Below are 57671 nucleotides of genomic sequence, written 5' to 3'. Positions count from 1 at the left end.
GGGGTAGCGGTCGTCTGCTCACCAGCAAGCTGTTCAGTGTGCTGCTCACCGACGACGGCCGGGTCCTCGCCGGCGCGGTCACTCCCGAGCGGCTCTACCAGGCTGCTCGCGGCTGATCCTCCGGTGTCCGCGCCGGGTCGACCCTCGTGGTTGGCCCGGCGCCACCGTGTCCGACCCTGCCGCGCGCCGGGGGCAGCCACCGGTGTCGGCGGGCGCCGAGTCAGCAGGCGCCGAGGGCGCTGAGGTAGGCGTCGGCGAGGACCGCGTGGCCGGGCAGGTACGGGTGCACGCGGTCGTCGGCCCAGCGCGTCGACGGGCTGACCGCGAGCACCCGGTCGAACGCCGCCTGGTTGGGCACGTGCACCGCGTCGAACTCGGCGGCCAGCCCCGCCACCACCGCCGCGTACCGGTCGGTGTCGGCACGTTGCGGGACACCGCGGTCGGCCTCGATGAGGAACGGGTCACCGAGGATCAGCCGGCAGCCGGTGGCGGCGACAGCCCGACGGAGCAGGTCGCGCAGCGTGCGCTCGTACTCCTCGATCCCCACGGCCTCCTCCGGCCGGTCGCCGTAGTGCCGCCAAACGTCGTTGATGCCAATCAGCACCGCGAGCCAGTCGGGCCGCTCGGCGATGGCGTCGTCGTCCCAGCGGGCGGCCAGGTCCCGCACCGTGTCGCCGCCCACACCCCGGTTGACCCAGGTCAGCTCCAGCTCCGGGTGCCGGGCGTCGACAAACGCGCGGACGAGACTCAGATAACCGGAGCCGTAGGGCGCGGCGACGTCGCGCCGACCACAATCGGTGATGCTGTCGCCGATGAAGACGACGCGCTGCCCGGCCCGCAGAATCATCCGACGCCACCTCGCGATCACCGGCGCCGACCCGCCGGGCTTGGTGAGAACCGGCGAAACGCGCTATCTTCAACAGTTCGAGGACACAAAAAAGAACGGCTAAAAGCCGTTCCTGCAAAGGATTCTAATCTTTAGGGAGACGGCTTGTCAAGGCACTCCGGCGGTTCCGGCGAATTGCCGCTCGACGACGAGATCGGTCGCGAGCAGGAGTACGTCTCGATGCTCTACGACCGGCTGGACGGGCTGCGTGCGCAGGCCGCCCACCGGCTCACCGCCGAACTGCGCAACACCGGCGGCACCCTCCAGGACCGCTCGCAGCGCGACAGCTCGGTAGCGATGTACGCCGATCAGGTCGAGCAGTTCTCCGCCGTGGAGAACGGGCTCTGCTTTGGCCGTCTCGACGGTGACGACGACTCCCGCCACTACATCGGCCGGATCGGCATCTTCGACACCACAGGTGACTACGATCCGCTGCTGATGGACTGGCGGGCCCCCGCCGCCCGCGCCTTCTACCTCGCCACCGCCGCCAACCCCCAGGGCGTACGCCGTCGCCGGCACCTGCGTACCCGGCAGCGCAAGGTGACCGGGCTCAACGACGAGGTGCTCGACATCGACAGCGCCTCCCCCGGCGGCCACGAGGAGCTGACCGGCGAGGCGTCCCTGCTCGCGGCTCTCAACGCGGGCCGGACCGGCCGGATGCGCGACATCGTCGAGACCATCCAGGCCGAACAGGACGACATCATCCGGGCGGAGCTGCCGGGCGTCATGGTGGTTCAGGGCGGCCCCGGCACCGGCAAGACCGCCGTCGCGCTGCACCGGGCGGCGTACCTGCTCTACACCCACCGCCGCGAACTCTCCAGCCGGGGCGTTCTGTTGGTCGGGCCGAACGCGACATTCCTGCGCTACATCTCCCAGGTGCTGCCGACGCTGGCCGAGACGGGCGTGCTACTGCGTACCCAGGGTGATCTCTTCCCCGGGGTGAGCGCTCAACGGACCGAGCCCGCCGAGACTGCGGCGCTCAAGGGCCGGGCCGTGTTGGCGGAGGTCCTGGCGCTGGCCGTACGGGACCGGCAGTGGGTGCCGGACGGGCCGCTGGAAATCGAGGTCGAGCGGGAGGCGCTGAGCCTCGACCCGGAAACGGTGCGCACCGCCCGGGACCGGGTCCGGCGCGTCGACCGTCCGCACAACCTGGCCCGAACGCTGTTCGCGACGGAGATCGTGCACGCGCTCGCCGACCAGGTGGCCGAACGGATCGGCGCCGACCCACTGGGCGGGGACAACCTGCTCGACGAGGCCGACCGGGCCGAGATCCGTCGCGAGCTGCGCGAGGAGTCGGAGGTCCAGGCCGCCCTCGACCGGCTGTGGCCGGTGCTCACCCCGCAACGCCTGCTCGCCGACCTGTACGCCGATCCGGACCGGATCGCCGCCGCCGCGCCGATGCTCACCGACGACGAGCGGGCGCTGCTGCACCGCGAGCCGGGTGGCTGGACGCCGGCCGACGTACCGCTGCTGGACGAGGCCGCCGAGCTGCTCGGCGAGGACGAGCGCGCCGCCGCCGCCCGCCGGGACCGGATCCGGATGATGGAACGGGAGTACGCCGAGGGCGTGCTGGAGATCGCCCGGGGTTCCCGCTCGATCGACGTCGAGGACGAGGCCGAGGGCGGTGAGATCCTCGGCGTGACCGACCTGATCGACGCGGACCGGCTGTTGGAGCGGCAGGAGGAGGCCGACCGGCTGACCACCGCGCAGCGGGCCGCCGCCGACCGGACCTGGGCGTTCGGTCACGTGATCGTGGACGAGGCGCAGGAGCTGTCCCCGATGGCCTGGCGGCTGCTGATGCGCCGCTGCCCGAGCCGGTCGATGACGATCGTCGGGGACGTGGCACAGACCGGCGCGCTGAGCGGCACGCCGTCCTGGGCGGACGCCCTCGCCCCGTACGTGGCGCAGCGGTGGCGGCTGACCGAGTTGACGGTCAGCTACCGCACGCCGGCCGAGATCATGGCGGTCGCCGCCGATGTCCTGGCGCAGATCGACCCGACGCTGCGTCCGCCACGCTCGGTGCGGGAGGGCGGTGTACCCCCGTGGGACCGGACGGTGCCCGCCGGGCGGTTGGCGGCGGAGCTCGTCGCGGAGGCCACCCGGGAGGCGACCGCGCTGACCGAGGGTCGGCTCGGGGTGCTCGTGCCGGCCGGCCGGGTGGGCGAGCTGGGCTCCGCGGTGACCGCCGCGCTGCCGGAGGCCGCCGTCGGCGAGCATCCGGAGTTGGAGAGCCGGGTGGTGGTGCTGACCGTCGCGCAGGCCAAGGGGTTGGAGTTCGACTCGGTGCTGGTCGTCGACCCGGACCGGATGGTGGCCGAGTCACCGCGCGGGCGCAGCGACCTGTACGTCGCGCTCACCCGAGCCACCCAACGCCTGGGAGTCCTGCGCCCCACCCCCACCCCCACCCGCTGAGTCGATCATGAGGTTGACGTGGACGGTGATCTCTCACCGCCGCGTCAACCTCATGATCACACGCGCAGCGGTCAGTCGGTGGTGGAGTGGTCTTGGACCGACTTGGCTGGTTCTGGGGCGGACGTGGACTGGTCGCTGGTGTTGCCGCTCAGCGGCGTGCTGAGGCCGCCGGTGGTGGCGTCGCCGGTCGTCGTCGGGGCGACCTTGCCCCGGTGCCGCTCCGGCTGGCGGGCCACCCGACGCACACTCGCCGGACCGGCGGTGCCACCGGTGGTGGTCACCGCGCCCTGCCCGCCGACCGGTCCGCCGTCGCGCAGCACCTGCGGGTCGATCCGTTCTTTCGCCGGATCGAACGGGTCGTCGCGCTGGATCTGACTCTGCACATCGGTACGGGGAAGCGTCACCTCGTCGACCGCACCCTTGCCGTACACGCCTCCGGCGATCCGATCCTCGGCCTGGCGGGCGGCGTCCTGCCGCATGTCGTCCTCACGCACGATCATCACCTCGCAGAAGCTGTGGAACTGACTGCGTGCCCGACCACCGGCCGACCAAACCCGGGGTGACCGGGAGGTCGTCCACGGTGGTTCACCGCCGCGCCGCCCGCTGGCCGCCTGCCCGCCGCCCGAGATGTCCATGCTGTCCGGCGACCGGCGGGAGATGCCCACCGGCAGAGGGGATGACAGCGTGCGCACAGTACGCCGTACCGCCGTCGCGGCCCTGGTGGCCGCGACGGTGACGACCGGGCTCGCGGTGCCCGCCCAGGCGAAGCCGCGACCGGACCGGACATTCGACGTGCAGGCCCACCGCGGCGGCCTCGGGTTGCGGGTGGAGAACACCCTCGCGTCCTTCGGCAACGCCCTCCAACTCGGGGTGACCACCCTCGAACTGGACGTGCAGATCACCGAGGACGGCCAGGCCGTCGTCACCCACGACCGGAAGGTCAGTGCCGCCAAGTGCGTCGACACCGCCCCGGTGACGCCCGGTGACCCGGAGTTCCCGTACGTCGGGAAGTACGTCAACACGCTCAGCCTGGCCCAGGTGCGCTCGCTCGACTGCGGCTCGAAGACGCTGCCGGACAAGCCCGGTCAGCTGGCCGTCCCGGGCGCCCGGATGCCGCTGCTGCGTGAGGTCTTCGCCCTGGTGAACCGCTACCGGGCGAAGGACGTGACACTCAACGTCGAGACCAAGGTGGAGGCCGGGGCACCGACCGAGACCGCGCCCCGCGACCAGTTCGTCCGGGTCACCGCTGCGGAGATCCGTGCCGCCGGGCTGCTCAAGCAGGTCACCATCCAGAGTTTCGACTGGGGCGCGCTGATGCGCATGCGCCAGGTCGAACCGAAGCTGCCGCTTGTCGCCCTGACCAACTACGACTTCCTGCAGACCGGTCAGCCGGGTGCCTCGCCGTGGCTGGGCGGGTTGGACATCGACGACTTCGGCGGCGACCCGATCAGGGCGATCCGCAGCTTCGGCGCCAGCGCCTTCTCACCGGTGCACGGCATGCCGCAGAACGGCACGGTCACCGACCCGGGCTATCAGCCGTACGTCACCAAGGAGATGGTCGCCCGGGCACACCGCTACGGGATCAAGGTGATCCCGTGGACCGTCGACGACGTGCCGACCATGGCCAAGCTGATCGACGACGGTGTGGACGGCATGATCACCGACTACCCGGACCGGCTGCGGGGCCTGCTGGCGCAGCGCGGTTACCGGCTGCCGAAGGCGTACGCGGCGCCGTTCGACATCCAGGCGCACCGCGGCGGTCGGGCCACCCGGCCGGAGAACACCCTGCCGGCCTTCTCCAACGCGCTGTCCAACCGGGCCATCTCCACGCTGGAACTGGACACCGGCGTGACCGCCGACGGCAAGCTCGTGGTCCTGCACGACCGCACCGTCAACGGGTCGCACTGCGTCGACACCCGCCCGGTGCACCGCGGCGACCCACAGTTCCCGTACGTCGGCAAATCGGTGCACGAGCTGACGCTGGCGCAGCTCAAGACCGTCGACTGCGGCACGAAGACGCTGCCCGAACTGCCCGCGCAGGTGCCCGCGCCGGGCGCCCGGATCCCGACCCTGGACGAGGTCTTCGCCCTGGTGAAGGCCAGTGGCCGCAGCGACATCGGAATGAACATCGAGACGAAGATCAGCCCGGTGGTGAACGACACCGAGCCCTACCGCGGCTTCACCCGCAAGCTGGTCGACGCCATCCAGCGCGCCGGCTTCACCAACCGGGCCACCATCCAGTCGTTCGACTGGCGCACCATCACCTACGCGCGGCAGCTCGACCGACGCATCGGCACGGTCGCGCTGGTCTGGCAGTACGGCCCGGCCGAGTGCGCGACCCTCGCCGACGAGTGCTCGTTGCAGGCGGCGTACGGGAACCCGTCGGTGAAGAGCCCGTGGACCGGTGGGCTGGACTGGTGGAAGTACCAGGACCTCGGCAAGCTGACCCGGGCCGCCGGTGCCGGCACGGTGTCGGCCAACTGGCAGGTGCACGACCCGAAGCAGGGCACGGTCGCCTCGGACGACTGGTACCTGCGGGAGAACCCGGCATACTTCCACGGACCGGACGTACGCACGCTCCAGGCGCGCGACGGACTGAAGGTGATCCCGTACACCGTCGATGACGCCGCGGTGATGCAGCGGGTCATCGACCTCGGTGTCGACGGCATGATCACCGACGACCCGGACCTTCTGGTGAGCGTGGCCAGGCGCAACGGCCTGCGCTGACCCGGTCGTCCATCCGATCGCCGGCCGGATTTTTCCGGCCGGCGATCGGTGTTACCTGCTCCGGGGCCTCGGGTAGTCGGGGGTTGTCCCCGCCACGAAAGCGAACCGTGCCGTGGCCGAAACGCGGTAGCGGGGCGAGGGAATGCAGGTACGACTCATCGCATCCTGAGGAGGACCAGATGAGCACGCAGGCTGCTTCCACCCGGCCGATGAACCGGCCCATGAACGACCCGCAGAATCCCGCGTCGATGCGGGACATGCCGACCCAGCAGATGCCGTCCATGCGGGACGGGCATCGAGACCCGATGCCGTCGCCGGGCACGGAGACCAAGCAGGCGTTCCTGACGACGGAATTCTGGGTCTACGCCGCCGCGGTCGCGCTCGTGGTGATCGCCGCGTTCTGGAAGGGCACCACCGCCAACGGGCTGAACATCAACAACCCGAACCAGGCGTGGCTGTTCCTGACCATCCTGACCGGTGGATACCTGGTCAGCCGTGGTTTGTCGAAGGCCGGCTCCGCACGTCGTTCCGGCCGGGAACGCAACAAGCACTGACGACTCACGCGTGCAGCAGTGGCCTCCGGGAGCATCTCCCGGAGGCCACTGTCGTCGTGTGGGGACCGCTACTCGTCGCCGCCGAAGTCGCCGCCGAAGTCGCCCTCGAACGCGTCCTCGATCATCTCGCCGGCGACCATGCCGCCCGCGACGCCGAGCGCCGCCCCGGCCACCATGCCGCCCATCCCGGGCCCGCGGCCACGACCGTGACCGTGACTCGAGCCGTACTGCGAACGCAGGCTGCCGTAGCGCGACGTGGTCTCGCGCAACCAGCCGTCGACGACCTGCGCCCAGTCCACCCGGTCGACGTCGGTGTGCGACACCTGGAAGCGGCCGAACGCGTCGTGCCCGGCACTGAGGAAGCCGCCGCGCTTGTCGCACTCCAGGATGACCTCGACGCCGCGCTGGCTGGTCACGAAGGTCAGCTCGACCTCGTTGATCGTGCTCGCGTACTGCGGCGCGGCAAAGAACTCGATCTCCTGGTAGAACGGCAGCGTCTGCTGCACGCCCCGGATGTGACCGCGCTCCAGGTCGGCGTGCTTGAACCGGAAGCCGAGCCGCTGGAACGCCTCCAGGATCCGCTCGTGCACCGGCAGCGGGTGCACCGCCACCTGGTCCAGGTCGCTCTTGTCGACCGCGCGGGCGATCGCCAACTCGGTACGCAGACCCATCGTCATGCCGTGCAGGCGCTGGCCGTACACGTCGGTGATCGGGGTCTCCCACGGCACGGGAAGCTGGAACGGGATCGAGAGCTGCTGCTTCGGGGCGAGCAGGAACGCGCCGCTGACCGCCATCCGGTGAAACTCGAGGGTGCCGGAGTATTCGGCGTCGTGCCCCTCGACCTCCACCCGGGTCACCAGACCGATCACCACCTGCTCGATGGCCGCCTCAGCGTCGCCGCCGACGAGGTTGACCTGCCCGTCGAGGGTCAGGCCGGGCCGGGTGTTGGGGTTGGTCAGCACAGTGTCCACACTGGGACCGCCCACACCGAACGCGCTCAACATCTTCTTGAAGACCATCGGAACTCCTGTGCGACGCCGACCGCTCCTGGTTGGAGTCGGACGTTGACTCGACCGGCACCCTATCCAGCACCCCTGTGAAGTGGCTGTGAAGCGCCCGCGAAGACGCCGCCGGCCTCGGTGCCGCTTGATCGACTCGGTTTCCCGGAAGTCGGGGCATCACCACGACCGGGACACCCCGCCTTCCGGGAAGCCGAGTCGATCAGCCCTCAGGGCGCGAAATCGCCGTCTCTGACCCCGTTGACGAAGGCCATCCAACCGCCGGCCGGGTAGACGAGGGTCGCCGCCGGGCGATCCTTGCTGTCGCGCACCGCCACTCGGCCGGAACCATCCAGGACCGGCCCCGCCTCGACGCAGCTACCACCGTTGCTGTCACTCTTACTGCTGATGTGCCAGGCGACCTCGGACATGATCTCGCTCATGACAACTCCTCCGCGATGCTCGTGATCAACTTCGTTGACTCGCTCTCGCTGAGCGCAGAATCCAGCAGACGACCGAAGACGCGAACGAAGCGCTCAGCCTTCGGCGACTCCAGGTAGAGCCGCCCACCCAACGACTCGACGTAGGCAACCGCAGGATACGGCTCCGGCAGACGGAATATCCAGAACGTGCCGTCGAGCCCCTGGTGCAGAGCTACACCGAATGGCATGACCCTGATTGCCACGTTGCACAGCCGTTGCGCCTGCGCGAGGTGGTGTAGTTGTCGGCGTAAGACCTCCGGCCCGCCGACCATTCGACGCAGCGCCGCCTCATCGATCACCGCGGAAATCGTGAGTGGGCGGCGTCGTCTCAGGACCTCCTGGCGGGTCATCCGAAGTGAGACCCAGCGGTTGATCGTCGCCTCGGTAACCCCCGGTTCTGCCGCATTACGGATCACAGCCTCGGCGTACTCCTTGATCTGAAGCAGCCCCGGCACCAGGGTGAGATGGAAGCAGCAGACCTGCTCAGCGCGACCTTCCAGCCAGGGGTATTCGATGAAGGACGCGTCCACGACGTCGCCATAGTCCTCATCCCACCGGTCCGTGCGCCACACCTCCTCGGCAAGCGCCAGCAGACGGGACCGCTCGGCTGCGTGGTGAAATCCGTAGAGATCCATTAGCGCGATCACATCACCCTTGCGGATCGGCCAGTCCGCGCGTTCGTAGCGACCAAGCGCGGACATGTCGCGTTGCAGATGCTCAGCGACCAACTTCAACGTCATTCCTCGCTCCTCGCTCCTCGCTCCTCGCGCAGAGCCCGCAACTGCTGACCCAGCCATTGCGCGCGAAGTGTCCGGATGAACGGCTTGTGCGGCATGGTTCACCTCTCAATGTGTTGGCGAGGCCCGTGTAGGAACCATTGCTCCAGTTGCAAGCGACTGGAAACGTGGCCTTCGGGTGAGGGTGATCGCCGGCCCCCGGGGAAGCCCGGTGCAAACACGGCAACCGCGGCTGCGCCAACAGCCGAGAAGGTGACGAGAGACGGCCTCGCGAGTGGCAGTCGCATACCGGCTCTCGTCGGGTCTCAACTAGAGCGTCGGGAGGTGCGACTCCCGGCTCCGAACCGACTTGAAGAAATACGTACCACGTCAAGGGGCGCCGTCGCGACCCTGACTCACCCATTCAGCGACGACGAGAGTGTGACCGATGACCAGAGGCACAATGTACGACGGCGGCCGGCTGCATCCGCGGCACGTTCGCGACCGTCAGTTCGCCACCGTCGGCTTCGGCCGGCGAGGGCTCAACCCCGTTGAGGTGCGGCGGTTCCTGCACCGGATCGCGCTCGACCTGACCGCGCTGCACCACGACCTGGCGCAGCTCTGTGCGGAGAACGCCCGGATGAAGCGGGCACTGCGTGCCCGGCAGAGTGCCTGGTCCGAGAGGCGTCGGCCGTGATCCCGCCGTACGAGTCACCCGGCGGGATCTTCGTGCCGCTGCCTCGGGCGGCCGTGCTGGCGTTCACCGAGTCGACGGAACCGTCACCCCGACACGTGATCCACCTGCCGGTGGCGGTCCCCGACCTGGCCCGAACGCTGGATCTGGCCCGTACGCTCGCTTCGTCGCTGGCCTCGACGCCACAGGTCGACGTCGGCGGCACAACCGCCTCGGCCGAGGACGCGCAGGACGTACGACACTGGGTCTTCTGCGATCGGATCATGCCCGATCGCCGCCGCTGCGCACGGCAGGCCGACCACGACGAAGCCTGCTCACCGGTAGACGATCCGTAGATCGACATCTACCGTCCCGGACGATGGGAGCGGGGAGACGGGCACGCACGTTGGCCGAGCAGTTCGAGCTCGTGCCGTTCGCCGCCGGTGAGGCTGAGTTGCTGCACTCGCGCACGCCTGTGCATGGTCGACTCGGGTTTCTGGAAACGGCGGTGTCCAGAGGACCGGGACACCCCGCTTTTCAGAAAGCCGAGTCGACCAAGCTTTGGGCACGCGCGTCGTCGGCTGTCTAACCGACCTCGACGATCACCAGCTCGCCCACCTGCTCGCCGATCGTGGTGCGTGCCTCCGTCGGTAGCCCACTGTCGATGATCAGCACGTCGGCGGCCTCCAGGGGGGCGATCGTGGCGATGCCGATGGTCTCCCACTTGGTGTGGTCGGCGAGCACCACGAGCCGGCGGGCGGCACCGATCAGGCACCTGTTGACGCCCGCCTCCAGCAGGTTGGGTGTGGTGAATCCGGTGCGTGGGCTGAGCCCGTGTACGCCGAGAAAGAGCAGGTCGACGTTGAGCGCGCTGATCGCCGCCTCGGCCACCGGACCGGTCAACGCGTCCGACGGGGTGCGGATGCCGCCGGTCAAGACGACCGTCTGGTCGGCGCGCGGGTCCTGGTAGAGCGCGTCGGCCACCGGGATCGAGTTGGTGACGACGGTCAGCCCTCGCACGTCGGAGAGCAGGGTGGCCAGCGCGGCGGTGGTGGTGCCGGCGGAGAGCGCGATTGCCATCCCCGGCTCCACCATCGTCGCCGCCCGCTCGGCGATGGCACGCTTCTCCGCCTGCTGGCGGATCGACTTCGCGGCGAAGCCGGGCTCCTCGGCCGAACCCGGCCCGGCGAGTGTCGCGCCGCCGTGCACCTTGTCCACCAGGCCGCGCTCGGCCAGTACCTCCAGGTCACGGCGGATCGTCATGTCGGACACGCCGAACCGGCTGACCAGGTGGCTCACCCGTACGCCGCCACGTTGGCGGATCAGATCGAGGATGGCGGTCTGCCGCTGTTGGGCGAGCATGGGGAAGGCTCCTTCGCGCCGTGAACTGTCGTCAGAGTCAGGTCCGATCCTCACGGACGACCGCCACCGCACCGGCCGGCAGCGTCAGCTCACCGGAGCACCGTTCGCCGGTCAACAGGTCGGTGCCGCGCACCGGGAGCCGGGCCTCCGCCTCGGTGTGGTTGAGGACGAACAGCCACGTGCGTTCGCCGTCGCGCCGGCGTACCACCTCCACGCCGGGCGGCGCCGGCACCGCCGGGCGCACGCCGGCCTCGTCGACGAGCCGGGCGACCAGCCGGTCGGTGGCCGCGTCGTCCAGCCGGGTGCCGACATACCAGGCGGCGCCGTCGCCGACCCGGTGCCGGGTCAGCGCCGGCACACCCGGCAGGGGCCCATCGATGTACGAGGCGAGCACCTCCGCGCCGTTCGGGTGCAGCCACTCGGTCCACACGTCGGCGGTGCTGCCGTCGTCGAGGCGGACCTGCTCGCCCTCGCGCAGCGGGAAGAACTCCTCGGTCCGTACGCCGAGCAGTTCCCGGAACGCGCCGGGGTAGCCGCCGAGGCGGATGTGGTCGTTGGAGTCGACGATGCCGCTGAAGTAGGTCACCGCCGCCGTGCCGCCGTCCTCGACAAAGCGGTGCAGTGCCGCGACGTCGGCGTCCCGGACCAGGTAGAGGGTGGGCACCAGCACCAGCCGGTAGCCGCTGAGGTCAGCCGAGGGGTGGATGATGTCGGCGGTCACGCCGGCCCGCCAGAGTGCGCGGTAGAGGGCGTTCAGCCGGTCGTCGTAGGTGACGTCGGCGCTGGGGTGGGAATCCAGCTCGACACCCCACCAGGCCTCCCAGTCGAACAGGATGGCCACGTCGGCGTCCACCCGACTGCCGCGTACCTCGGCGAGGGCCTTAAGGTCGGCGCCGAGTTGGCAGACCTCGCGGAACACCTTGGTGTCCGGCCCGGCGTGCGGCACCAGCGCGGAGTGGAACTTCTCGGCGCCGGCCCGGGACGCTCGCCACTGGAAGAACAGCACGCCGTCGGCGCCGCGGGCGACGTGCGCCAGACTGTTGCGGCGTAACTGACCGGGCATCTTGGCGACGTTGCGCGGCTGCCACTGGACGGCGCTCGTGGAGTGCTCCATCAGCAGCCACGGATCGCCGCCGGCGACACCCCGGGTGTGGTCGGCGGCGAGCGACAGACCGAGGTGCGCCTGCGGGTCGGCGGCGGTCAGGTAGTGGTCGTTGGACACCAGGTCCACATCGTCGGCCCAGGAGTGGTAGTCCATGTGCTTGACGCCCATGCCGATCATGAAGTTGGTGGTGATCGGCTGGCGGACCAGGGCCTTGAGCACCTCGCGTTCGGCGCGCAGTTGGGCGCGCAGCTCGTCGGAGGAGAAGCGCAGGAAGTCGAGCTGCTGCGTGGGGTTGGCGAAGGCCGTCACCGTGCGCGGCGGATTGATCTCGGCCCAGTCGCCGTAGCGCTGACTCCAGAACGCGGTGCCCCAGGCGTCGTTGAGCTGCGCCAGGTCGCCATAGCGCTCCCGCAGCCATCCACGGAACGCCTCGGCACTGACGTCGCAGTAGCAATTCGCGTTGTGGCAGCCCAGCTCGTTGGAGACGTGCCACATCACCACGGCGGGGTGCTCGGCGTACCGGCCGGCGACCGCCCGCACCAACTCCAGCGAACGCTCGCGGAAGATGGGCGAGCTGGGGCAGTACGCCTGTCGGCCGCCCGGCCAGAGGATCGTGCCGTCGGCCTGTCGGGGCAACGTCTCCGGGTGCGCCCTGGCCAGCCACGGCGGCGGGCTGGCGGTGGCGGTGGCCAGGTCGACCTGGATCCCGCCGTCGTGCAGGAGGTCCAGCACCCGGTCCAGCCAACCGAACTCGAATCGGCCCGGAGTGGGCTCCAGCAGCGCCCAGGAGAAGATGCCGACGGAGACCAGGTTGACCCCGGCTCGGCGCATCAACTCGACGTCCTCGGACCAGGTCTGCTCGGGCCACTGCTCAGGGTTGTAGTCGCCGCCGAAAGAGATGCCGTTCCCGTGCCATTGCCGCATGAGAGCTGAGGGTGCACCCCGCACGACGCGGAAGTCAACAGGTTCCAACATCGATTCGCTTTCCAACGTTTACCGCGTTACGGCCATATCACAACTAGGTTATCGAAGGTGAACCGCCCTCTTGACAGCGCCTGACTGAGGGGTAACTTGAGGCCCCAATGGCCGTTCGTGTTGACCAATGTGGATTCTCGGTGGATCCCGATGGGCGAACGAGTCCCGCACCGCTACCCCACCTCTGACGGCCCAACTCATCGCACCTCTTCACCGCAGGAGGCACAGATGTCCCGTCCCCGAACCCACGCCGAGTACCTCGCTCGGCTCGTACCGCCCTCCGTCGCCGGCATCAACGACGCTCCCTGCTGGCCGGCGCGGCCGGCACGGGTGCGCTGCTCGGCACCGGGCTGCTCGCCGGCTGCGGCGACGACTCCGGCTCCGGCGGATCCAGCAAGGACGTGTCGCTCGGCTCGAACCAGTCCGACCCGAAGCCGAAGGACGTCCTCGTCAAGGTCACCGACGGGTTCAAGACCGCGTCCGGCGTCCAGGTCGCGGTGAACACCGTCGACCACAACACGTTCCAGGAAAACATCAACAACTACCTGCAGGGCAAGCCGGACGACGTCTTCACCTGGTTCGCCGGCTACCGGATGCGCTTCTTCGCCCAGAAGGGCCTGGCCAGCGACATCAGCGACGTGTGGGGCAAGATCTCCGGCTACTCCGACGCCTTCAAGAAGGCGTCCACCGGTGACGACGGCAAGCAGTACTTCGTGCCCGCGTCCTACTATCCGTGGGCGGTGTTCTACCGCAAGTCGGTCTGGCAGCAGCACGGCTACCAGGTGCCCACCACCCTGGACCAGTTCACCGCGCTCGGCGAGCAGATGTCATGCGTACCGGTGACAAGTTCCCCGTCACCAGCTCGCTCAACAACCTGCGCGGCGAGTTCTTCACCGACAACAACCTGGTCTCGGCGGGCAGCGTGCTCGTCGCGATCCCCACCCTGGTGATCTTCTTCATGCTCCGGCGGCACTTCGTCCGGGGCCTGACCTTGGGGGCCTCCAAAGGATGACCATCCTGCACCTGCGCCGCGCGCGGACCAGCCTGGTGCTCGACGCGCGCGGCCCGGGGCTGCCCCGGATCGTGCACTGGGGCGGCGACGTCGGCGACCTCGACGACGACGCGCTGCGCCACCTCGCCGAAGCGACGGTGCCGCCAGTGGTGCCGAGCAGCTTCGACGAGCCGCCCGCGCTGTCGCTGCTGCCGGAGGCGAGCGCGGGGTGGAGTGGCCGGCCGGGGCTGGCCGGGCACCGCGACGGACGAGACTGGTCCACCTCCTTCCGCCTCGACGGGTGGGACGTGCGGGACATCGGCACCGACCCGGGCCACCCGGCTGCGGGCGGCGAGGCGGTGGGCGTACTCCCGGCCGACGGTGGGCACGGCGGACCCGGCGCGGCGCGGCTGACCGTGCGGGCGTCGGACCCGGCCGCCGGGCTGACCCTGACCAGCGAGATCACCCTGGACCCGCACGGCCTGCTGACCGTTCGCCATCGGCTACGCAACGACGGCGACACGGCCTACGAGCTGCGGGAGCTGACGCCGGTGCTGCCGGTGCCGGCGGTCGCCACCGAGGTGCTCGACCTGACCGGCCGGTGGTGCCGGGAACGGTCGCCGCAGCGGCACCCGTGGCCGCACGGCGCCTGGGTCCGCGAGGGTCGGCACGGGCGGACCGGGCACGACGCCACGCTGCTGCTGGTGGTGGGCACCGCCGGGTTCGGCTTCGGCCACGGCGAGGTGTGGGCGGTGCACACCGCGTGGAGCGGCGACCACGTCACCGTCGCCGAACGCCGGCCCACGGGCGAGTCGACTCTCGGCGGCGGTGAGCTGCTGGCCCCCGGCGAGATCCGGCTCGGCCCCGGCGAGTCGTACGACACTCCCCTGCTCTACGCGGTCTGGTCCGACGTCGGGCTGGACGGGCTCAGCGACGTACTCCATTCGCACCTGCGGGCCCGGCCCGCACACCCACGCTCCCCCCGGCCGGTGACCCTCAACGTCTGGGAGGCGGTCTACTTCGACCACGACCTGGACCGGCTGCGGGCGCTCGCCGACCGGGCCGCGCAGATCGGCGTGGAGCGGTTCGTGCTCGACGACGGTTGGTTCCGCGGCCGGCGCGACGACACCGCCGGTCTCGGTGACTGGTACGTCGACGAGGGCGTCTGGCCCGACGGCCTGCAACCGTTGATCGACCACGTGACCGGCCGGGGCCTTCAGTTCGGTCTGTGGGTCGAGCCGGAGATGGTCAACCCGGACTCCGACCTGTTCCGGGCGCACCCGGACTGGCTGCTGGCGGTGCCGGGTCGGCTGCCACCGGCGTGGCGCAACCAGCAGGTGCTCGATCTGGGCCGCCCGGAGACCCACGCCTACCTGCTGGAACGCCTCGACTCGCTGCTCGCCGACCATCCCGGCATCAGCTACCTCAAGTGGGACCAGAACCGGGACCTCACCGAGGCCGGGCACCACGGCCGTCCCGGCGTGCACGGGCAGACCCTGGCGGTCTACCGGCTGCTCGACGAGGTGCGCCGCCGGCATCCCGGCGTGGAGATCGAGAGCTGCTCGTCCGGCGGGGCACGGGTGGACCTGGCCATCCTGGCCCGCACCGACCGGGTCTGGGCCAGCGACTGCAACGACGCCCTGGAACGGCTCAGGATCCAGCGCTGGACCGGGTTGCTGCTGCCACCGGAGCTGATCGGCACGCACATCGGCCCGCAACGCTCGCACACCACCAACCGGGTCCACGACCTGGGCTTCCGGGCGGCGACCGCGCTCTTCGGCCACCACGGCATCGAGTGGGACATCGCCTCGATCAGCGCCGCCGAGCAGACCGAACTGGCGGCCTGGGTGGCGCTGCACAAGCGGCTGCGCCCGCTGCTGCACACCGGCCGGGTGGTCCGGGTCGACCACCCGGACCCGGCCGTCTGGGCACACGGCGTGGTCGATCACGACAACACCCGGGCGGTGTACGCGGTGGCGCGCCTGAGCACCTCGGTGACGCAGACCCCGGGCGCGGTCCGACTGCCCGGCCTGGACCCCGGGCGGCGTTACCGGGTGCGACAGGTGGCGGGCGTACCGGCCCCGGCGACCATCGAGCGATCCGCACCGGCCTGGCTGGCGAGCGGGGTCACCCTCAGCGGGGCGGCGCTGGCCCGGGTGGGGGTGCAACTGCCGGCCCTGCACCCGGAGCAGAGCCTGGTGCTGGAGGTCGACGCCGTCATCTGAAGATATTCTGGGAAATCTTCGGTCGGGGTGTCGAGAAGGGCTTTGCCTGTTTCTACCTCAGGGTGAGAGCACCGACGACGACGGTGCGCGGGCGTGAGGAGGCACCAATGAAGTACATGCTGCTGATGCAGTTCAGCGCCGCGGGGACCGACTTCCCGAGCCTGGACACCTGGACCCCGCAGGAGGTCCGGGCGCACATCGCGTTCATGGGCGAGGTCAACGGCAAGCTCACCGCCGCCGGCGAGTGGGTCGACGCGCAGGGCCTCGGCGGCCCGCAGCAGGCCCAGATCGTGCGCGCCGGCGACGGCGGAGCGCCGGTGGTCACCGAGGGGCCGTTCGCCGAGACGAAGGAGTTCCTCGCCGGCTACTGGATCGTCGACTGCGACAGCCCGGAGCGGGCGGTGGAACTGGCCGCGTACATCTCCACCGCACCCGGCCCCGGCGGCCAGCCGCTGAACATGCCGATCGAGGTGCACCCGGTGATGTCCGCCCCACCTCAGGAGCTGTGACGGCTGATCACCGATGCCCGCACCGAGGATCTGCTGCGCGAGTTGGCGCCGCAGGTCCTCGGCGTGCTCGCCCGCCGTTTCGGTGACTTCGCCACCGCCGAGGACGCGGTGCAGGAGGCGTTGCTGGCCGCCGCCACGCAGTGGCCCACCGAAGGGTTGCCGGCGAACCCGCGCGGCTGGCCGATCCAGGTTGGTTACCGCCGGATGATCGAGCTGGTCCGCGGTGCGCAGGCTCGGCGTCGCCGGGAGGACCTGGTCGCCCGGCGCGACCCGGACGACCGGCAGTACGCACCGGCCGCGGACGAGGAGTTGACCGCCGAGCGCGACGACACCCTGGTCCTGCTGATGCTCTGCTGCCATCCGGCACTCGCCCCGACGTCGGCCGTGGCGCTGACCCTGCGCGCCGTAGGCGGCCTGAGCACCGCCGAGATCGCCCGCGCGTTCCTGGTGCCCGAGGCGACGATGGCGCAACGGATCAGCCGGGCCAAGCAGCGCATCCGCGCGTCCGGGCTGCCGTTCCGAATGCCGGACGAGGCGGAGCGCGCCGACCGGCTCACCAGCGTCCGGCAGGTGCTCTACCTGGTCTTCACCGAGGGACACACCAGCACCACCGGCCCGGACCTCCGCCGGATCGACCTCGCGGCCGAGGCGATCCGGCTGGCCCGCGCACTGCACACGCTGCTGCCCGACGACAGCGAGTCGACCGGGCTGCTGGCGTTGATGCTGCTCACCGAGGCACGCGGTCCGGCGCGGACCGGACCCTCCGGTGAGCTGATCTCACTGGCCAACCAGGACCGCGGCCGATGGGACGCGGCGGCGATCGCCGAGGGGGTCGCCCTGGTCACCCGTGCGCTGCCGCGCGGGCCGGTCGGCCCGTACCAGGTGCAGGCCGCCATCGCCGCCCTGCACGACGAGGCGCCGAGCACGTCGCAGACCGACTGGCCGCAGATCCTGGCGCTCTACGAGGTGCTGGAACGGCTCGTCGGCAGCCCGGTGGTGGCGCTCAACCGGGCCGTGGCGACCGCCATGGTGCACGGACCGGCGGCCGGACTGGCCGCTCTCGACGCGCTGGCCGACGACCCCCGACTGGCCGGGCACCACCGGCTGCCCGCCGCCCGCGCCCACCTGCACGAGATGGCCGGCGACCGGGAGCGGGCGATGGCGGGCTACCGCGCCGCCGCCGCGTGCACGAGCAGCCTGCCCGAACAGCGGTACCTGACGATGCGGGCAGCGCGACTCGCCGCCGAGCCCGTCGACCTCCCCTGACGCGACGCGGTCCACCAGGCCCGGCGCGGCGCGGTTCACCACGCCCGGCGCGGCGCGGTTCGCCACCATAGTTAGCGATCTTGGACACTTTCCGTTAGCGCGGAACGGAAAGTGTCCAAGATCTAGCCGGCCAGCCCTCACCGGGGCGGCCGTTTTGCCGGTTGGTCGGCAGGTCGGGGACACCGCCGGCACTAACCTCAGCAGCGACGCGTTCATCGAGCATCGAACACCAGGGAGCCGTATGGCGTACGTGCTGCTGGGGATCGCCATCCTCGCCGAGGTGCTGGCGACCAGCCTGATCAAGAGCACCGCCGGGTTCAGCCGCCTCTGGCCGACGCTTGGTTGCCTCACCGGGTACGCGCTGGCGTTCCTTCTGTTGGCCCAGGCCGTGAAGGAGATACCGGTCGGCGTCGCGTACGCCCTCTGGTCGGGTCTGGGCACCGCGGCGATCGTGGCGATCGGCGCGGTGTTCCTGGGCGAGTCGGTCGGGCTGGTCAAGCTCGCCGGCATCGCTCTGATCATCGCGGGAGTGGTCATCGTGAACCTGACCGGAGAGCACTGACCGCAGCCCGGCGTGGTGGCCGGGCGCGGTGCGGGCCCGGCCACCTGGCGTCGGTCAGCCTGCCGTGCAGCTCACCTCCGGGGTGGGGTTGCTGCCGGTCCAGCCGCCGAGAAAGCCGAAGCTGACGCTGGCACCGGCCGCCAGTCGGCCGTTGTAGTCCGTGTTGCGCGCGGTCACCGCGGATCCGCTGGTGGTCACCGTCGCGTTCCAGGACTGGGTGACGCTCTGGCCGTTGGCGAGGGTCCACCGGGTGGTCCAGCCGGCGATCGCCGTCGCGCCGGCCGTCACGCGGATCTCGCCCTGGAAGCCGCCCTGCCACTGGTGTGTCACCGTGTACGACGCCGTGCAACCGCCTGCGGGCGGCGGCGTGGTCGGCGGCGGCGTGGTCGGCGGCGGCGTGGTCGGCGGCGGCGTGGTCGGCGGCGGCGTGCCGCCGAAGACGCTTGCCTCCCGGGCGGTCTGCCGGATGCCGTTCGCGCCGTTGAAGAGCCGCTGGCCCCAGGTGGTCAGGCTGGCCGGGTTGAAGTTGGTGGCGAGGTCGAGATATTCCACCCCACCGCCGTTGCCACTCCACGACCAGCCCAACCAGCCGATCCCGTTGGCCTGGCTGTACGCGAGGATGGTGTCCTCGTCCGGGTCCCCGTCGGAGTGGTTGAAACCGAACTCACCGACCACGATCGGCAGCCGGGCGGCACGGAACCGACCCAGATAGTCGCTGATCTCGGCGGCGGTGTCGAAGACCCCGTACATGTGGATGGAGAAGACGGTGTTGCGGGCCGGGTCGGCGGCGAACACCGACGCGGCGTTGTCCCGCATGGTGAAGGACCAGTCCTGACCCCAGTTCGGGGCGTCCACCATGATCGTGTGAGTCAGCCCGCCGTTACGTAGGCGCTTGATCGCGTTGGCGTTGTCGGTGGCCCACGAGCCGTAGGTCTGGTTGCCGTACGGCTCGTTGCCGATGTTGACGATGACGTATCTTTCCTGGCCGACGAGGACGTCGGCCAGGCTGAGCCAGTAGTCGACGGCCCGGTCCAGGGTGATTGCCCCGCTCTGCTCGCCGTACCCGGTGGTGTCGTGCACCTCGAGCACGCAGATCAGCCGGTTGGCCCTGCACGTCGAGATGACGGTGGCGATGTCGGCGTTGGTGTTGCGGGTCCACCGGTCCCCGTTGGAGAGCACCACCCGCACGGTGTTCGCGCCGAGCGCCTTGACGTCGGCGAAGGAGTTGGTCTGCTGCGGATACCAGGTGTGCGCGTGGTTGACACCCCGCATGACGAATTCGGTGCCGTTGGCGTCGTACAGCCTGCCGTCCGCGACGGAGAAACCGGCCGCGGCGTGCGCCGGCTGGCCGAACGCCAGCACGGTGACGAGCAACGCGAGCAGGGCCGCGCCGGCGGCGGTGAGTCGAGTCTTCATGGTCTTCCTCAGGGAGGACCCCCGGTGCCCGACAGGGGTGGGACGTGACAGGGGGAGGGCGGCTGCAGCCCGGCAGCCGCGCCCGACTCCCGGCGCGCACGCATCAGCGTATGGCGATGGATCGACCTCCGCAACCGGTTCAGTTGAGCGGCCCGCACCCCGGACAGCCGCAACGGCCCACGCGAGCGCGGGCCGTTGCGGGGCGATCATCCCCACCACAGGATGTGCGCCACCTCCGGCTCTTAACCGGTTAAGACCGACGGTAGGCAGGTCACCCGTCATCCGTCAAGCACCGCCCATCCCGAACCGGACGCGAGGGTTGACGGCGGCCGAGCGGGGTATCCCGGGAACGATCAGCCAGTGAGAGGGGATACCAGGATGGTCAGCGTCGGCTACACCCTGATGGGCGAACAGGCCGGTCCCAAGCAGTTGGTCGACCACGCGGTCCGGGCCGAGGCGGCCGGCTTCGACCAGTTGGTGATGTCCGACCACTACTACCCCTGGCTGGACTCCCAGGGCCACTCCCCGTACGCCTGGTCGGTGCTCGGCGCGGTCGCCCACGCCACCTCCCGCGCCCAACTGATGTCGTTCGTGACCTGCCCGATCCGCCGCTACCACCCGGCCGTGGTCGCGCAGAAGGCCAGCACGATCGGGGCGCTCTCGGACGGCCGGTTCACCCTCGGCCTGGGCGCCGGGGAGAACCTGAACGAGCACGTGGTCGGTGGCTGGCCGCACGTGCAGCAGCGGCACGAGATGTTCGAGGAGGCGCTGCAGATCATCCGGCCGCTGCTCAACGGAGAGACGTTGACCTTCTCCGGCAATCACTTCGACGTGCCGGACGCCTACGTCTGGGACCGCCCGGAACGGCCGGTGCCGATGGCCGTCGCCGCGTCCGGCCGGCAGTCCGCGACGTTGGCCGCGGAGTACGGCAACGGCCTAATCTCCACCGAACCCGACCGGCACATCATCGAGATGTACGACGACGCCGGCGGCGCCGGCCAGCCCCGCTACGGGCAGGTGGCCATCTGCTACGGCCCCGACGAGGCGGAGTGCCGCAAGATCGTGCACGACCAGTTCCGCTGGTTCGGGATGGGTTGGAAGGTGAACGCCGACCTTCCCGGCCCGGAGTCCTTCGCCGCCGCCACCCAGTTCGTCCGGGAGGAGGACGTCGCCGAGGGCGTCCCCTGCGGCCCGGACGTCGACGCGCACGTCGAGGCGTTCCGCAGGTTCGTCGACGCCGGCTTCACCCACGTGGCGATCATCCAGGTCGGCGGAGAGACCCAGCCGATGTTCCTGGACTGGGCGCAGGAGCAGCTCCTGCCCCGGCTGCGGGAGTTGTGACGCCGATGCCCGGCGGCCACTTCGGTCCGACCGAGCTACGGCTCGCCATGGCCGCGCCCCGGCCGGCCGCCGGGTTGACGAGCGAGTGGCGGCTCGTCGACGTGCCGGACGCGAGCCTGGTGGTCGTCCCCGGCGTCGCGCACAACGTGGTCACGACCGCCCCGACGCAGGTCGCGGACGCGTGCCGCTGCCTGCTCGCACCGCAACCCGCACTCTCGGACAGGTGACCCCATGCGTCTCGGCAACACGGAGATTCGCCCGCTCGGCGGTGGCCTCGGCTGCCTGCTGATGATCCTCTTCTCGATCCTCGCCTCGGTGGTGCTCACCGTCCTGCTCAACCTGGTGCTGTGAGGACGACCGCGAGCACGACCTGACCGGCGCGCACCGCGGGCGGGTCAGCGCGAGAAGGGCGGTGGCCCGTGGCGGGCCAACCAGACAAGCGGTGCCCAGAGCAGCCGCCGAGCTGCCCGCCCCACTGCCGATCCCATCGCGGCCAGCACTCCGGCGAACCAGACCACCAGCCGGCCGGCAGCCGCGGTCAGCTCCCAGAGCAGGCGTACCGGCAGCACCACGACCAACGCGACACCCCGCGCGACCGCCGCGACGAGCGGGAGCGCGACGGCGGCCGGTTCTGCCGGGTCCACGGCGGAGGGTGGACGCGCCGCCGTTGGTCCGGCGGGGTGCCCGCTCGGCGGGTCGGGCAGCGGTGAGCGGACCGGCAGGGGGCGCTCACGGTAACCGACCCGCGCCACGCCTCAGCCGGTGGTTGCGGCCGGATCGAGGTCGAGTGTGGTGAGCAGCGGATAGTGGTCCGATGCGGTGTCCGCCGTCCCGCCCCGGACGACCCGGCACTCCCGCGTCCGCCGCGCCACCTCGCGGGTGCCGAGCAGGTAGTCCAGTCGCATCCCGGCGAACTCGGCCCCACCGAAGCGGGTGGGGACGGTACGGCCCTCGGCCTCGGCCGCTCCGGCGTTGACCGACGGCCACAGGTCGACCAGGTCGGCGGCGAGCAGCCGGGCGATCGCGCGGGTGTCCACGTCGCCACCGCGCCGGCGAAGGTGCCGCCGTCGGTAGAGGGTCGGCATCCCGGCCAGCCGCTCGGTGTGGTCCACGCTCGGGTCGAGCGCGTTGAGGTCACCGGTGACAAGCGTCAACGGACCCGGGGTACGTCGCACCGCCCGGACCAGCCAGTCGGCCTCCATCCGCCGCCGTCCCCCTGAGTACGGGTAGAGGTGGGCACCGAGCACGGTGAGCGGGCCGGCGGCGGTCGCCACCACGGCACGGGCGGCGGCGTGGTGGAACGGCCGGCGCACCGGCCCCGCGTCGACGACCTGGTACGGCGGCCGGACCAGCACCGCCACCGGCTGCCCGAGACAGGAGCGGGCCAGGTACGGCGTCATCCCCACCCGACCCGCCACGCCTGCCATCAGCCCGTCGCGGTCGAAACCGCGCAGCTCCTGAAGCGCCAGCACGTCCGGCGCCTGCTCGTCGATGACCTGGACCACCTGGTCCAGCCGGTCGGCGCGACCGCGATCCCGACCGCCGGTGCGGATGTTCCAGGTCATCAACCGCAGCACGTGGGCGCTCAGTCGGCTCGGCCGGCGCGCGCCAGCTCGTCGTCGAGGGTGTCCACGTCCTCCGACTCGATGGTCGGTTGGTTGCCTTCCTCCAGGTCGGCGTTCGGGCGGATGACGAGGTAGAGCACCCCGATCCAGAGCGCGGAGAGCAGGATCGCGCCCATGAAGTCGGTCGGGTGGTGCATGCCCCGGTACATCCGGGAGGTGGCGACCCCGACCGGCATGATCACGGCCAGCGCCACGAAGATCCAACGCCACCACCTGTCGGTACGCGGGAACACGATGACCGTGATGGCCAGCCAGACGCAGATGGTGGCCGCGATGTGCCCCGACGGGAACGACGAGGTGGGCATCTGCCCGTCGAGGTTCTCCACCGCCGGGCGCGGTCGGTCGACGGCGCGGGCCGAGGCGAGGAACAGGGTCAGCTCACCCACCATGGCCAGCGCCAGGAAGAGCACCGGACGCCAACGCCGCCAGACCGCCAGGATCAGCGGGCAGAACACCAGCGAGATGATCAGGATCGCGTGGGTGTCGCCGAACTTGCTCCACCACCAACTCACGTCGGTCAACACGTCGGTGTGCCGTTCGGCGAACCACCGCGGCACGTCAGTGTCGAGGGTGTCGAAGAGGGTGCCCTTGGCGTGGTAGCTGACGTACGTGCCGAAGGCGTAGAGCGCCCCGAACACGAGCACCCACCCGACCAGCAGCTCGGCCACCGCCGAGCGCGGGTGCGCCAGCACGTGCTCCTCCGCCGGGGCGGGGGCGATGTCGTGCCCGGCCTCGGGCTCCAGGCCCTCGCTCAGCGGCGGTACCGGCCGCCCGCGCTCACGCCGCCACAGCCGGAAGGCGTACGCGGTGACGCCGAGCCAGGCCGCGCCGAGCAGCCAGCCGGCCAGCACGTCCGAGACGTAGTGCACGCCCAACGCGATCCGGGTCAGGCCGATCACCGCCACCAGCAGGCTGAAGCCGACGATCGCGGGCTTGCGCCAGCGCGGCGCCATGGCCGGCAGGAACACCAGCAGCAGAGCCCCGTACGCGACGATCGAGCCCAGCGCGTGCCCGCTCGGGAAGCTGTTTCCCGGTGCGCTGGCGATCGGCACGTCCACCACCGGGCGGAGCCGTCCGACAAGCGCCTTCAGCGACGGGTCGAGGATCAGGCCACCGATGCCGGTGACGATCAGGTAGACGGCCAGCCGTGGCTGTTTGCGAATGAGGAGCCCGACCACGGCGACGCTCACCAGCCAGATGTAGATCGGTCGGCCACCCAGGTCGGTCACCGCCTGCAGGACGGTGACCAGGGCGTGGTGCGGGGCGACGAGCCCGTTGAACCACTCGGCGACGGCATGGTCGCCGTCCTGCAACGGGCTCCACCGCACCCGGACGAGCAGCAACAGCAGCCCGAAGGCCACCCCGGCGCCGAAGACGGCCGCCAGACCCGCGATGCTCCGCTCGGCGAAGTGACCGATCGGACGTCGCGCCATCTCCTTGACCGCGGTCACTCCGCACCTCCCTTTTCTCTCTGGCGAGGCGCTTTACCCGATCCGCGTCCGTCGTACACGCCGGTGCCGTCAGAGCGCCGTCATGTCCCCGGTGTCGAGCAACTCGGCACGGTCGGTGTCGGGCTCCCAGAGGTCGGGTTGGGCCGGCTCTCGCGCACCGATGCGCAGCGCCTCCAGCTGGGCGGCGAAGGCCAGCCCGCCGAAGAGCGCCATCCCGGTCAGGTTGGCCCAGAGCAGCAGCGCCATCATGCCGGTCAACGCGCCGTAGGTCTGCCCGAAGCCGTCGCTGAACCGCACGTACGCGGCGAGCAGCAGGCTGGCCAGCCACCACAGGACCGTGGCGATGCCGGCACCGAAGAACAGCCAGGACAGGCCCGGCTGGTTGCGTCGTGGCGCGTGCCGGAACAGCACGGCGACGGCGAGGACGGTCAGGCCGAGGCTCAGCGGGAAGCGGACCACGTCCCAGATGCCGTTGGCGAGCGCACCCCACTCGTAGTGCTTGCGCACCGAGTCGCCCATCGCGCCGCCACCGACCAGGATCAGGAAGCCGGCGAGCGCGGGCAGGCCGGCGGTGACGGCCAGCACCGCGGCGCGGAGGTACTTGCGCAGTGCGGGTCGGTCCCGTTCGACGCCGTAGATCCGGTTGGCACCCCGTTCGATCTGGGCCATCGTGGTGGTCAGCGCGAACAGACCGGTGAGCAGACCGAGGGTGAGTGCGAGCTCTCCCGCGTCCTCGACGCGTTCGCCCTCACCCAGCAGCTCGGCGACCATCTGGGCGCTCTGGCCCGGAGTCAGCGCCAGGACGGTGTCGGCCACCACCTGACCGCCCTCCTCGACGCCCAGCTCGCTGATCAGGCCGGTGAGGGCGATCAGGAACGGCACCACGGCGAGGCAGAGTTGCAGTGCGAAGGCCCGCGAGTGGCTGAACCCGTCGCCGTAGCGAAACCGGATGAAGGCGTCCCGCAGCAGGTGCCAGCCGCCCTGCCGGCGCAGCGTGTGCCAGGCGTCGTCGGCGGACAACTCCTCGTCCGCCATCAACCGGGTCTCCGGCACGATCCGGGTGCTACTCACGACGTGCGTCCTCGATCAGCTGCTCGCCCCGCTTCCCGGCGCTTCGCGCATCATCGGCCAGGTCGGGGGCGTCCTCGGGTTGGGGGACGCAGAGCCAGAGCGCCTCGGGCCGGACTTCCGCCTGCAACCGGCGGTCCGGGGAGATGAGGTCGCCGTCCAGTTCCCTGGGCTGGGCCCGGTTGCTGGTGACCACCACGCGTTTGCCCCGGAACACCTCCATCCGCGGCACCTGGCCGCTGCGGCGGACCACCGCCCAGCCGAGCGCCAGCCAGTGCCGCAGGCTGTGCGGGGTGAGCACGGCGACGTCGAGCCAGCCGTCGTCCGGCTCGGCCTCGGTGAGCAGGGTGACCCCGCCCTGGAGGCGGCCGACGTTGGCGATCAGGACCGAGCGGGCCCGGCGGCGCACCGGCGGGCGGTCGTCGATGCGGATCTGCACCCGCATCGGCCGGTCCCGCAGGTGGCGGGCGGCGCCCATGACGTACGCCGGCCAGCCGATGCGGGCCTTGGTGGTCTCGTTGGTGGCCTCGAGCATCTGGGCGTCGAAGCCCATGCCGGCCATCACGGTGAAGTATTTGTCCTCGACGGCGCCGACGTCGAGCAGTCGGCGGCCCCGCTCGACGGCGACCTGGAGCCCGGCGGCCAGGTCGGTGGAGAGACCGAGGTTGGCGGCGAGCAGGTTGCCGGTGCCCTGCGGCAGCACGGCGAGGGCCACGTCGGTGCCGACGAGCGCGCTGACGCAGGACATCACGGTGCCGTCGCCACCGCAGGCGAAGACCAGGTCGACGCCTGCCTTCACGGCCTGCTCGGCCTGACCGCGGCCGGGGTCGTCGACGGTGGTTTCGTACCACTGCGGCTCGGGCCAGCCCGCCGCGTTGAGCGCGTCGTTCACGGTACGGCGCAGTTCGTCGAGATCGTCGACCTTCGCCGGGTTGACCACCACGGCGGAGCGCAACCCGCCGTCGCCCCCCGAGGGCCGCCTGTCCTGTCCAGCATCCACGGGCGCCAGTGTGCAGCACCGGGGCACCTTCAGCGACCCAGCGGGGGGCTCGCGTCGAAAGTGCCACAGACACGTTTCAACGCGAGCACGCCCGTCAGGCCGCCGCCCGTAGCGCGCTCTCCACCCGGCGGCGCAGATCGTCGAGGTCGATGCCGGCCTCGGTGAGCACCAGCGCGCCCAGCCCGTGCCCCTCCCGGAGCACCCCGAGCAGGATGTGCTCGGTGCCGATGTGTTTGTGGCGCAGGCGCAGCGCCTCGCGCAGGGACAGCTCCAGCGCCTTCTTGGACCGGGGCGAGAACGGCCCGCCGAGGTGGCGCTTGCGCCCCCACCGGCGGCGCGGCGCCGGCACGGCCTCGCGCAGCGCGTCCGGGCCGAAGGACTGCTCGATGCGGGCCACGATCGCGGCCAGGTCGATGCCGATCTCCCGCAGGGCCGCCGCGTCCGCGTCGCCGAGGCCGGCGCCCCCGCTGACGGTGTGTCGGCGGACGCGCTCGCGCAGGTCGTCGGCGCGTACGCCGGCGTCGGCCAGCACCCGGCTGGCCAGACCGGCGTCGTCGGCGAGCAGGGCGAGCAACAGGTGCTCGGTGCCGACCGGCCGTTGGCCCTCGGCCCGCGCCTCCTCCAACGCCCGATGCACCACGCCGCGCGCCCGGTCGGTGAACCGTTCGAACATCACGCCTCCCAGGATGAGTTGACCGCCGGTCGCCCGGCGTGCTTCTTGTGCACCGCCTGCCGGCTGACCTCGAGCGCGTCGGCGATCTCCTGCCAGGACCAGCCCTGTCGACGGGCGTTGTCCACCTGGACCACCTCGAGCCGCTCGAGCAGCCGGCGCAGCGCGCGGACAGCGCGCAGCCCGACCCGGGGGTCGGTGCTGCCGGCTGCCGCCGCGAGTTCTGTCGCCTGACTCATATCGTCAACATACGTTGACAACGCAGGACGTGTCAACCCTGGTTGACGATCGAAGGGTGCCCGAATCCGCCCGCCGTCGCCAGCCTCGGACAGCTCTGGATCCTGACTCAACCCGATGGCCTAGTGGTGATGCCGCCCTTCAGGATTCGAAGACGGTCTCAACAAGCTCGGTGATGGCGACCTTCGGATCGATGTCGCCCCACGGCGTGACTGCCACGGTGAGTTGGCGGCCGTTGTCTTCAGCGGTCCACGACTCGGCGTAGTAACCGAAGATCTCGCCACGGTGGCCCCACAGCCGGGTACCTCCGAGGGTGGACCTGGTCATCAGGCCCAGGCCGTATTGGTAGTCGCGCCTCGTAGCATGGGCGATCTTCATCTGCTCCTGTTCGGCTGGACCCAACAGCCGCCCATCGACCAAGGCGCGGAAGAAGATGTTCAGGTCCTTCGCTGTGGAGGTCATCTCCCCGGACGCGCCGGCCACCGAAGGATTGAACACGGTGATGTCGACCGGCTGGTCGACGCCGTCGTGTTCCACCGCGAGGTAGCCATGCGGGTGCACGCCGGCAAGAACGGGATTGGCGCCCGGAACCCGGGTGTGCAGCAGCCCGAGCGGGCGAAGGATCCGGCGGCGCACCTCGGCTGCGTAGTGGACGCCGGTCACCCGTTCGACAACCATGCCGAGCAGGACAAAGTTGGTATTCGAGTACTCCCACGAGCTACCGGGCTCGAACAGCAGTGGCAGGTCGTCGACGAAGGTGACGAGTTCCCGCGGTGTCCACGTCCGGTTACGCATCCGGACGATGTCCGCCTCCGACCGGTAGACGGCGCGGAACGACGCGGCGTTCGTGTAGTTGACGACGCCGCTGGTGTGCTGCAGGAGTTGACGCACTGTGATGCGCGAGCCGTCGGGAAGGATGCCTGGCAGCCATCGCTGCAAAGTGTCGTCCAAGGTGAGGCGCCCCTCGCCGGCGAGTTGCAGTACGACAGCGGCGATGAAGCACTTGGTGATGCTGCCCACCCGGAACCGTCCCTCGGCCGACACAGGTTGACGGGTGCCCAGTCGCGCGACGCCGCTGGCGCCCTTCCACACCTGTGCGCCGTCGTTCACCTCGGCGAGAACGCCGACCGCCGCCGTTGCGGCGATGTCGTCCAGCGCCGCCTGCATCGTGCCGACGTGCAGGGTCCGGCCCGTTGTGGCGCTTCGTGCCGGCGCTCCGGCAGCGGCGCGGGCCGGCGCGGCGAGCACGTCGGTGGTGCCAGTGGCCGCAGCGAACAGGCCGGCCGCGACGATGTGCAACAGACTCCTACGAGTGACCATTCACGCCTCCTGTGTTATGGGTTACGCCTGCTCCGACGCATCTTCGGTGACAGCGGATCAGCATCTACGGCGGCTGGGCGTCCGCACCTACCCTGTTGTACTACGACCATAGGACAGTGAGGCAGGCATTCAGGGGTGTCAACGCGATGCGGGGGCCACTGCGGATCAGCTTCGGGGAGAACCCACCCGCCACCGGAGGCACCCGACTACCCTCGGTCAGGGACAGCGTGGTCGTGCCGGGCGCGACGCCCGGGAGGTGATATCGATGGCCGCAGCCACCGACGCCGCGGTGCTTGTCGGCCTCGGCTCGAATCTCGACCTCCCGGTCGTCGAGCAGGCCGCGCAGGAAGCCGCCGGGCACGGCCGGCCGCTGCACCTGCTGCACACCTTCGACTGGCACGCGGCCTTCGCCGCGGACAGCGTCGCCGCGCCCCGCGAAGAGGCCGAGAGCCTGATCACCCGGGCCGCGCAACTCGCCCACCAGGTCGAGCCGGAGCTGACCGTGGGCGGCGAGATCGTCGAGAGCGCCACGCTGGCCACCCTCATCCGCCGGTCGGAGACGGCCTTCCTGCTGGCGGTCGGCGACAGCGGAATGGCCGGCAGCGGCCAGTGCGTCCCGGCCGAGACGCCCGCCGTGCAGTTGGCCGCGCGGGCCGGTTGCCCGCTGCTGGTGGTCCGCCGCGAGCCGCCGCCGCAGGGCCCGGTGCTGGTCGGGGTGGACGGCTCCCCCAGCTCGCACCTCGCGCTGCGGTGGGCGATGGATTGCGCGGCCCGAAGGGGCGCCCGCCTGCTGGCGCTGCGCGTGGTGGAGTACGACGAGGACACCGACGCGGTCGCCGAGCAGCTCAACGAGGCCATGGCCCGGCACGCCGGCCGCACCACCCCGGTGCCCACCGAGTGTCGTGTCGTTCGCGGGGACCCCGCGCAGGTGCTGATCGACATGTCGCGCACGACGCAGGTGACGCTTGTCGCCGCCCGCGGTGACGAACCGGCACGGGCCATGCTGGGCGCCGTCGCCCAATCCCTGCTCTACCACTCCCCCGCCCCGGTGGTCGTCGTCCGTGGCCTGGCCGAGGTGCCGCTGACCGGGCCCGACGCCCGGCCGGCACGGAACCAACGGCCCTGACCCGGGGCTGTGCGCAGCGGCGAAGCCGACGCCCCCACTCCTACCCGCGAGAGGCAGCCTGATGGACACCGCTCTCGACGTGCGAAGCGCCCTCACCGACGACGAACTGCGCCGGCTGGACGCCTACTGGCGCGCCGCGAACTACCTCACCGTCGGGCAGATCTACCTGCTGGGCAACCCGCTGCTGCGGGAGCCGCTGACCCGCGACGACATCAAGCCACGCCTGCTCGGGCACTGGGGCACCAGCCCTGGGCTCAACCTCGTCTACGCCCATCTCAACCGGGTGATCGTGGCGCGTGACCTGAACGCCATGCTGGTCACCGGCCCCGGGCACGGCGGCCCGGCCATCGTGGCCAACACCTGGTTGGAGGGGACCTGGTCCGAGCGTTACCACGACGTGGCGCGCGACGAGGTCGGGATGGCCAAGCTGTTCCGCCAGTTCTCCTTCCCGGGCGGCATCCCCAGCCACGTGGCGGCGGACGTGCCGGGCTCGATCCACGAGGGCGGCGAGCTGGGGTACGCGTTGAGCCACGCCTACGGCGCGGCGTTCGACCACCCGGACCTGGTGGTGGCCTGCGTGATCGGCGACGGCGAGGCGGAGACCGGGCCACTGGCCGGCAGTTGGCTCTCCGACGTGTTCCTCAACCCCGCGCGCGACGGCGCGGTGCTGCCCATCCTGCACCTCAACGGCTACAAGATCGCCAACCCGACCGTGTTGGCCCGGATCCCCGAGACCGATCTGCTCGACCTGATGCGCGGGTCGGGCTATCAGCCGTACGTGGTGGCCGGTGACGACCCGGCCGTGGTGCACCGCGTGCTCGCCGCGACGATGGACCGGGTGCTGGACGAGATCGCCGAGATCCAGCGGCGGGCCCGCTCCGGCGGCGTCGTCGAGCGTCCCCGCTGGCCGATGATCATCCTGCGGACGCCGAAGGGTTGGACCGGCCCGCAGGAGGTGGACGGCGTGCAGGTGGAGGGCACCTACCGCGCCCACCAGGTGCCGCTGTCGGGAGTCCGCGACAACCCGGCCCACCTGGCCGAACTGGAGCGGTGGCTGCGCGGCTACCGCCCCGAGGAACTGTTCGACGCCACCGGCGCGCCGGTGGCGGAGCTACGGACACTGCCGCCGCGCGGAGACCGGCGGATGAGCGCCAACCCGGTCACCAACGGTGGCGTGGTGCTGCGCGACCTGGCCCTGCCCGACTTCCGCGACTACGGCGTGGACGTCGGAGAACCGGGCCAGCCGATGGCCGGTGCGACGGGAGTGCTCGGTCCGTGGATCCGCGACGTCATCAGCGCCAATCCGGAGACGTTCCGACTGTTCGGTCCGGACGAGGTCGCCTCCAACCGGCTGGGCGCGGCGCTCGAGGTGACCGGCCGGGCGTGGGTCGCCGCCACCGTTGCCGGCGACGACCACCTCTCCCCCGACGGCCGGGTCATGGAGGTGCTCTCCGAGCACCTGTGCCAGGGCTGGCTGGAGGGTTACCTCCTGACCGGCCGTCATGGCGTCTTCACCAGCTACGAGGCGTTCATCCACATCGTCGACTCGATGCTCAACCAGCACGCCAAGTGGCTGAAGGTGACCCGGGCCATCCCCTGGCGGCAGCCGATCGCCTCGCTGAACTACCTGCTGTCCAGCCACGTCTGGCGTCAGGACCACAACGGCTTCTCCCACCAGGACCCCGGCTTCATCGACCACGTGGTCAACAAGAAGGCCGAGGTGGTCCGGATCTACCTGCCGCCGGACGCCAACACCCTGCTCGCCACGATGGACCACTGCCTGCGCAGCCGGCACTACATAAACGTGGTGGTGGCCGGCAAGCAGCCGGCGCCGAACTGGCTGACGATGACCGAGGCGATCCAGCACACCCGACGCGGCCTGGGGATCTGGGAGTGGGCCAGCAACGACGGAGGCATCGAACCGGACGTGGTACTGGCCTGCTGCGGGGACGTGCCCACCCTGGAGACGATGGCCGCCGTCGAGCTGCTCCACCAGCACCTCCCCGACCTACGGGTGAGACTGGTGAACGTGGTCGACCTGATGCGACTCCAGACCGACACCGAGCATCCGCACGGCCTGACCGACAACGAGTTCGACACCATCTTCACCCAGGACCGGCCGATCATCTTCGCGTACCACGGTTATCCCTGGTTGATCCACCGGCTGACCTACCGCCGCAACAACCACGAGAACCTGCACGTACGCGGCTACAAGGAGGAGGGGACCACCACCACCCCGTTCGACATGGTGATGCTCAACGACCTGGACCGTTTCCACCTGGTCATCGACGTCATCGACCGGGTACCCGGGCTGGCCGCCCGCGCCGCGCACCTGCGCCAGCGGATGGTCGACGCCCGGCAGGCCGCCCGCGACTACACCCGCCGCTACGGCGAGGACGACCCCGAGGTCGCCGAGTGGCGCTGGGTCCGCGAAACCGACCCGACGAACCCCTGAGGAGAACGACGTGCGCGACGCGGAGATCCTGGTCGGCTACGACGGCTCCACCGACGCCACGGTGGCGCTGCGGTGGGCGCTGGAGGAGGCTCGGCACACCGGCCAACCGGTGCGGCTGGCGTACGTCTTCGAGTGGCTGACCGTGGCCGGCTGGGTCGGCCCGGGTGTGACGCCCGGGGTCTGGCCGGACGAGACCGCCCGCCGCCAGGTCGAGGACCTGGTCGGCAAGGCCGCGGCGGACGCCACCGCCACCCACCCCGGGCTGACGATCACCAGCGACGTGTACGACGGACCACCGGCCCTGGTGTTGCAGGAACGCTCGGCCGAGGCCGGCATGCTGGTGCTCGGCAGCCGAGGCCACGGCGGATTCGGTGGCCTGCTGGCCGGGTCCACTGCCGTGTCGGTGGCCGCCCACGCCCACTGCCCGGTGGTGGTGGTCCGCGACGGAACGGGCGGCGCACCGGACGGCCCGGTGGCGGTCGGGGTGGACGGTTCGGGGCCGTCGCTGGTGGCGCTCGGTTTCGCCGCGGAACGGGCGGCCCGCCGGCAGATGCCGTTGCGCGTACTGCACGCCTGGACCCCGGGCCCCGCAGCGGCGGCCGGGGTGCCCGACGAGCGGGCCGCGGTGGAGCAGGCGCTGGAGCCGTGGCGGCGAACCTTCCCGCAGCTCAGCGTGACCGTCGACCTGATCTCGGGCAGCCCGGCGGCGATGCTGATCGGGGCGAGCCGGTCCGCGCAGTCGGTGGTGGTCGGCAGCCGGGGTAGGGGTGGGCTGGCCGGGATGCTGCTCGGCTCGGTCAGCCAGCAGGTGATCCAGCACGCCAACTGTCCGGTCGCGGTGGTCCGGGAACGCTGACCGCCCACCGTCAGGTGAGCAGCCGATCCAGTGGTGGTGGGATGGCGTCCGGGTCGAGGGCGTGGACGAGCGCGCGAGCGTAGCGGGCCTTGCGGCCGCTCATCGTGCCCATGAAGCGGCGCAGTTGCCGCTCGATCGTGCGTCCGCGCTGCGCGGGCTGGTTCTGGAAGACCCGGAACTTTCCCAGGTCCCGCTCGGCGTCGATGACCCGCTCGACACCGTCGCTGCCGAGCGCGCGGATCAGCTCGTCCTCCAGGTCGGTCACGCAGACCTGGAAGCCGAGCGCCGCCAGGTCCGAGCGGGTCAGGTCGCCACCGAAGCCGGCCTGTTCCAACCCGCGCCGGAAGAAGCCCTCCTCGGCCTCGTCGCAGAGCCCTCGTACGGTCGGTGCCAGCCCCTGCGCGCCGAAGAGCCGCAGGTAGCGGGCGACACTCATCGCGCCGCCGATCGGCAGGACACACACGCCCTCGCCGGCCAGGTCACGGCCCCGCCGCTCGGCCAGCGCCTCCACCGCGCACTGGTCGCTGAAGCCCTCGACGAGCACGACCGTGCTCAGGTCGCCGGCCTGGGCACGGGCCACCGTGGCGGCTGCCGCGGCGCCCGCGCCACCGGCCGCCCAGACCTGCACGGCACCTCGGAAGCGGTCCGGTTCTCGCACAGGTCGAAGTCTCGCAACCTCCGATGAGGACCGCCACCGGATTGGGTACGGCAACGGCTCGCCGCCGGGGTTGCGATGACGAGAAGTTTTCTGCGGTGGGCGATACTGGCGTGCCGCAGCCTCTCGGGGCCATCCCAGGCTGGCTCGACGTCGGCACGACCCGGACGGAGAAGGGTATGTCCAGCACACCGCTGTCCCTGCCGCAGCCATCCGCGCGGGCACCCGAGTTCGGCCAGGACGCGCTCATCGTCTGCGAGAACCTGGTGCGGATCTACCAGACCGGTTCGATCGAGGTGCAGGCGCTCCAGGGACTGGACCTGGCCGTCGAGAGCGGTGAGCTGATCGCCGTCGTCGGTGCCTCCGGGTCGGGCAAGTCGACGCTGCTCTCCATCCTGGCCGGCATCGACGCCCCCACCGCCGGGCGGGTCCGGGTCGACAGGTGGAACCTGCTGGCGATGTCCCGCGCGGACCGGGTGGACTACCGGCGGCGCACCGTCGGGTTCGTCCGGCAGCAGACGGCGAGCAACCTGATCCCGTACCTGACCGCACGGGAGATGGTGGACCTGCCGATGACGGCGGCCCGCACCCCGAAGCGGGAGCGCCGGGAGCGCGCGGCCGAGCTGCTGGACAGCCTCGGTGTCGCCGACTGTGCCGATCGGCGACCCGGGCAACTCTCCGGTGGGCAGCAGATGCGGGTCGCGATCGCGGTGGCGCTGGCCAACCAGCCGCGGGTCCTGCTCGCCGACGAGCCGACCGGCGAACTGGACGCCGCCACGTCCGCGGAGGTCTTCGGCGTGCTGCGGGACGTCAACCGCCGGTACGGCGTGACCGTCGTCGTGGTGACCCACGATCCGGCGGTCAGCGGCCAGGTCGAACGCACCGTCGCGATCCGGGACGGGCGCACCAGCAGCGAGGTGCTGCGCCGCACCACCACCGACGCGGAGGGTGACCTGCAGATGATCGCCGAGGAGTACGCGGTGATGGACCGGGCCGGGCGGGTCCAGGTCCCCCGCGAGTTCCGCCAGGCGCTGGAGCTGACCCGACGGGTTCGGCTGGCCCTGGAACCCGACCACATCACGATCCGCCCCGACTCGGGTGGCGGCGAATGAGCGGCGAGCCGCTGCTTCGCGTCCGCGGCGTACACCGTCGCTTCCGCACCGGGCCGAGTGTCGTACACGCCCTGCGCGACGTGTCGTTCGACGTGGCTGCCGGTTCGATGGTGGCGCTCGTCGGCCGGTCCGGCTCGGGCAAGACCACCCTGCTCAACGTCATCGGCGGCCTGGACCGCCCGGACGCCGGCACCGTGCACGTCGACGGCACCGACGTCACCGCGCTCGACGAGGACGGCCTGTCCCGGCTGCGGCGCGAGAAGGTGTCGTACGTCTTCCAGAGCTTCGGGTTGATCCCGGTGCTGTCGGCCGCGGAGAACGTCGCGGCCCCACTGCGGATGGCCCGGGTCGACCCCACCGAGCGCGAGCGGCGGGTCGAGTTGCTGCTGGAACTGATCGGCCTGGCCGACCACGCCCGGCAGCGGCCGGCCGAGCTGTCCGGCGGCCAGCAGCAGCGCGTGGCGATCGCCCGCGCGCTGGCCGCGTCTCCCCAACTGGTGCTCGCCGACGAACCCACCGGGCAACTGGACGCCGAGACCGGCCTGTCGGTGATGGCCCTGCTACGCGGGATCGTGGAATCCGAAGGCGTCACCGTGGTGGTGTCGACGCACGACGCGGTGATGATGGCCCTGGCCGACCGGGTGATCCACATCCAGGACGGGCACCTCGACGAACAGGACGCCGGGTGACGCGATGATGAGGCTGGTCAGCCGGCGCGCCCGCGCGCAGTGGCCGTTGCTGGCAGCCCTCCTCGGGGTCGTCACGATCGGCGCGACCCTGCTGGGCACCTGCACCCTGCTGGTCACCCGCACCGCCGAGCGGGCACTGGAGGTCGCCATGGCCCGCGCCGCGCCCGCCGCCGTCGACATGACCGTCTACACCGGCACCGTCGAGGGCCCGCACACGTCGTCGGTCGCCGCCGACACCCGTGAAGTGGTGGCCTCCACGCTCGCACCGTACCCGGTGTCGACGACCGCGCGGGCGTCGACAGTGCTGCGGGCGCTGCCGCCCACGCTCGCCGAGGGCACCACCGTCGGAGCCCAGGCGTACCTGTCGGGGCTCGACGACCTGCCGGCGCGAGCCGAGCTGGTCACCGGTCGCTGGCCACAGGACCCTGGCGACACGGTGCTGCTGGAGCCCACCGCCCGACTGCTCGGCCTCGCCCCCGGTCGCCGGGTACGCCTCGGCGCCGAACTGGCCCACGCGCCCGTCCCGGCCATCGACGTGCTCGTCGTCGGTGTGGTACGCCCGCTGCCGGAGCGCGGCTGGGACCGCGATCCGCTGTCTGCCGAGGGTGCCCGCACCGGCTATCGGGACGGCCGCTTCCTGCAGCCGGTCAACGCCTACGGCCCGTTCCTCGTCGACCTCGACGACCTGCTCACCACCGGTGCCACCGTCGACCGGATGGAGTTCACCGCCCATCCGGACCTGTCCCACCCCAACCGCCACGACCTGGAGACCGTGGCCGGGGCCGTCCGCGACGCCGACAGCCGGCTGGCGGGCACCCTGGGCAGCCGCGTCCAGCTCGCCCGGGTCTCCTCCGAGCTGCCGCTGACCCTGCGGGCCGCCGACGACCAACGGCACGTCACTGCCGCCGTCGTGCTCGCCATCGCCGTCCTCGGCGGCGTCCTGGCCGCAGTTGCACTCGTCCTCGCCGGCCGGCTGACCACGGGCATCCGCGCCGAGGAGACCGCCCTGCGGTCCGCCCTGGGCACCAGTCGTCGGCAACTCGCCGCCACCGCGACACTCGAGGCCGGACTCGTCGCCGCCGTCGCCGCCGCGCTCGCGATACCGGCCTCGTCGGCCCTGCACGCCGGCCTGACCCACCTGCCGCCGCTGGACGGCGCGGGCCTGACCGTCCGGCCGGCCATCGCCGGCACCCAGATCCTCGCGGTCACCGGCGGCGCGCTGGTGCTCGCCGCGGTCCTCACCATCCTGGCGATCCGGCCCGTCCCGGCAGCCGGCGACCAGCGCACCCGCCGCGAACTGCTGGCCCGATCCGGCGTCGACGTGCTGCTCGCGGTGTTCGCCGCCGCCGGGTGGTGGCAGCTGTACGCGCAGCCCACCGCCGCCAGCCCACGCGTCGACGCGGTCCGGGTGCTCGCACCCGCGCTGCTGCTCACCGCAGGCGCCGCCCTGGCCCTCCGGGTGGTACTGCCCGCGCTTCGCGCCGCCGACCGCCTGGCGTACCGCGCCCGTGGGCTGGCCCTGCCGCTGGCGGTCGCGGAGGCCGCCCGCCGGCCACAGGCGGTCGCTGCCGGGCTGCTCGTCGGGCTGGCCTGCGCGGCCGGCACGTTCGGCCTCGCCTTCGACACGACGTGGCACGAGTCGCAGCGCGACCAGGCGGCGCTCTCCGTCGGCACCGACCTGGCACTCACCCTCCGCACGGCGCCGGTGGCCGGCGACGGCGCGCTCGTCGGCGCGGCCACCACGGGGGTGGTGAGTCCGGCCCTCAACCGTGGTGTCACCGTCGGTCAGTGGCTCGGCAGCGCCGGCACTCCGCCGCAGCTGGTCGCCGTCGACACCACCCGCGCCGACGCGCTGCTGCGCGGGCGGCTGGGCAGCGACCGCGAATGGGCGGACGTGGGCACCACGCTGGCACCACGCACCCGGGTCGCCGGCCTCCCCGTCCCAACCGGCGCCCCGCTCGTCCTGAGCGGGACCGCCGCCGGCGACACGTCGCTCACCGTGACGCCCCGGCTGCTGCTGCAGGACGCCACCGGCCTCCGCACGTCCTGCGGCGGTCCCGCCCTACCGCTCGACGGCCAGGAGCTTCGGCTGCCCAACTGCGCGACGACTGACGGGCTGCGCCTCGTCGCGGTCGCCCTGCCGGTCACCACCGACGCGGTCGGGGGACCCGTCGCCGTAGCCGTCACGCTCACCATCCCGCCCGCCGGGCCGGCGGCGAGGCCCACCGACGGATCGGACTGGACCGCCACGTCCGCGCCGCCGATCCCCGGCAAGCTGACCGACCCGACCGTCACGCTGTCCGCCACGCCGACGGGAACCGCGCTGCGGATGGCCGCGATCGTCAAGCTCGACGGCGGCGCCGAGGACGCCGCCCGGACTCTCGTCGCCACCGCCTTCCCCGACCCCGGCCCGGTGCCCGTCGCCGCCTCCGCCGCCTTCGCCAGCGAGGTCGGCGCCAACAGCGGCAGTCAGCTCAGCGTCACGGTCGGCAGCACGCCCGTCCCGATCGTCATCACGGGGGTCGTGCCGACCGTACCGTCCGCCCCCGGCGCCATCGCCGTCCTGGCCGACCTCGACACGCTGTCCCGCGCACGCGCCGTCCGAGGTGACCTGACGTTCCCGGTCGACGCCTGGTGGGTCGGCCACCCAGCCGGTCCTGACGCCGCCGAGCGGGCCGACGCCCTTCACCTGGGCACCGTCACGACCCGCGAGGCGGAGACCGCCCGCCTCACCGGCGGCCCGCTGCGCGTCGGGCTGCCGGCCGCGCTCCAGCTCACCGTCCCGGCCGCGGCCCTGCTGCTGCTCGCCGGCGTCGTCCTGCACGTGAGCTGTGACCTACAGGTCCGCGCCGTCGAGGTGGCGCGGCTGCGCGGTCTGGGGATGTCCCGACGCGGCATCCGGGCCGTCCTGCTCGGCCAACACGCAGGCGTCCTGCTGCCCCTGCTCGCGGCGGGTGCGGGCCTCGGCGCGCTCGCCACCCGCGTCGTCGCTCCCCTGCTCGTGCGCTCCGACATCGGGGCCGCGCCCGTCCCGGCCGCCCGACCACACTGGCCGTGGCCAGCCGAGGCCGCACTGCTCGCCGTCCTGCTGGCCGGATGCCTGCTGGCGGTCGCCGTCGTGGTCACCGTCCAGGTCCGCCGGGCCGACGCCGCGCACCTGCGGGTGGCGCCGTGAAGCGGTGGCTGACCCGCCGGTGGCCGGCGCCGCACTGGCCCAGCATCCGCGGCCGTGGCCGTACCGACGCCGGACCGCTGCTGCTCACCGCCGCCGTCATCGCGGCCGTCACGCTGCTCGCCGGGGCCGTGCCGACGCTGCTCCGCGCCGCCGCCGACGATGCCATCCAGGACGCGGTACGCCGCTCCGGGCAGGACTCGAACGTCCTCGTGAATGCCCACTGGGAGCGCGACGACGGGTCGAACAACGGGCGGGTCCGGGTGCCCCGCCTCGCCGAGGACGTCGACGGCTTCCGCACCCGGGCGACGTACGCGCTCGGACCCGAACTGGACGCCGCGCTGCTCCCGCCCGTCGTCGTCGTCAACGGCCCGGTCCTCAGCATCACCGACGGCAACGCGCCGCGTACCTTCCAGTTCACCTACCTGGACGGTGACTCGGGCGCCCCGGACGTGACCTGGATCGCCGGCAGCGCGCCGGGCGCCGCCGTCACCGATGAGTACGTCGAGATCCCCTACGACGCCCCACCCTGGCCGGTGCAGGTCGGCCTCTCCGACGCGGACGCCGCCGCACTCGGCCTCGGCCCCGGCGATCGCATCCCGGTCAGCGACAACAAGGGTCATGACCGAGACGTCCGGATCAGCGGGATCTACCGACCCGCGGACAGCACCGACCCCGTCTGGCGACTCGCCCCGGCGCTCCTGCGCCCCGTGCCCGGCGCCGACGGCGTCGGGACCACCCGGATCGGCGGCCTGCTGTCCCGTAAGTCGTTGCCGGACGCCCGGCTCGCCGTGGACGAGGACCAACTGCGGCGCACCGTCCATTTCGCCCCCGACCCCGCCGCGCTCACCTGGGATTCCACCGCGGCGCTCGCCAGGCAGGTGGTCAAGCTCAAGGCGACCTCCGGCTCGTCCGGCGACCGCGACAGGTCCCTGAAGTGGGAATCGCGGCTCGACACCACTCTGCGCGACGCCAGTGCCCGCAACAGCGTCGCCGCCGCACAGGCCGCCGTCCTGCTCGCCGGGGTGCTGACCGCCACGGTACTGGTGCTGCTGCTCGCCGCCGACCTGCTGGTCCGCCGCCGTACCCCGACGCTGAGCGCCGCCCGTCAGCGTGGGGCGGCGCTGCCCGACCTCGGTACGGAACTGGTCATCGAGTCCACAGTGGTATCCCTGTCGGCCGCCGCCGTCGGGCTCGCGCTCGCCCGCGCGGCCGCTCCGGGCGTCTCCTGGACCTGGGCCGTTCCCGTGGTCCTGGCCGGCGCCGTCGCCGGGCCGGCGTTCGGCACCCTCGCCGCCGCCCGCGCCAGCCGCGACCGGCGCCAACCCGCCAACCGGGCCGCCCGGCGCTGGATCCAGACCACCGGTCAGCTGCGCCGCGCCGCCGTGGAGGCTGCTGTCCTGGTCGCCGCGGTCGCTGCCTTCGTGGCCCTGCACCAGCGCGGGCTGCTGCCCGTCGGCCCCGACGGCGACACCGGTGGGCTGACCGGAGACCTGGTCCTGCCGATCAGCGCCCTGACTCTGGGCGCGCTCGTCGGCGCGCTGGTCCTGCTCCGGCTGCTGCCCCTCGGGGCACGGTTCGCGCTCCGACAGGCCCTGCGCTCGCGCCGCCCGCTGGCCGTGTTCGGTGCCGCCCAGGCGGCCACGACGGCCGGGCGCGCACTGCCGCTGCTGGTTGTGGTCAGCACCACGGCGCTCGCGTCGTTCGCGCTCATCCTCAGCCCCACCGTCACCCGGGGTCTGAGCGACGGCGCGTGGAGCACCGTCGGCGCCGACGCCCGGCTCAACGTCGACACCGACGCCGCGACCGCCACACCCGCACTCGCCGAACGCATCGCTGCCGCACCCGGGGTGGAGCAGGTCGTCGTCGCGCAGGTGACCGCCTCGGCGGCCGTCTTCACCGAATCGACACTGCTCACCCCACTCCTGGTCGTCGTGGACGCCAACGCGTTCCAGCGCCTGCTGGCCACCACCCCGTTGCCCGACGCGCCGGCGCTGGCCCGGCTCACGGCACCCGGCCCCGGGGACGTCCCCGCGCTGGTCCGATCGAGCGACGGCGGGCTGCGGACCGGCATGCGGCTGAAGCTTCCCCGGGACGACGCCCCGGCGATCCCCCTTGCCACGGTCGGTACCGCTCCCTCCGTCGGCGGCACCAACGACGTCGTCATCGTGGACGCCACGGCCCTCGCCGCCGCCGGGCTGCCAACCGCTCCGAACACCATCTGGGTGACCGGAACCGGCGCGGAGCGGGCCGCGTCGAACACCGGCGTCGCCGCCGAGGTCGTGCTGCGCGCGGACGTCCTGCGGGCGCAGCGGGTGGCTCCGCTCACCGCGGGGCTGCTACGGCTGGCGTGGACGGCCGCCGCGGTGCTGGTGGCGCTGGGGTTGCTCGGCCTCACGCTCGCCGCCGCAGCCGGTGCGTCGGCGCGCTGGCAGACCCTGACCCGGCTGCGGACCCTCGGCCTGCGACCGCGCGACGTCCGCTGGGTGGCCGCCGGAGAGCTGCTGCCGCCGGTCGTGGTCGCCGCGGTGTGCGGTCCGCTCCTCGGGGCCCTGCTCGCACGTCTGACGCTCGGCCCACTCGACCTGCGGCTACTCACCGGCCAGACCGCCGACCCGGTGCCGGTCCTGCCGTGGTGGCTGCTGGGCCTGGTGGGCGTGGCGCTGATCGCGACGGCCGCCACGGTCGTACCTGTCGAGTCGGCGCTGCGGCGACGCGACCGGCTGAGCGAGGTCCTCCGCGCCGGCGAGTAACCAAACGGTGGCCGGACCGAGCGGTGGCCGGCGGCCAGGTGCCGCTCGGCCGAATCGCCTCGGGCACCGTCGAGCCGGGCAGGAACGGCGACCCCGCGGTCCGGGTCAACGGACCACCTGATCTGTCGGTATAGATGGTGGGCGATACTGGGTTTGAACCAGTGACCTCTTCCGTGTCAAGGAAGCGCGCTCCCACTGCGCCAATCGCCCGTGGTGACCGCCGAAACCGGCTGTCAGCCCCCGTCGGGGCGAATCACGAGCGGACGACGGGATTCGAACCCGCGACCCTCACCTTGGCAAGGTGATGCGCTACCAGCTGCGCTACGTCCGCACGTCCCCGACAACCGCCGGCGACAGGTGAACTCTACCCGACGCCAAGATCGCTTGGCGCGGCACCCTGGACGGTGACGGTTGCGCTGGTCCGCGCCGGGGTACTGAGGGGCTCGACAGCACACCACACCCCCCTAAGGAGGCTGTCATGGGTATCGGCACCAGCATCTTTCTGATCGCGCTCGGCGCGATCCTCACCTTCGCGCTCGACGCGAGCGTCGGCGGCATCAACCTCGACGTGGTCGGCTGGATCCTGATGGGCGCCGGTGTCCTCGGCCTGATCATGACCGCGCTGATCCTCGGTCGCCGCCGTCAGGTGGTCACCACCACCGAGCAGCCGGTGGAGTACGCGCGGGTCGAGGAGCGTCGGGACATCGCCCCGCCGATGTGACCCGACCACACGTCGCCGCCGGCGCAGCCATCCACGGCGCGATGCCGGGCGTGCCGGCGGCCACGAGGTGAGCAGCCGGCATGCCGCACGCGACCCTCAACGGCGTGCTGCGCGTGGCCGGACGTACACCGCGGGACGCGCTCGTCTCGGCCCGGCAGCACCTGCACGGCGTAGCCCGGGTCTGGTGGGTCGGCCCGGACAGCGACGCCGGAACCGCCGACGGTCTGCTCTCCCTCGGCGCGGCCGAGATGGCCCGCCTGCCGACGGCACCGTACTCCGACTGGCCGGTCACCTGGACGACGGCCAGGTGGCCGCAACGGCCGTCGCCTGGCTCAGCCACGGACTGGTCACGCTCTACTCGTGGGTACGCAGCCCGAGCACCGCCGCCGGGGCAGCGACGCCGGCCGGGCCAGTCCGGGCTAGGGCGACGGCTCCGCCGCCATCGGGTTCTTCCGGGGCGGGGCGGCGGTGTAGGCCGGGTGGGTTCGGTGCAGCGCCCGGAACGGCAGGTAGCAGAGCATGATCAGCCGGCTGGTCAGCCAGGCCCGCCAGTAACTGGCGCTACCGGCCCGCCCCGAGTGGCTGGCGAAGGAGACATCGATCATTCGCAGGTACGCCCAGAAGTCGGCCGGGTCGTTCCGGAAACGGCGCGCTGAGGTGCCGGCCCGGAGCCCAGCGGCGAAGACCACCCGGTGGCCGGCCCGCCGCAGGTGGATGCCGAGGTCGAGGTCCTCGTGGTAACGGCGATCGTCGCAGAGGTCGGGCCGGATGGCGTGCCAGGCCCGGGCCCGGACCGCCATGTTCGCTCCGAACAGCCAGTCGAGCCGCCGCCGGCTCGGCAGTGTCCACGCCCGGCGCAGCGTCCGGTCCACCGCGTTGAGGGCCGCCGGAAAGCGGATGTCGTAGTAGGTCACCGGACCGGTCACCGCCGCGACGGTATCGTCCGCGAAGACCCGGCGGACCGCCTCCACCCAGTACGGCGGCAGCCTGGTGTCCGCGTCGATCCGCCCGATGACGTCGCCGGTGGCCGCTGTCAGGCCGCGGTTGCGGGCGGCCAGTACGCCCAGCCGCGGTTCGGTGAGCAGCACGACCCGATCGGCGTAGTCGGCTAGCCGGGCCCGGGTCGCGTCCGTGGAGGCGTTGTCCACCACGATGATCTCGTCTGCCGGCGTCGTCTGCCGGAGAACCGCATCGAGGCACGGCCCGATGGTCTCCTCCTCGTTGTGCACCGGCACAACGATCGAGACCCTCGGTGCGCGGGCCGCACCCGCTTCGGCGCTGTCGGGTGGTCCAGCCGCCCCGGTCATGGTCCGCCCCCGCCATTGCGAATCCGATGGATCGTCGCGCTGGAAGCGTGCCATGCGAAGCCGCACCGGCGCTGTCCCGGAGGCTGAACAGCAGCGGCTCGTCACCGGAATCCGGTGACGAGCCGCTGATCTGCTGGTGGGCGATACTGGGTTTGAACCAGTGACCTCTTCCGTGTCAAGGAAGCGCGCTCCCACTGCGCCAATCGCCCGTGCTTGTTGCCGAGGTGGGGACGGGATTTGAACCCGCGTACACGGCTTTGCAGGCCGTTGCCTCGCCTCTCGGCCACCCCACCGAGGTTGCCCCCGTCGTGCGTGGCGGCAGCTCCGAGCGGACGACGGGATTCGAACCCGCGACCCTCACCTTGGCAAGGTGATGCGCTACCAGCTGCGCTACGTCCGCACGCCCCCGGACGTTCCCGGGTGACGGATGAGAACTTTAGCCGAGCCGGTGAGAGACTGCCAACTCGGGGTCATCTCGGCGCGTCCCACCTCTGCCGGGTGGGGATCGGGACCACCACGGGCGGGCTTCCTAGGGGGCTGACCTGGCGCCGGTGACCGCCACCGACCGTCACGCTCGGGCACGAGCGGACGATGATGGCCATCGTTGCGCCGCACGCCGCACACCAGGCACTTCGTGCATCATCCACGCGCGGCGACCTCGCTGAACGGTCGCACAGGAACGACTGACCGCACCCCGAGGAAGTGTCCGGCTTCCGACTGTCGCATCGCGGATCCGGCCGTAGCGGTAACTGTTCGTGTTCAATCGGATGGGCTACGGTAACGGTCGTGACGAGACGTGCGGCCGAGATCCGCCTGGATGCCCTGCTGCGCACCGCCTGTGACGTGATCGTGGAGCGCGGTCTGGCCAACACTCGGACGGCCGACGTGGCACAGGCCGCCGGCGTGAGTCAGGCACTTGTGTTCTACCACTTCGCCACCAAGGATCGCTTGCTCGCGCAGGCCTTCGCGTACGCGGTCGAGCAGGATCTGGCCCGACTGGACACGGTGACCCGCTCCTCGGCTCCCCCGCTGACCAAGCTCCGCCGGATCCTCAAGCTCTACACGCCGGCCGGGCGGGCAACCTCCTGGTCCATGTGGATCGACGGCTGGTCCGAGTCGCTGCGTACCCCGGAGTTGGAGAAGGTGTCCCGCCGGCTCGACCTACGCTGGCGACAGGACCTGGCTGCGGTGATCTCCGCCGGGGTGGCCGACGGCACCTTCCAGTGCGCCGACCCGGACGGGGCCGCCTGGCGGATCAGCGCGGTGATGGACGGCCTCGCCGTCCAACTCGCCGTGCACGACCGGGTGATCTCCCGTCGGCAGTTCGGCGAGTGGGTCCGGCTGGTCACCGCCCGGGAGCTCGGCCTGGACCTCACCGACCTGGACTGAGCCGGACAGCCGGCGCAATTGCCCCCACCAGGCCCGGCAAAACGGCTCGGCCCGCCCCGCCGACCGGAACAATCGGCAGCATGGATCTGCTGGAGGCGTACCGCCGGAGCCTGGCCGAATTCGTCGACCGGGTGGACCAGGTCGGGCCCGGCCAGTGGTCCGACCCGACACCCTGCTCCGACTGGGACGTGCGCACGCTTGTCAACCACGTGGTGAGTGAGGACCGGTGGAGTGTCCCGCTGCTCGCCGGCCGGACCATCGACGAGGTCGGCGACCGACTCGATGGCGACCAACTCGGCGACGACCCGATCTCGGTGGCGCGGGAGGCAGCCGCGCAGGCCGAGATCGCCGCCACCCATCCGGGCACGCTCGACCGCGCCGTGCACCTGTCCGGTGGCGAGACCCCGGCCGCGGAATACCTCCAGCAACTCCTCGCCGAGCATCTCGTGCACGGCTGGGACGTTGCGGTGGCGATCGGCGCGCAGCCGCGGCTCGACCCGGAAGCGGTGCACGTGGCCGCCCGGTGGTTCGCCGGCCAGATCGACGACTACCGCCGGGACAACCTGGTCCAGAGCGGGGTGCGGGTCCCCGACGACGCCGACGAGCAGGACCACCTGCTGGCCGCCTTCGGGCGCGACCCCGACTGGGCGCCGGGCGACTGACCGCTACGAGCAACCGAGCGCACGCCGAGCGCTGAAGCGTTGGGCGCCTGAACGCGCGCGGCGCGTGACGCCGCTGCCGGCCCGCCAGAGGGTGCCAGCCGCCTGACGCGTTTCAGAAGAGGCCGGCTTTCGTGAAGTCGAGCTATTTCCGTTCAGTTGGCCCGCCGGACCCCCCGGGACCTTGCCGCGATCTCGATCGACTGATATCCACAGATGCGCATGCGTTACCGCGCATCGACGGTCGGCGACCGCCGGCCCTTCCGCTCCCACGAGGAGGTCCCGTGCCACTACCCGAATGGTCACCCCCGATGAGCCGGCGTCGACGCCGGCTCGTCGCCGTCCTGGCGACGACGGCCACGGTCGCCGCGCTGCTCCCCACCGGCGTGAGCACCGCGGCCCCCACCGGCGGCGCGGCGTCCGCCGAGCGCCGGTCCGGACCGTTCAGCGTGGGGCACGAGCCCGCCGACGCCGACAACCGCACCGGTACGGCGGCACCCGACGCCCGCCAACGCGGCCTGGCCCGCGCCGCCGACCCCGACGTCCGGTGGAACCGACTCGGCACCCCGCAGGCCCTCGGCCCCGGCCGCGCCCCGCTCGCCACCGGCCTGCCCGCCGACCCGGAGGCCGCCGCCCGCGCCTACCTGGGGGCCAATCGCGACCTCTTCGGCCTGGACCCCGCGGCGGTGGCCAGCATGGAACGCGTGCTGGTCCGGCCGATCGGCACCGGCGCCGTGGTCACCCTCCGGCAACGCTTCGGCGACCTGCCCGCCGGGCCGGACGGTCTCGTCACCCTCGCGGTCGCCAAGGGCACGGTGCTCTCGGTCAGCTCCTCACTGGCCCGCCACACCGGTACGCCCGCGCCGGCCACCCGCACCGCCGAGCAGGCGTACGCCGCCGCGCTCGCCGACGCCGGGCTGACCGTCGCCGCGGTGGCCAGCCACACCATCCGGCCGGTGGCCGTACCCACGCCGCTGGACGGGCCCCGGGCCGCCTACGAGGTGACCATGATCGGCGCGGACGCCGACGACCCGGTCGCGTTCACCAGCTACGTCGACGGTGGCACCGGGCAGGTCCTGGTCCGGGAGGACCTCGTCGACTTCGACTCCGACAACCCGAGCTGGGCGGTCTTCCCGGCCACCCCGCCGGGCGACCTCGGCCCCGGGCAGGACCCCCGGGTGCGCTGGTGCGGCGACCCCGCGCCCGGCTGCCAGGCCGCCTTCCGCGACCCGGCCACCGGCCAACCCTGGGACATCGACGCGGCCACCGGCACACCCACCCTCACCTCGCGCGGCAACTCGGCCAACACGGTGCTCTCCTGGGGTGCGGGCACCCCGATCGTCCCGGCCACCACCAGCCCGGAGCGCCGCTACGAGTACCCGTTCACCGACCAGTGGCACCAGGCGAAGTGCAACCCCGAGGTGTTCACCTCCGCTGCGCGCAACGACGCCGACGCGTCGATCGCCAACCTCTTCGCCATGCACAACCGGATGCACGACTGGTCGTACCAGTTGGGCTTCACCGAGTCGGCGTGGAACCTCCAGGCGGTCAACCTCACCCCGGCCGGGCTGGGCGGTGACGCCGAGCAGGGCCGCGCCCAGCAGGGCGCGCTGACCGGCAACCGGAACAACGCCAACCAGGGCACCGGGCGCGACGGGCAGCCGCCGACCACGAACATGTACCTGTGGCAGCCGCAGGCCGGTGGCCCGTACCCGCCGTGTGTGGACGGCGACTACGACATGACGGTGATCGGCCACGAGTACACCCACGCGATCACCAACCGGATGATCGCCGGCCCGGACAGCGGGATCGGCGGCCACCAGGGCGGCGCGATGGGCGAGTCGTGGGGCGACCTGCTCGCCGCCGAGTACCTCTTCCAGAACGGACTGCGCGCACCCGGGGAGACGCCCTTCGTCACCGGCGGCTACGTCACCGGCAACCTGGTCAGCGGAATTCGCAACTACGACCTCAGCCGCAGCCCGCTCAACTACTCCGACATCGGCTACAATACCGGCGGTCCCGCCGTGCACGCCGACGGGGAGATCTGGGGCGCCACCAACTTCCGGGTCCGCGCCGCGCTGGTCAAGCGGTACGGCCTCGGTACCCCGCAGCGGCAGCTCGACTGCGCACAGGGGAAGGTCGCCGCCGACAAGTGCCCCGGCAACCGGCGCTGGTCGCAGTTGGTCTTCGACTCGTTCCTGCTCCAGGCCGCCAGCCAGGTCAGCATGCTCGACATGCGCGACAACATGCTCACCGCCGATCTGCTTCGCTTCGGCGGCGCCAACCAGGACCTGATCTGGGCCGAGTTCGCCCGCTCCGGGATGGGCCGGGACGCCGCCACCTTCGGCGCCGGCGACACCGACCCGACGCCGAGCTTCGCCTCGCCGAGCGGCGGCAACGCGACGCTCACCCTGCGCCCGCGCGGGGACAGCGCCGACGCGCCGATCCGGGTGTACGTCGGGGCGTACGAGGCACGGGCCACGCCGATCGCCGACACCGACCCGGCGACGCCGATCCCGGACACCGTGGAGCTGGTGGCCGGCACGTACGACCTGCTCGCCGTGGCTCCCGGCTTCGGGCACCAGCGGCTCAGCGTGGTCGCCAGGGCCGACCAGGACGGGTTCGTGGACCTGCGGATGCGCCGCAACCTGGCGTCCACCGCGTCCGGGGCGACGATCACCGGTGACGGGGTCAACCTGGACCGGATCGCCGACGACACCGAGGCGACGAACTGGGCCTCCCTGGACGGGGTGGCCGGCCGGCAGCTCACCGTGGCGCTGCCCGGCGGCGCCCCGCAGACGGTCAAGCGGGTGAACGTCAGCGCGATGCTGCGCCCGGCGATCACCGGCGACGCCGACACCGGCAGTCAGAACGCGCTCAGCGCGCTGCGCTCGTTCGCGGTGTCCGCCTGCGACGCGACGACCACCGACTGCGCGGACCCGGCCCGCTGGCAGCGCATCTACACCAGCGCGGGCGACGCGTTCCCCGGCGGGGCGTACCGGTCGTACAGCCGGGACATCAACCTCCGCACGTTCACGGTGCCCAGCACGCTCGCCACCCACCTGCGACTGGAGGTGCTGGCGAGCCAGTGCACCGGCGGCCCCCGGTACGCGGGCGAGCAGGACGACGACCCGGTCACGACGACGGACTGCGCAACCGCCAGCCCGGCCCGGACGCAGGTCCGGATCGCCGAGTTCCAGGCGTTCTCGGGGTGACACCGTGGGGGTCGGCGGACCACCCGCCGACCCCCACGTCCCTCGATCAGCGGCGGGCCGGCCGCCAGCGGTCGGCGGCAACCGGCCGTTCCCAGCGCCGGTCCACCGGCGGGTCCTCGGCCTCGTCGGGCGTGGCCCGGGTCAGGTGTCGCAGCCGCAGCAGCAGACCCATCCCGAGGAAGAGCAGCAGCCCGCCGAGCAGGAACGCCGCGTGGACCACGCCGAACCCGCCGGACTGCGAGGCTGGGCGGCCGGCCGGTGCGGCCGCGTCGGCCGGATAGTCACCCGCCGGGTCCACCCCGGACGTGTCGTCCTCCTCGGCCGGCGCGCTCGCCGGCACGCTGGACCGCGTCGGGGTGGCGCGCGGTGTCGGGGTGGCGCTCGGGGTGACGCCCGCGCCCCGCACCGAACGGGTGGCCGTCTGCCGGGCCAGCAGGCGCGCGTTGGCGTCGTACGCCTCGGCGGCGAGGGTGACCCTCCCCTGGGTGGCGTCCTCGGCGAAGGCCACCCGGTAGCGTGCCGTGACCGTGCGGCCCGGGCAGAGCGTGCCCGGGTCGAGCTGCCGGTCGGTCAGCCGGGCCACGTCACCCTCGGTCTGGACCTCCAGCGGGAAGTCGCCGGTCTCCTCCACCCGGTCCATCTTCACCTGGTCGAGTCGGATGCCCTGCACGCTGAGCACCATCGACCAGCGCACCTTCACGCATCCGCCGCGCCGGTCCGTCTGGGACACCACCGCGGAGATCGTCCGCACCTGATCCCCGGCGGTGAACCGGGCCGGCAGGCCGCTCAGCTCGGTGGCGAAGGCCGCCTGGGCCGGCGCGGCCAGGGTCAGCACCGCCCCGGTCACGCCGGCAACCATCGCCCCGACCCGCAGCGTGTACCGCCACACGATCACCACCACCTCGCCTCTTCTCGTCACTCCCGGGAAACGCTAGGAGGAAACGGGCGGGCCGGACAGACGGGTGTCTTCGCAGCGGACGCCAAGGACGAGTGGTGATTTCACCGAGGGTGGTGAACCCCTCACCCGTACCGGTCCGCCTCCCCGCGCCGCCCGGCATCACCGGTGCGCGAGAATCGCCAGGTGTCCGAGCTCTCCAGCACGTTCGTCCGGCTGCACGCCCGGCTGTCCCCGGTCCCCTTCGTCCCCGAGGTGCGACTGCACCAGGCCGACGAGCCGATCGGGCTGTGGGAGCTGACCGAGGGCGAGTTCTCCACCGACCGGCCGCCGCCGTTCTGGGCGTTCGCCTGGGCCGGCGGGCAGGCCCTCGCCCGCTACGTGACCGACCACCCGGAGCTGGTCGCCGGCCGCCGGGTGCTCGACCTCGCCTCCGGCTCCGGCCTGGTGGCCATCGCCGCCGCCCGCGCCGGGGCGGCGGCGGTGCGAGCCGTCGAGGTGGACGAGTTGGCGGTGGCGGCCGTCGCGCTCAACGCCGAGGCCAACGGGGTACGCGTCGACGCCGAGTTCGGCGACATCCTCGACTCCGACGCCGGGGACGCCGAGGTGGTGCTCGCCGGTGACGTCTTCTACAGCGACGCGATGGCCCGGCGGGTGTTGCGCTTCCTGCTGCGCGCCGCGCGTGCCGGCGCACCGGCGCTGGTCGGTGACCCCGGCCGGGCGTTCCTGCCCCGCGACCGCTTCGACGAGTTGGCCGCGTACGACGTGCCGGTGCCGGAGGCGCTGGAGAGCGTACGGGTGAAGCGCACCACCGTCTGGCAGTTGCGCGCCGGGCTGCCGGGAGCCGCCCGCTAGCGTGTCCGCGTGCTGTTCTCGAGCTGGGGGTCCGCGGTCCAGGCACCCTGGCCGGACGTCGCCGAGGTGAGCGACCACGTCGGCGTACGCCACCTGGTCGTGACCCGGCACGCGCTGGTCCGTCAGGTGCTCGCCGACCCGGTCACCTACCGGCCGGACAACGCGCTGGACGCGGTGACCCCGATGCCGGTGACGGCGTTGCGGGTGCTCGCCGGGCACCGGTTCCGGCTGCCCCCGACGCTTGCCAACAACTCGGGTGCCAGCCATCCGGAGATCCGGGCGATCGTCGCGGCGGCGTTGCACCCGGAGCGGGTCGCCGCGCAGCGGCCCTGGCTCACCGCGCTGGTCCGGGACCGGGTCGCCCGGCTCGGCGCCCGGCTGGACACCGGCGCGCCTGTCGACCTGTACGCGGACCTCGCCGCCGACCTGCCGCTGCTGACGCTGGCCCGACTGGTCGAGCTGCCGGACGCACCCGTCGGCGCGGTCAAGGAGTTCGCCCGCGCCGCGCTGGAGTTGTTCTGGGCGCCGCTGGACACCGACCGGCAGCTGGCACTCGCCGCCGAGGTGGGCCGGTTCCACCACGTACTGCGGGACTTCGCGGCCACCGGCGGCGGGTTGGCCGGCGAGCTGCGCGCGGCCGGGCACCCGCCGGACGTGGTGGTCGGCGCGCTCTTCTTCCTGCTGGTCGCCGGGCAGGAGACCACCTCGCAGTTTCTCACCCTGCTGCTGCACCGGCTGGCCGGCGAACCCGCGGTGCGGGCCGGCCTGCGCACCGGCGACGTCGCGGTGGCCGACGTGGTGGAGGAGGGGCTGCGGCTGGAGCCGCCGATCGTCACCTGGCGGCGGGTGGCGGCGACGGACAGCACACTCGGCGGTACGGCGGTCCCGGCGGGCAGCAGCCTCGTGCTCTGGCTGGCTCGCGCCGGCCGCGACCCGGCGGTGGTCGAGACGCCCGACGAGCTCCGGCCGGGCCAGCGTGGGTCCCGTCGCCACCTGTCGTTCGGTGCGGGCGCCCACCGCTGCGTCGGGGACGTGCTGGCCCGGATGGAGGCGGCCGTGGTGGTTGCCGAGGCAGCACCGCTGCTGGACGGGGTGACGGTGGTCCGCCCGCCCTGGTGCCCGGACAATCTCACCTTCCGGATGCCGGACGCCCTCGTGGTGCGGTCAGTCGAGCGGCCCCTGGACCAGTAGCACGATGCCCCCGACGAGAGCGAGTATCCGCAGGATCCACCGCACCATCGGCCGCCCCCGCCTGTCGATCGACTCCGATCCGGGGCCAGGCCAGCCGGACAAGGGCGCTCGGGAGATCGTCACGGGGCACAGGACCTGACCACGACCAGCTAAGTTTCCGGGCGTGTCATCAGCCCACCCGCGCCGCATCCTCGCAGTGGTAACGCTTCTGGCCCTGCTGACGCTGACTGCCTGCACAGTCAGCCCCGGCCACACGATCCACGCCCGGCAGATCAGCGCGAAGCAGCCGACGCCGGCCGCCCAGCCGACACCCTCGGCCTCGCCGTCCCCGACCGTGAAGCCCACACCGGGAAGCCTGGACTGGTACGTGTCCCAGGTGCCGACCTTCCCCGAGGCCCCGCCACCGCAACCGGTGCCGCTGCCCGCGACCGGCGCGGCCCAGTTCTGGCACCGCCTGCCGACCGACCAGAAGGTCGCCTTCATCACCATCGACGACGGTGGGCTGGCCCGCCCGCCCGCGGTGCCCGACTTCATCGAGCGGGCGCACATCCCGGTCACGATGTTCCTCAACTCGCCGGCGGCGCAGGAGCACAGCGACTACTTCCGGCAGATCGTGGCGGCGGGCGGGGTCGTCGAGAGCCACACGATCAACCACAACTCGCTGTCCGGCCGGTCGTACGACTACCAGAAGCGGGAGATCTGCGGGGCGGCGGACACGCTGGAGACGCTCTTCGGCACACGCGCGACCCTGTTCCGCCCGCCCTTCGGCAACCACGACGCCACCACGTTGCGGGCCGCGCACGACTGCGGCGCGAAGGCGGTCTTCCACTGGACCGAGACCGTGCACGAGGGGAAGGTGCGCTACCAGACCCCGGACAAGGTGGTGCGGCCCGGCGACGTGCTGCTGATGCACTTCCGGCCGGCGCTGATGGACGACCTGCTCGCAGCGCTCAAGGCGATCCACCGGGCCGGGCTCACGCCGGCGCTGCTGGAGGACTACGTGCGGACCGAGGCACCGACGACCTGACGAAAGTCAGGGTCGGGTGCTGCCGTTCGGGCGCGGCGCGGCAGCGGGCCGCACGCCTAGCGTCAGCACATGATCACATTACGTGGGTTGACCAAACGGTTCGGGGCGAGGGTCGCGGTCGACTCGTTGACCGTCGACGTCGCGCCCGGCCGGGTCACCGGCTTTCTCGGCCCCAACGGCGCCGGCAAGTCCACCACCATGCGGATGATCCTCGGGCTGGACCGTCCCACCGCCGGACAGGCCCTAATCGGTGGGCGCGCGTACCGGGAACTGCGCCGAGGGCTGCACGAGGTGGGGGCGCTGCTCGACGCCCGCGCCATCCACCCGGCCCGCTCCGGCCGGGCACACCTGCTCGCCATGGCCCGCAGCAACGGCATCCCCGCCCGCCGGGTCGACCAGGTGCTGGACACCGTCGGGCTGGACGCGCGGGCCGCCGGCAAACCGGGTCGGGCCCTCTCCCTCGGCATGAGCCAACGGCTCGGCATCGCCGGCGCGCTGCTCGGCGACCCGCCGGTGCTGATGTTCGACGAACCGGTGAACGGCCTCGACCCGGACGGGGTGCGCTGGGTGCGGCAGCTCACGCGCTCGCTGGCCGACCAGGGTCGGACCGTCTTCGTCTCCAGCCACCTGATGAGCGAGATGCAGCTCACCGCCGACCAACTCGTGGTGATCGGCCGGGGCCGGCTGCTCGCCGACGCACCGATCGGCGACGTGCTCGCCGCCAGCACGGTCGCCGTCCGGGTGCGCAGCCCGCACCCGGACGGGCTGGCCGCCCTGGCCGCGCGCCTCACGGCCGCCGGGGCGAGCGTGGTGGCGGCCGACCGCACCGAGCTGACCGTCACCGGCACCACCGCGGACCGGGTCGGTGACCTGGCGCACGAGCTGGGGGTACGACTGCACGAGCTGACCGCGCAGGCCGCGACCCTGGAGCAGGCGTTCATGGAATTGACCGCCGACAGCGTCGAGTACGCCGGCGGCCCGACCGAGGGTGGGCAACGATGAGCGCACAGACCGACGCGGACACCCGCCCCGCCAGCACGCCAACCGCCGGTGCGCCGGCCCCCTTCCGAGGGGCGGTGGCCGCCGAGTGGACCAAATTCTCCTCGGTGCGCAGCACCTGGTGGACGGCGCTGGCGGGGCTGCTGGTGATGGTCGCGAGCGCCGGCCAACTGGCCATCTACGCCGCGAACGACAACACCAACGACGACCCGACCGACGACCTGGGGATCGTCACCGTCGGCAGCGTGCTGATCGACTCGGTCGAGCTGACCCAGTACGTGGTGCTGGCGCTGGGCCTGCTCGCGATCACCGCCGAGTTCACCAGTGGCACCATCCGGACCACGTTGCAGTGCACCCCGTCCCGTGGCCGGGTGCTGCTGGCCAAGGCCGTGGTCACCGGCGCGGTCACCTTCGCCCTCGGGTTGCTGCTCGGCAGCGTCGGCGCCCTGGTCGCCCGGCCGGTGCTCGGCGAGTGGGGCAGCGCCCCGGCCGCCGACACGATCGGCGACATCGTGGCGGTGGCGGTCTACCTGGCGCTGATCAGCGTGCTCGCGCTGGGCCTCGGCGCCGCACTACGCAGCGCGGTGCTCACGATCGTCGTGCTCCTCGCCACCCTGATGATCGTGCCGCTGTCCCTGCAGAACCCGGACATCGAGGTGTTGAACCGGATCGCCGACGTGTTCCCCGGCGTGGCCGGCGGGCACTTCATGGCCGGCGACACCGAGCCCTACCCGAGCCTGGTCGGGCTGCTCCTGCTCGCCGGCTGGGCCGGTGTCGCACTGCTGCTGGGCCGGGTCGCACTGCGCCGCCGCGACGCCTGACGACCTGAGCGGGGGCTTCCCGGCCCCCGCTCAGCCGTCGACCAGCCCGGCCTCGTACGCGAGGATCGCCGCCTGCACCCGGTTACGCACGTCCAGCCGGGTGAAGATGCTGGTCAGGTAGCTCTTCACGGTGCCCTCCACCAGGTGCAGCCGGCGGGCGATCTCGGCGTTGGACAGCCCCGCCCCGACCAGGGCCAGCACCTCCCGTTCCCGCTCGGTCAACCCGGCCGTACGGTCCCGCGCGGCGGGCCGGCGGGCCAACTGGCCGGCGCCCAGCTCGATCACCCGGCGGGCCACCTGCGGCGACAGGTACGCCCCGCCGTCGGCGACGGCGTGCACACCGGCGATCAGCTCACGCGGGTCGCCGGCCTTGAGCAGGAAACCGTTGGCGCCGTGCCCGAGCGCGCGGGCCACGTGGTCGTCCTCGCCGAACGTGGTCAGCATGATCGTCGCGGTCTCCGGCACGAGCCGGCGGATCTCGGCGGCGGCGGCCAACCCGTCCAGCCGCGGCATCCGGATGTCCAGCAGCGCGACCCGAGGTCGGTGCGCGCGGACCAACTCCACCGCGGCGCGTCCGTCACCGGCCTCGGCGACCACCTCGATGGTGGGGTCGGTGGCGAGGATGGCCCGGACACCGGCCCGGATCATCGCCTCGTCGTCGGCCAGCACCACCCGCACCGGCACTGCCCCGGCCCTGTCGGCGTCCACTACGCGATCCACTCCTTGCTGGCCAACCGGCCGTCGGTGAAGCAGAGCCGCCACGTCGGCTCGGCGAGGGGAAAGTTGCCGTCGGTGTAGTACTCGCAGCCGGCCCGGTCGACGCCGACGGGGCTCTCCACCTGCCGCCGGGGCAAGCCCTCCAGGTCCGACCTGGCCGTGCCGACGCGCATCTGGTCGAAGGTGGCCCGGTCCAGCACCGTCCCGGCGGTCGCCACCGGGTAGTAGACGAGCGAGAGCACCAGGGCGAAGCCGGCAGGTGCCAGGAGCGCCACCAGCAGACTGCGCCGGACGCGCCGGCGGGCGTCGTGCAGCCGCCGCTCCGCGTCCACCGGGCCGGGCCAGCCGCCGGACGATCCAGCAAGATCGCTCTCGATCGCCTCCACCGGTGGCGCGGTCGCCGGCAACGCCGCCACCACGGCGAACCCGCCGTCCGTGCGCGGACCGGCGTCGAGCGTCCCACCGGCGAGGCGGACCCGCTCGGCGAGGGCGAGCAACCCGCTGCCCCGCGACGGCGGGGCGGGCAGCGGCTCGCTCGGGGGAGCACCGTTGACCACGCTCACCTCGACCCGTTCACCGTCGCGGATGAGGCGCACCTCGACCGGGGCGCCCGGCGCGTACCGGGCCGCGTTGGTCAGCGCCTCACGGACCACCCGGTGCGCCGCGTGGCCGGTCATCGCCGGCAGCTCCGCGACCGCCGAGGCGGCCTCCAGCCGCACCGCCAGGCCGGCCTCCCGGGCATTGTCGACCAGGTCGGCGACGGTCTCCCCACTCGGTCGCACCGACGCGCCACCCTCCTCGCGGAGCACCCCGATGATCTCGTGCAGTCGCTCGGTGGCGGCGGAGACGCTGGCCCGCAACTCCCCCGCCGCGGCCCGATGCCGTGCGTCGAGGTCGGCGGCGACCTCCAGGGCGGCGGCACGCAACGCGATCAGGCTGAGGTCGTGCCCCAACGAGTCGTGCATCTCCCCGGCGATCCGGGCGCGTTCCCGAAGCCGGATGCGCTCGGCGGCACCGCGCTCCTCGCGGATCAGCGCCTCCACGTGACGATGACCGGCGGCGGCCAACTCCTGCTGCTGAAGCCGGTACCGGCCCACCAGCCAGGGGAACACCGCGGCGAAGAGCAACACCGAGGCCAGCAGGAACCAGGTGGCCTCGCCGGTGCCGAGTAAACCCAGGTTGAGCGCCGTACCGCCGGCCGCGATCAACACGAAGACCCCGGCCACCGGGCGCGCGGAGACGCTGCGCCGCCCGGTGAGATAGCTGAAGACCGGAACGGCGAAGACGAAATTGCCATCGGCGACCGACCCGAGCACCACCAGCACCAGGGCGACCAACGGGCGGCGTCGACTCTCCACCACCGCCGCACCGAGCAGCAGCAACTTGCCGACCAGCAGCGGCACCGCGTACCGCGGGTAGGGCGGGCTCACCCCGGCGTAGCCGACCGGGGCCGCGACCACCGCCCAGAGCAGCGCGTCCACCAGCAGGCGACGCCGCCGATCCAGCGAACCCGGCAGCGAGAAGTCGAGAATCCGCACGGCGGCCAGGCTACCCACGCCCGACCTGCGCGGACACCGACGAAAGTCAGGTCCTCAGCCGCTCTCCTCGGCCCAGGCCCGCCAGTCGTCGAGCACACCGTGCAGGGCCGGCGTGAGCCAACCCGGCGCGGAACGCCGGAACACCCCCGGGTCCATCGCTCCGGCGCCGTCGGGCAACGCGCCGAGCAGATTCGGCACCAGGTCGGTGAGGTTCGTCCAGTGCACCAACTCCGGCCGGCTCGGCCAGGCCCCGATCACCACACCGGCCGGCACCGCCCGCCGGTCGAGCGCCTCCAGGGTCAACGCGGTGTGGTTGAGCGTGCCCAACCCGGCGCGGGCCACCACCACGGCCGGCGCGCCGAGCGACACCGCCAGATCGGCCATCGTCCACAGCTCCCCCGACGGACGCAACCCCATCGGAACCAGCAACCCACCCGCACCCTCGATCAACACCAGGTCGTGTTTGTCCGCCTCCGCACGGACCGCGTCCACCGCCTCGTACAACTCCAACGGCGGCAGGTCCGCCACCCGGGCGGCCGCCAACGGGGCGAGCGGATCGGGATAACTGGCCAGGGTGCGGCCGGTCAGCGGGGCGGCCAGCCGGTTCACCACGTTTACGTCGCCTGGTTCGCCGCCCGCCGTACCCGTCTGGCCCGGTTTGACCACCGCCACCCGCAGCCCGGCGGCCTGCGCCGCGGCCGCGATCGCCGCGGTCGCCACCGTCTTGCCGACCTCGGTGTCGGTCCCGGTCACCAGAACCGGCCCCTCCCACCCACTCACGGGGCCACCTTTGCTCGCGACTGCGGGGCTCGCAACCCCGGCTCACTCCTCGCGCTCACGGGGCCACCTCTGCTCGCGACTGCGGGGCTCGCAACCCCGGCTCACTCCTCGCGCTCACGGGGCCACCTCTGCTCGCGACTGCGGGGCTCGCAACCCCGGCTCACTCCT

The 57671-nt window shown here is 72.1% G+C and carries 51 protein-coding genes and 5 tRNA genes (1 of these 56 cut by a window edge); 29 read left to right on the top strand and 27 right to left on the bottom strand.

The features are described 5' to 3' along the window. Window positions 1-116: the final stretch of an outer membrane lipoprotein carrier protein LolA gene (locus ACFYPM_RS22080; protein ID WP_387199965.1), read on the top strand. It extends 1051 nt beyond the left edge of the window; the window shows 116 of its 1167 coding nt (coding positions 1052-1167); its start codon lies beyond the left edge, outside the window; it ends in the stop codon at window positions 114-116. Between the two features lie 104 nt (window positions 117-220). Here ACFYPM_RS22080 and ACFYPM_RS22075 read toward each other — a convergent pair whose 3' ends face one another. Next, window positions 221-847: an SGNH/GDSL hydrolase family protein gene (locus ACFYPM_RS22075; protein WP_387199962.1), complete on the bottom strand. Its 627-nt coding sequence runs from the start codon at window positions 845-847 to the stop codon at window positions 221-223. A gap of 144 nt (window positions 848-991) precedes the next feature. Here ACFYPM_RS22075 and ACFYPM_RS22070 point away from each other — a divergent pair, with 144 nt between their 5' ends. Then, complete coding sequence (locus ACFYPM_RS22070; protein ID WP_387199959.1) at window positions 992-3298, top strand: HelD family protein; 2307 nt, start codon at window positions 992-994, stop codon at window positions 3296-3298. Between the two features lie 71 nt (window positions 3299-3369). Here ACFYPM_RS22070 and ACFYPM_RS22065 read toward each other — a convergent pair whose 3' ends face one another. Beyond that, entirely contained in the window at window positions 3370-3792 is a 423-nt protein-coding gene (locus tag ACFYPM_RS22065; RefSeq protein WP_387200248.1) for a hypothetical protein, read from the bottom strand. Window positions 3793-3982: 190 nt separating this feature from the next. Between ACFYPM_RS22065 and ACFYPM_RS22060 the strand changes: the two genes are divergently transcribed. Together ACFYPM_RS22060 and ACFYPM_RS22055 are read left to right on the top strand one after the other, a co-directional pair. Further along, window positions 3983-6025, top strand: coding sequence for a glycerophosphodiester phosphodiesterase family protein (locus tag ACFYPM_RS22060; RefSeq protein ID WP_387199956.1), 2043 nt, complete (start codon window positions 3983-3985; stop codon window positions 6023-6025). Window positions 6026-6204: 179 nt separating this feature from the next. After that, window positions 6205-6579, top strand: coding sequence for a hypothetical protein (locus tag ACFYPM_RS22055; protein ID WP_231392564.1), 375 nt, complete (start codon window positions 6205-6207; stop codon window positions 6577-6579). A gap of 68 nt (window positions 6580-6647) precedes the next feature. On the opposite strand, the gene ACFYPM_RS22050 is transcribed toward ACFYPM_RS22055, so the two are convergent. From ACFYPM_RS22050 to ACFYPM_RS22040, 3 genes are all read right to left on the bottom strand, one after another. Continuing rightward, entirely contained in the window at window positions 6648-7598 is a 951-nt protein-coding gene (locus ACFYPM_RS22050; protein WP_387199953.1) for a sporulation protein, read from the bottom strand. A gap of 209 nt (window positions 7599-7807) precedes the next feature. Next, the gene (locus ACFYPM_RS22045; protein ID WP_387199950.1) at window positions 7808-8020 is read right to left on the bottom strand and encodes a DUF397 domain-containing protein; all 213 of its coding nucleotides are present in this window, start codon (window positions 8018-8020) and stop codon (window positions 7808-7810) included. Beyond that, window positions 8017-8799, bottom strand: a complete 783-nt coding sequence (locus ACFYPM_RS22040) for a DUF5753 domain-containing protein (RefSeq protein WP_387199947.1) — start codon at window positions 8797-8799, stop codon at window positions 8017-8019. Before ACFYPM_RS22040 ends, ACFYPM_RS22045 begins: the two co-directional genes overlap by 4 nt. Before the next feature lie 424 nt (window positions 8800-9223). Between ACFYPM_RS22040 and ACFYPM_RS22035 the strand changes: the two genes are divergently transcribed. Next, complete coding sequence (locus ACFYPM_RS22035) at window positions 9224-9472, top strand: DivIVA domain-containing protein (RefSeq protein WP_387199945.1); 249 nt, start codon at window positions 9224-9226, stop codon at window positions 9470-9472. A 95-nt stretch (window positions 9473-9567) separates the two neighbouring features. Continuing rightward, window positions 9568-9804: a hypothetical protein gene (locus ACFYPM_RS22030; protein WP_387200245.1), complete on the top strand. Its 237-nt coding sequence runs from the start codon at window positions 9568-9570 to the stop codon at window positions 9802-9804. Between the two features lie 229 nt (window positions 9805-10033). Here the strand turns inward: ACFYPM_RS22030 and ACFYPM_RS22025 are convergent, their stop codons facing one another. Then, complete coding sequence (locus ACFYPM_RS22025; protein ID WP_387199942.1) at window positions 10034-10810, bottom strand: DeoR/GlpR family DNA-binding transcription regulator; 777 nt, start codon at window positions 10808-10810, stop codon at window positions 10034-10036. A gap of 37 nt (window positions 10811-10847) precedes the next feature. Next, complete coding sequence (locus tag ACFYPM_RS22020) at window positions 10848-12839, bottom strand: beta-galactosidase (RefSeq protein WP_387199939.1); 1992 nt, start codon at window positions 12837-12839, stop codon at window positions 10848-10850. A gap of 452 nt (window positions 12840-13291) precedes the next feature. Between ACFYPM_RS22020 and ACFYPM_RS22015 the strand changes: the two genes are divergently transcribed. From ACFYPM_RS22015 to ACFYPM_RS21995, 5 genes are all read left to right on the top strand, one after another. Then, entirely contained in the window at window positions 13292-13840 is a 549-nt protein-coding gene (locus ACFYPM_RS22015; protein WP_387199936.1) for an ABC transporter substrate-binding protein, read from the top strand. A 58-nt stretch (window positions 13841-13898) separates the two neighbouring features. Beyond that, on the top strand, window positions 13899-16106 hold the full coding sequence (locus tag ACFYPM_RS22010; RefSeq protein WP_387199933.1) for an alpha-galactosidase: 2208 nt from the start codon (window positions 13899-13901) through the stop codon (window positions 16104-16106). Between the two features lie 107 nt (window positions 16107-16213). Then, a complete protein-coding gene (locus tag ACFYPM_RS22005; protein WP_387199930.1) occupies window positions 16214-16615 on the top strand; it encodes a YciI family protein in 402 nt (133 codons plus the stop codon). 6 nt (window positions 16616-16621) lie between these two features. Then, window positions 16622-17881 (top strand): RNA polymerase sigma factor, encoded by a 1260-nt coding sequence (locus tag ACFYPM_RS22000; RefSeq protein WP_387200242.1) that lies wholly within the window; start codon window positions 16622-16624, stop codon window positions 17879-17881. Between the two features lie 241 nt (window positions 17882-18122). Continuing rightward, entirely contained in the window at window positions 18123-18443 is a 321-nt protein-coding gene (locus ACFYPM_RS21995) for a multidrug efflux SMR transporter (RefSeq protein ID WP_234581628.1), read from the top strand. Window positions 18444-18497: 54 nt separating this feature from the next. On the opposite strand, the gene ACFYPM_RS21990 is transcribed toward ACFYPM_RS21995, so the two are convergent. Then, entirely contained in the window at window positions 18498-19859 is a 1362-nt protein-coding gene (locus ACFYPM_RS21990) for a cellulase family glycosylhydrolase (RefSeq protein ID WP_387199927.1), read from the bottom strand. 378 nt (window positions 19860-20237) lie between these two features. On the opposite strand from ACFYPM_RS21990, the gene ACFYPM_RS21985 reads away from it, so the two are divergent. Together ACFYPM_RS21985 and ACFYPM_RS21980 are read left to right on the top strand one after the other, a co-directional pair. Then, window positions 20238-21200, top strand: a complete 963-nt coding sequence (locus ACFYPM_RS21985; protein ID WP_387199924.1) for a TIGR03557 family F420-dependent LLM class oxidoreductase — start codon at window positions 20238-20240, stop codon at window positions 21198-21200. 5 nt (window positions 21201-21205) lie between these two features. Continuing rightward, on the top strand, window positions 21206-21427 hold the full coding sequence (locus ACFYPM_RS21980; RefSeq protein WP_387199922.1) for a hypothetical protein: 222 nt from the start codon (window positions 21206-21208) through the stop codon (window positions 21425-21427). A gap of 168 nt (window positions 21428-21595) precedes the next feature. Here the strand turns inward: ACFYPM_RS21980 and ACFYPM_RS21975 are convergent, their stop codons facing one another. The 8 genes from ACFYPM_RS21975 to ACFYPM_RS21940 form a co-directional block, all read right to left on the bottom strand. Next, the gene (locus ACFYPM_RS21975; protein ID WP_387199919.1) at window positions 21596-21844 is read right to left on the bottom strand and encodes a hypothetical protein; all 249 of its coding nucleotides are present in this window, start codon (window positions 21842-21844) and stop codon (window positions 21596-21598) included. Between the two features lie 111 nt (window positions 21845-21955). Then, entirely contained in the window at window positions 21956-22777 is an 822-nt protein-coding gene (locus ACFYPM_RS21970; RefSeq protein WP_387199916.1) for an endonuclease/exonuclease/phosphatase family protein, read from the bottom strand. Window positions 22778-22785: 8 nt separating this feature from the next. Beyond that, window positions 22786-24276, bottom strand: coding sequence for a phosphatase PAP2 family protein (locus tag ACFYPM_RS21965; RefSeq protein ID WP_387199913.1), 1491 nt, complete (start codon window positions 24274-24276; stop codon window positions 22786-22788). A gap of 69 nt (window positions 24277-24345) precedes the next feature. Further along, entirely contained in the window at window positions 24346-25347 is a 1002-nt protein-coding gene (locus ACFYPM_RS21960) for a YihY/virulence factor BrkB family protein (RefSeq protein ID WP_387199910.1), read from the bottom strand. Further along, window positions 25340-26344, bottom strand: coding sequence for a diacylglycerol/lipid kinase family protein (locus ACFYPM_RS21955; RefSeq protein ID WP_387199907.1), 1005 nt, complete (start codon window positions 26342-26344; stop codon window positions 25340-25342). Before ACFYPM_RS21955 ends, ACFYPM_RS21960 begins: the two co-directional genes overlap by 8 nt. 94 nt (window positions 26345-26438) lie before the next feature. Beyond that, the gene (locus ACFYPM_RS21950; protein WP_387199905.1) at window positions 26439-27017 is read right to left on the bottom strand and encodes a Clp protease N-terminal domain-containing protein; all 579 of its coding nucleotides are present in this window, start codon (window positions 27015-27017) and stop codon (window positions 26439-26441) included. After that, entirely contained in the window at window positions 27017-27253 is a 237-nt protein-coding gene (locus ACFYPM_RS21945; RefSeq protein WP_007457155.1) for an HTH domain-containing protein, read from the bottom strand. The genes ACFYPM_RS21950 and ACFYPM_RS21945 overlap by 1 nt, the downstream gene beginning before the upstream one ends. A 139-nt stretch (window positions 27254-27392) precedes the next feature. After that, window positions 27393-28550: a serine hydrolase domain-containing protein gene (locus ACFYPM_RS21940; RefSeq protein ID WP_387199902.1), complete on the bottom strand. Its 1158-nt coding sequence runs from the start codon at window positions 28548-28550 to the stop codon at window positions 27393-27395. Window positions 28551-28836: 286 nt separating this feature from the next. On the opposite strand from ACFYPM_RS21940, the gene ACFYPM_RS21935 reads away from it, so the two are divergent. From ACFYPM_RS21935 to ACFYPM_RS21925, 3 genes are all read left to right on the top strand, one after another. After that, complete coding sequence (locus ACFYPM_RS21935) at window positions 28837-29697, top strand: universal stress protein (RefSeq protein ID WP_387199899.1); 861 nt, start codon at window positions 28837-28839, stop codon at window positions 29695-29697. Between the two features lie 61 nt (window positions 29698-29758). After that, window positions 29759-32152, top strand: coding sequence for a phosphoketolase (locus ACFYPM_RS21930; protein ID WP_387199896.1), 2394 nt, complete (start codon window positions 29759-29761; stop codon window positions 32150-32152). Window positions 32153-32162: 10 nt separating this feature from the next. Beyond that, window positions 32163-33008 (top strand): universal stress protein, encoded by an 846-nt coding sequence (locus ACFYPM_RS21925; protein ID WP_387199893.1) that lies wholly within the window; start codon window positions 32163-32165, stop codon window positions 33006-33008. Between the two features lie 10 nt (window positions 33009-33018). Here the strand turns inward: ACFYPM_RS21925 and ACFYPM_RS21920 are convergent, their stop codons facing one another. Further along, entirely contained in the window at window positions 33019-33666 is a 648-nt protein-coding gene (locus tag ACFYPM_RS21920; RefSeq protein ID WP_387199890.1) for a TOPRIM nucleotidyl transferase/hydrolase domain-containing protein, read from the bottom strand. A 176-nt stretch (window positions 33667-33842) separates the two neighbouring features. Between ACFYPM_RS21920 and ACFYPM_RS21915 the strand changes: the two genes are divergently transcribed. From ACFYPM_RS21915 to ACFYPM_RS21900, 4 genes are read left to right on the top strand one after another with little or no spacing between them, the layout of a single operon-like run. Continuing rightward, on the top strand, window positions 33843-34775 hold the full coding sequence (locus ACFYPM_RS21915) for an ABC transporter ATP-binding protein (RefSeq protein WP_387199887.1): 933 nt from the start codon (window positions 33843-33845) through the stop codon (window positions 34773-34775). Next, the gene (locus ACFYPM_RS21910) at window positions 34772-35464 is read left to right on the top strand and encodes an ABC transporter ATP-binding protein (RefSeq protein ID WP_387199884.1); all 693 of its coding nucleotides are present in this window, start codon (window positions 34772-34774) and stop codon (window positions 35462-35464) included. The genes ACFYPM_RS21915 and ACFYPM_RS21910 overlap by 4 nt, the downstream gene beginning before the upstream one ends. 4 nt (window positions 35465-35468) lie before the next feature. Further along, a complete protein-coding gene (locus ACFYPM_RS21905) occupies window positions 35469-38639 on the top strand; it encodes a permease (protein WP_387199881.1) in 3171 nt (1056 codons plus the stop codon). Then, window positions 38636-41389, top strand: a complete 2754-nt coding sequence (locus ACFYPM_RS21900; RefSeq protein WP_387199878.1) for an FtsX-like permease family protein — start codon at window positions 38636-38638, stop codon at window positions 41387-41389. Before ACFYPM_RS21905 ends, ACFYPM_RS21900 begins: the two co-directional genes overlap by 4 nt. Window positions 41390-41524: 135 nt before the next feature. On the opposite strand, the gene ACFYPM_RS21895 is transcribed toward ACFYPM_RS21900, so the two are convergent. Both ACFYPM_RS21895 and ACFYPM_RS21890 read right to left on the bottom strand, forming a co-directional pair. Further along, window positions 41525-41599 (bottom strand) — tRNA-Val (locus ACFYPM_RS21895). A 48-nt stretch (window positions 41600-41647) separates the two neighbouring features. Beyond that, window positions 41648-41720, bottom strand: a tRNA-Gly gene (locus ACFYPM_RS21890). 147 nt (window positions 41721-41867) lie between these two features. Here ACFYPM_RS21890 and ACFYPM_RS21885 point away from each other — a divergent pair. Then, window positions 41868-42110 carry a DUF6458 family protein gene (locus ACFYPM_RS21885; protein ID WP_357247876.1) on the top strand — a complete coding sequence of 81 codons (243 nt, stop codon included), beginning with the start codon at window positions 41868-41870 and terminating at the stop codon, window positions 42108-42110. A gap of 419 nt (window positions 42111-42529) precedes the next feature. Here ACFYPM_RS21885 and ACFYPM_RS21880 read toward each other — a convergent pair whose 3' ends face one another. The 4 genes from ACFYPM_RS21880 to ACFYPM_RS21865 form a co-directional block, all read right to left on the bottom strand. Beyond that, window positions 42530-43417 (bottom strand): glycosyltransferase, encoded by an 888-nt coding sequence (locus tag ACFYPM_RS21880; RefSeq protein WP_387199875.1) that lies wholly within the window; start codon window positions 43415-43417, stop codon window positions 42530-42532. A 134-nt stretch (window positions 43418-43551) separates the two neighbouring features. Then, a tRNA-Val gene (locus ACFYPM_RS21875) sits at window positions 43552-43626 on the bottom strand. Between the two features lie 13 nt (window positions 43627-43639). Beyond that, a tRNA-Cys gene (locus ACFYPM_RS21870) sits at window positions 43640-43710 on the bottom strand. Between the two features lie 34 nt (window positions 43711-43744). Continuing rightward, window positions 43745-43817: transfer RNA gene (locus ACFYPM_RS21865), tRNA-Gly, on the bottom strand. Between the two features lie 386 nt (window positions 43818-44203). Between ACFYPM_RS21865 and ACFYPM_RS21860 the strand changes: the two genes are divergently transcribed. The 3 genes from ACFYPM_RS21860 (at window position 44204) to ACFYPM_RS21850 (ending at window position 48680) form a co-directional block, all read left to right on the top strand. Then, on the top strand, window positions 44204-44806 hold the full coding sequence (locus ACFYPM_RS21860; protein ID WP_387199872.1) for a TetR/AcrR family transcriptional regulator: 603 nt from the start codon (window positions 44204-44206) through the stop codon (window positions 44804-44806). A gap of 80 nt (window positions 44807-44886) precedes the next feature. Further along, complete coding sequence (locus ACFYPM_RS21855) at window positions 44887-45468, top strand: TIGR03086 family metal-binding protein (RefSeq protein ID WP_387199869.1); 582 nt, start codon at window positions 44887-44889, stop codon at window positions 45466-45468. 281 nt (window positions 45469-45749) lie between these two features. Then, complete coding sequence (locus tag ACFYPM_RS21850) at window positions 45750-48680, top strand: M36 family metallopeptidase (RefSeq protein ID WP_387199866.1); 2931 nt, start codon at window positions 45750-45752, stop codon at window positions 48678-48680. A 46-nt stretch (window positions 48681-48726) separates the two neighbouring features. Here ACFYPM_RS21850 and ACFYPM_RS21845 read toward each other — a convergent pair whose 3' ends face one another. After that, window positions 48727-49599, bottom strand: coding sequence for a hypothetical protein (locus ACFYPM_RS21845; protein ID WP_387199863.1), 873 nt, complete (start codon window positions 49597-49599; stop codon window positions 48727-48729). Between the two features lie 162 nt (window positions 49600-49761). Between ACFYPM_RS21845 and ACFYPM_RS21840 the strand changes: the two genes are divergently transcribed. The 5 genes from ACFYPM_RS21840 (at window position 49762) to ACFYPM_RS21820 (ending at window position 54468) form a co-directional block, all read left to right on the top strand. Next, on the top strand, window positions 49762-50430 hold the full coding sequence (locus ACFYPM_RS21840; RefSeq protein WP_387199861.1) for a class I SAM-dependent methyltransferase: 669 nt from the start codon (window positions 49762-49764) through the stop codon (window positions 50428-50430). Window positions 50431-50439: 9 nt separating this feature from the next. Then, window positions 50440-51621, top strand: coding sequence for a cytochrome P450 (locus ACFYPM_RS21835; RefSeq protein ID WP_387199858.1), 1182 nt, complete (start codon window positions 50440-50442; stop codon window positions 51619-51621). A 196-nt stretch (window positions 51622-51817) separates the two neighbouring features. Then, window positions 51818-52648, top strand: a complete 831-nt coding sequence (locus tag ACFYPM_RS21830) for a polysaccharide deacetylase family protein (protein ID WP_387199856.1) — start codon at window positions 51818-51820, stop codon at window positions 52646-52648. Window positions 52649-52717: 69 nt separating this feature from the next. Next, complete coding sequence (locus tag ACFYPM_RS21825; RefSeq protein ID WP_387199853.1) at window positions 52718-53650, top strand: ATP-binding cassette domain-containing protein; 933 nt, start codon at window positions 52718-52720, stop codon at window positions 53648-53650. Further along, entirely contained in the window at window positions 53647-54468 is an 822-nt protein-coding gene (locus tag ACFYPM_RS21820) for an ABC transporter permease subunit (protein ID WP_387199850.1), read from the top strand. The genes ACFYPM_RS21825 and ACFYPM_RS21820 overlap by 4 nt, the downstream gene beginning before the upstream one ends. A 30-nt stretch (window positions 54469-54498) precedes the next feature. Here ACFYPM_RS21820 and ACFYPM_RS21815 read toward each other — a convergent pair whose 3' ends face one another. From ACFYPM_RS21815 to bioD, 3 genes are read right to left on the bottom strand one after another with little or no spacing between them, the layout of a single operon-like run. Beyond that, entirely contained in the window at window positions 54499-55152 is a 654-nt protein-coding gene (locus ACFYPM_RS21815) for a response regulator (protein ID WP_387200239.1), read from the bottom strand. Between the two features lie 23 nt (window positions 55153-55175). Beyond that, window positions 55176-56723 (bottom strand): sensor histidine kinase, encoded by a 1548-nt coding sequence (locus ACFYPM_RS21810; protein ID WP_387199847.1) that lies wholly within the window; start codon window positions 56721-56723, stop codon window positions 55176-55178. Between the two features lie 54 nt (window positions 56724-56777). After that, entirely contained in the window at window positions 56778-57503 is a 726-nt protein-coding gene (bioD, locus tag ACFYPM_RS21805) for a dethiobiotin synthase (RefSeq protein WP_387199844.1), read from the bottom strand. Between the last annotated feature and the right edge of the window lie 168 nt (window positions 57504-57671).

This window comes from Micromonospora sp. NPDC005203, assembly GCF_042872705.1.
GTDB lineage: Bacteria > Actinomycetota > Actinomycetes > Mycobacteriales > Micromonosporaceae > Micromonospora.
Note: the sequence above shows the minus strand (reverse complement) of the source record. Positions and strands in the feature narration are given on the sequence as shown.

Coding starts and splice junctions, on each gene's coding strand:
- ACFYPM_RS22075 (WP_387199962.1), bottom strand. CDS start 847: ATGATTCTGCGGGCCGGGCAGCGCGTCGTCTTCATCGGCGACAGCATC.
- ACFYPM_RS22055 (WP_231392564.1), top strand. CDS start 6,205: ATGAGCACGCAGGCTGCTTCCACCCGGCCGATGAACCGGCCCATGAAC.
- ACFYPM_RS22050 (WP_387199953.1), bottom strand. CDS start 7,598: ATGGTCTTCAAGAAGATGTTGAGCGCGTTCGGTGTGGGCGGTCCCAGT.
- ACFYPM_RS22045 (WP_387199950.1), bottom strand. CDS start 8,020: ATGAGCGAGATCATGTCCGAGGTCGCCTGGCACATCAGCAGTAAGAGT.
- ACFYPM_RS22040 (WP_387199947.1), bottom strand. CDS start 8,799: ATGACGTTGAAGTTGGTCGCTGAGCATCTGCAACGCGACATGTCCGCG.
- ACFYPM_RS22035 (WP_387199945.1), top strand. CDS start 9,224: ATGACCAGAGGCACAATGTACGACGGCGGCCGGCTGCATCCGCGGCAC.
- ACFYPM_RS22025 (WP_387199942.1), bottom strand. CDS start 10,810: ATGCTCGCCCAACAGCGGCAGACCGCCATCCTCGATCTGATCCGCCAA.
- ACFYPM_RS22020 (WP_387199939.1), bottom strand. CDS start 12,839: ATGCGGCAATGGCACGGGAACGGCATCTCTTTCGGCGGCGACTACAAC.
- ACFYPM_RS22010 (WP_387199933.1), top strand. CDS start 13,899: ATGACCATCCTGCACCTGCGCCGCGCGCGGACCAGCCTGGTGCTCGAC.
- ACFYPM_RS22005 (WP_387199930.1), top strand. CDS start 16,214: ATGAAGTACATGCTGCTGATGCAGTTCAGCGCCGCGGGGACCGACTTC.
- ACFYPM_RS21995 (WP_234581628.1), top strand. CDS start 18,123: ATGGCGTACGTGCTGCTGGGGATCGCCATCCTCGCCGAGGTGCTGGCG.
- ACFYPM_RS21990 (WP_387199927.1), bottom strand. CDS start 19,859: ATGAAGACTCGACTCACCGCCGCCGGCGCGGCCCTGCTCGCGTTGCTC.
- ACFYPM_RS21985 (WP_387199924.1), top strand. CDS start 20,238: ATGGTCAGCGTCGGCTACACCCTGATGGGCGAACAGGCCGGTCCCAAG.
- ACFYPM_RS21980 (WP_387199922.1), top strand. CDS start 21,206: ATGCCCGGCGGCCACTTCGGTCCGACCGAGCTACGGCTCGCCATGGCC.
- ACFYPM_RS21950 (WP_387199905.1), bottom strand. CDS start 27,017: ATGTTCGAACGGTTCACCGACCGGGCGCGCGGCGTGGTGCATCGGGCG.
- ACFYPM_RS21945 (WP_007457155.1), bottom strand. CDS start 27,253: ATGAGTCAGGCGACAGAACTCGCGGCGGCAGCCGGCAGCACCGACCCC.
- ACFYPM_RS21935 (WP_387199899.1), top strand. CDS start 28,837: ATGGCCGCAGCCACCGACGCCGCGGTGCTTGTCGGCCTCGGCTCGAAT.
- ACFYPM_RS21930 (WP_387199896.1), top strand. CDS start 29,759: ATGGACACCGCTCTCGACGTGCGAAGCGCCCTCACCGACGACGAACTG.
- ACFYPM_RS21915 (WP_387199887.1), top strand. CDS start 33,843: ATGTCCAGCACACCGCTGTCCCTGCCGCAGCCATCCGCGCGGGCACCC.
- ACFYPM_RS21910 (WP_387199884.1), top strand. CDS start 34,772: ATGAGCGGCGAGCCGCTGCTTCGCGTCCGCGGCGTACACCGTCGCTTC.
- ACFYPM_RS21905 (WP_387199881.1), top strand. CDS start 35,469: ATGATGAGGCTGGTCAGCCGGCGCGCCCGCGCGCAGTGGCCGTTGCTG.
- ACFYPM_RS21885 (WP_357247876.1), top strand. CDS start 41,868: ATGGGTATCGGCACCAGCATCTTTCTGATCGCGCTCGGCGCGATCCTC.
- ACFYPM_RS21880 (WP_387199875.1), bottom strand. CDS start 43,417: ATGACCGGGGCGGCTGGACCACCCGACAGCGCCGAAGCGGGTGCGGCC.
- ACFYPM_RS21855 (WP_387199869.1), top strand. CDS start 44,887: ATGGATCTGCTGGAGGCGTACCGCCGGAGCCTGGCCGAATTCGTCGAC.
- ACFYPM_RS21825 (WP_387199853.1), top strand. CDS start 52,718: ATGATCACATTACGTGGGTTGACCAAACGGTTCGGGGCGAGGGTCGCG.
- ACFYPM_RS21820 (WP_387199850.1), top strand. CDS start 53,647: ATGAGCGCACAGACCGACGCGGACACCCGCCCCGCCAGCACGCCAACC.